At 64.9% G+C, this 44319-nt stretch carries 40 protein-coding genes (1 of these 40 running past the window's edge); 16 read left to right on the forward strand and 24 right to left on the reverse strand.

Annotated features, from left to right (window positions below):
• Nucleotides 1–49: the start of a 23S rRNA (uridine(2552)-2'-O)-methyltransferase RlmE gene (gene rlmE, locus XarjCFBP7645_RS13325; RefSeq protein WP_047128569.1), read on the reverse strand. Its footprint begins 584 nt before the window's first position; only the first 49 of its 633 coding nucleotides appear in the window; its start codon is at nt 47–49; its stop codon lies off the left edge, out of view.
• A gap of 65 nt (nt 50–114) precedes the next feature.
• Here rlmE and yhbY point away from each other — a divergent pair, with 65 nt between their 5' ends.
• Together yhbY and XarjCFBP7645_RS13335 are read left to right on the forward strand one after the other, a co-directional pair.
• A complete protein-coding gene (gene yhbY / locus XarjCFBP7645_RS13330; RefSeq protein WP_104537813.1) occupies nt 115–420 on the forward strand; it encodes a ribosome assembly RNA-binding protein YhbY in 306 nt (101 codons plus the stop codon).
• Nucleotides 421–435: 15 nt separating this feature from the next.
• The gene (locus XarjCFBP7645_RS13335; RefSeq protein ID WP_104537814.1) at nt 436–816 is read left to right on the forward strand and encodes an Mth938-like domain-containing protein; all 381 of its coding nucleotides are present in this window, start codon (nt 436–438) and stop codon (nt 814–816) included.
• 168 nt (nt 817–984) lie between these two features.
• Here XarjCFBP7645_RS13335 and XarjCFBP7645_RS13340 read toward each other — a convergent pair whose 3' ends face one another.
• From XarjCFBP7645_RS13340 to surE, 4 genes are read right to left on the reverse strand one after another with little or no spacing between them, the layout of a single operon-like run.
• Complete coding sequence (locus XarjCFBP7645_RS13340; protein WP_181126322.1) at nt 985–1761, reverse strand: peptidoglycan DD-metalloendopeptidase family protein; 777 nt, start codon at nt 1759–1761, stop codon at nt 985–987.
• Complete coding sequence (locus tag XarjCFBP7645_RS13345) at nt 1758–2372, reverse strand: YqaA family protein (protein WP_104537816.1); 615 nt, start codon at nt 2370–2372, stop codon at nt 1758–1760. The genes XarjCFBP7645_RS13340 and XarjCFBP7645_RS13345 overlap by 4 nt, the downstream gene beginning before the upstream one ends.
• Before the next feature lie 18 nt (nt 2373–2390).
• Nucleotides 2391–3068 carry a protein-L-isoaspartate(D-aspartate) O-methyltransferase gene (locus XarjCFBP7645_RS13350; RefSeq protein ID WP_104537817.1) on the reverse strand — a complete coding sequence of 226 codons (678 nt, stop codon included), beginning with the start codon at nt 3066–3068 and terminating at the stop codon, nt 2391–2393.
• On the reverse strand, nt 3065–3844 hold the full coding sequence (gene surE, locus XarjCFBP7645_RS13355) for a 5'/3'-nucleotidase SurE (protein ID WP_104537818.1): 780 nt from the start codon (nt 3842–3844) through the stop codon (nt 3065–3067). The genes XarjCFBP7645_RS13350 and surE overlap by 4 nt, the downstream gene beginning before the upstream one ends.
• A gap of 99 nt (nt 3845–3943) precedes the next feature.
• Between surE and XarjCFBP7645_RS13360 the strand changes: the two genes are divergently transcribed.
• A complete protein-coding gene (locus XarjCFBP7645_RS13360) occupies nt 3944–4483 on the forward strand; it encodes a Smr/MutS family protein (RefSeq protein WP_181126323.1) in 540 nt (179 codons plus the stop codon).
• A 135-nt stretch (nt 4484–4618) separates the two neighbouring features.
• Here the strand turns inward: XarjCFBP7645_RS13360 and truD are convergent, their stop codons facing one another.
• The 8 genes from truD to XarjCFBP7645_RS13400 all read right to left on the reverse strand — a co-directional run bounded on the left by truD (nt 4619) and on the right by XarjCFBP7645_RS13400 (nt 12332).
• Nucleotides 4619–5728: a tRNA pseudouridine(13) synthase TruD gene (gene truD, locus XarjCFBP7645_RS13365; protein WP_104537820.1), complete on the reverse strand. Its 1110-nt coding sequence runs from the start codon at nt 5726–5728 to the stop codon at nt 4619–4621.
• A 236-nt stretch (nt 5729–5964) separates the two neighbouring features.
• Entirely contained in the window at nt 5965–6456 is a 492-nt protein-coding gene (gene ispF / locus XarjCFBP7645_RS13370; RefSeq protein WP_104537821.1) for a 2-C-methyl-D-erythritol 2,4-cyclodiphosphate synthase, read from the reverse strand.
• Between the two features lie 16 nt (nt 6457–6472).
• Complete coding sequence (gene ispD, locus XarjCFBP7645_RS13375) at nt 6473–7273, reverse strand: 2-C-methyl-D-erythritol 4-phosphate cytidylyltransferase (RefSeq protein ID WP_104537822.1); 801 nt, start codon at nt 7271–7273, stop codon at nt 6473–6475.
• Complete coding sequence (gene ftsB / locus XarjCFBP7645_RS13380; RefSeq protein WP_016904016.1) at nt 7270–7626, reverse strand: cell division protein FtsB; 357 nt, start codon at nt 7624–7626, stop codon at nt 7270–7272. Before ftsB ends, ispD begins: the two co-directional genes overlap by 4 nt.
• 3 nt (nt 7627–7629) lie before the next feature.
• Nucleotides 7630–8922, reverse strand: a complete 1293-nt coding sequence (eno, locus tag XarjCFBP7645_RS13385) for a phosphopyruvate hydratase (protein WP_104537823.1) — start codon at nt 8920–8922, stop codon at nt 7630–7632.
• A gap of 282 nt (nt 8923–9204) precedes the next feature.
• On the reverse strand, nt 9205–10038 hold the full coding sequence (kdsA, locus tag XarjCFBP7645_RS13390) for a 3-deoxy-8-phosphooctulonate synthase (RefSeq protein ID WP_104537824.1): 834 nt from the start codon (nt 10036–10038) through the stop codon (nt 9205–9207).
• A 204-nt stretch (nt 10039–10242) separates the two neighbouring features.
• Nucleotides 10243–11907, reverse strand: a complete 1665-nt coding sequence (locus XarjCFBP7645_RS13395; RefSeq protein ID WP_104537825.1) for a CTP synthase — start codon at nt 11905–11907, stop codon at nt 10243–10245.
• Nucleotides 11908–12083: 176 nt separating this feature from the next.
• Entirely contained in the window at nt 12084–12332 is a 249-nt protein-coding gene (locus XarjCFBP7645_RS13400; protein WP_166775793.1) for a hypothetical protein, read from the reverse strand.
• A 162-nt stretch (nt 12333–12494) separates the two neighbouring features.
• Between XarjCFBP7645_RS13400 and parE the strand changes: the two genes are divergently transcribed.
• On the forward strand, nt 12495–14384 hold the full coding sequence (gene parE, locus XarjCFBP7645_RS13405; RefSeq protein WP_104537826.1) for a DNA topoisomerase IV subunit B: 1890 nt from the start codon (nt 12495–12497) through the stop codon (nt 14382–14384).
• 116 nt (nt 14385–14500) lie between these two features.
• Nucleotides 14501–15934, forward strand: a complete 1434-nt coding sequence (locus XarjCFBP7645_RS13410; protein WP_429001468.1) for a S10 family peptidase — start codon at nt 14501–14503, stop codon at nt 15932–15934.
• Between the two features lie 271 nt (nt 15935–16205).
• On the opposite strand, the gene XarjCFBP7645_RS13415 is transcribed toward XarjCFBP7645_RS13410, so the two are convergent.
• From XarjCFBP7645_RS13415 to XarjCFBP7645_RS13425, 3 genes are all read right to left on the reverse strand, one after another.
• Nucleotides 16206–16967 (reverse strand): YdcF family protein, encoded by a 762-nt coding sequence (locus tag XarjCFBP7645_RS13415; RefSeq protein ID WP_104537827.1) that lies wholly within the window; start codon nt 16965–16967, stop codon nt 16206–16208.
• A gap of 121 nt (nt 16968–17088) precedes the next feature.
• Nucleotides 17089–18216 (reverse strand): inorganic phosphate transporter, encoded by a 1128-nt coding sequence (locus XarjCFBP7645_RS13420; RefSeq protein ID WP_047128560.1) that lies wholly within the window; start codon nt 18214–18216, stop codon nt 17089–17091.
• A 9-nt stretch (nt 18217–18225) separates the two neighbouring features.
• A complete protein-coding gene (locus tag XarjCFBP7645_RS13425; protein WP_104537828.1) occupies nt 18226–18852 on the reverse strand; it encodes a DUF47 domain-containing protein in 627 nt (208 codons plus the stop codon).
• 274 nt (nt 18853–19126) lie between these two features.
• Between XarjCFBP7645_RS13425 and XarjCFBP7645_RS13435 the strand changes: the two genes are divergently transcribed.
• Nucleotides 19127–20467 carry a hemolysin family protein gene (locus tag XarjCFBP7645_RS13435; protein ID WP_104537829.1) on the forward strand — a complete coding sequence of 447 codons (1341 nt, stop codon included), beginning with the start codon at nt 19127–19129 and terminating at the stop codon, nt 20465–20467.
• Entirely contained in the window at nt 20451–21122 is a 672-nt protein-coding gene (locus XarjCFBP7645_RS13440) for an exopolysaccharide biosynthesis protein (protein WP_181126324.1), read from the forward strand. Before XarjCFBP7645_RS13435 ends, XarjCFBP7645_RS13440 begins: the two co-directional genes overlap by 17 nt.
• Nucleotides 21123–21153: 31 nt before the next feature.
• On the opposite strand, the gene XarjCFBP7645_RS13445 is transcribed toward XarjCFBP7645_RS13440, so the two are convergent.
• From XarjCFBP7645_RS13445 to XarjCFBP7645_RS13460, 4 genes are all read right to left on the reverse strand, one after another.
• On the reverse strand, nt 21154–21654 hold the full coding sequence (locus XarjCFBP7645_RS13445; protein ID WP_104537831.1) for a pyridoxamine 5'-phosphate oxidase family protein: 501 nt from the start codon (nt 21652–21654) through the stop codon (nt 21154–21156).
• Between the two features lie 60 nt (nt 21655–21714).
• A complete protein-coding gene (locus XarjCFBP7645_RS13450; protein ID WP_104537832.1) occupies nt 21715–22716 on the reverse strand; it encodes an LLM class flavin-dependent oxidoreductase in 1002 nt (333 codons plus the stop codon).
• 335 nt (nt 22717–23051) lie between these two features.
• Entirely contained in the window at nt 23052–25124 is a 2073-nt protein-coding gene (locus XarjCFBP7645_RS13455; RefSeq protein ID WP_104537833.1) for an ATP-binding protein, read from the reverse strand.
• Nucleotides 25111–26625, reverse strand: coding sequence for an ATPase domain-containing protein (locus XarjCFBP7645_RS13460; protein WP_104537834.1), 1515 nt, complete (start codon nt 26623–26625; stop codon nt 25111–25113). The genes XarjCFBP7645_RS13455 and XarjCFBP7645_RS13460 overlap by 14 nt, the downstream gene beginning before the upstream one ends.
• A 237-nt stretch (nt 26626–26862) precedes the next feature.
• Here XarjCFBP7645_RS13460 and XarjCFBP7645_RS13465 point away from each other — a divergent pair, with 237 nt between their 5' ends.
• Nucleotides 26863–27207: a response regulator gene (locus XarjCFBP7645_RS13465; protein ID WP_104537950.1), complete on the forward strand. Its 345-nt coding sequence runs from the start codon at nt 26863–26865 to the stop codon at nt 27205–27207.
• 39 nt (nt 27208–27246) lie between these two features.
• Here XarjCFBP7645_RS13465 and XarjCFBP7645_RS13470 read toward each other — a convergent pair whose 3' ends face one another.
• A complete protein-coding gene (locus tag XarjCFBP7645_RS13470; protein ID WP_104537835.1) occupies nt 27247–30105 on the reverse strand; it encodes a hybrid sensor histidine kinase/response regulator in 2859 nt (952 codons plus the stop codon).
• 416 nt (nt 30106–30521) lie between these two features.
• Between XarjCFBP7645_RS13470 and XarjCFBP7645_RS13475 the strand changes: the two genes are divergently transcribed.
• The 6 genes from XarjCFBP7645_RS13475 to XarjCFBP7645_RS13500 all read left to right on the forward strand — a co-directional run bounded on the left by XarjCFBP7645_RS13475 (nt 30522) and on the right by XarjCFBP7645_RS13500 (nt 37357).
• A complete protein-coding gene (locus XarjCFBP7645_RS13475; RefSeq protein WP_104537951.1) occupies nt 30522–30986 on the forward strand; it encodes a MarR family winged helix-turn-helix transcriptional regulator in 465 nt (154 codons plus the stop codon).
• 36 nt (nt 30987–31022) lie between these two features.
• Nucleotides 31023–32207 (forward strand): FAD-dependent monooxygenase, encoded by a 1185-nt coding sequence (locus tag XarjCFBP7645_RS13480; RefSeq protein WP_104537836.1) that lies wholly within the window; start codon nt 31023–31025, stop codon nt 32205–32207.
• Between the two features lie 417 nt (nt 32208–32624).
• Complete coding sequence (locus XarjCFBP7645_RS13485; RefSeq protein WP_104537837.1) at nt 32625–34736, forward strand: methyl-accepting chemotaxis protein; 2112 nt, start codon at nt 32625–32627, stop codon at nt 34734–34736.
• Between the two features lie 379 nt (nt 34737–35115).
• Nucleotides 35116–35532, forward strand: coding sequence for a hypothetical protein (locus tag XarjCFBP7645_RS13490; RefSeq protein WP_104537838.1), 417 nt, complete (start codon nt 35116–35118; stop codon nt 35530–35532).
• Between the two features lie 778 nt (nt 35533–36310).
• Nucleotides 36311–36862 (forward strand): CPBP family intramembrane glutamic endopeptidase, encoded by a 552-nt coding sequence (locus XarjCFBP7645_RS13495; protein WP_181126340.1) that lies wholly within the window; start codon nt 36311–36313, stop codon nt 36860–36862.
• A 120-nt stretch (nt 36863–36982) separates the two neighbouring features.
• Entirely contained in the window at nt 36983–37357 is a 375-nt protein-coding gene (locus tag XarjCFBP7645_RS13500; RefSeq protein ID WP_104537839.1) for a nuclear transport factor 2 family protein, read from the forward strand.
• Between the two features lie 136 nt (nt 37358–37493).
• Here the strand turns inward: XarjCFBP7645_RS13500 and XarjCFBP7645_RS13505 are convergent, their stop codons facing one another.
• Both XarjCFBP7645_RS13505 and XarjCFBP7645_RS13510 read right to left on the reverse strand, forming a co-directional pair.
• On the reverse strand, nt 37494–39287 hold the full coding sequence (locus XarjCFBP7645_RS13505) for a methyl-accepting chemotaxis protein (protein WP_104537840.1): 1794 nt from the start codon (nt 39285–39287) through the stop codon (nt 37494–37496).
• Nucleotides 39288–39596: 309 nt separating this feature from the next.
• Nucleotides 39597–40862, reverse strand: a complete 1266-nt coding sequence (locus XarjCFBP7645_RS13510; protein ID WP_258079557.1) for a catalase family protein — start codon at nt 40860–40862, stop codon at nt 39597–39599.
• A gap of 635 nt (nt 40863–41497) precedes the next feature.
• Between XarjCFBP7645_RS13510 and XarjCFBP7645_RS13520 the strand changes: the two genes are divergently transcribed.
• A complete protein-coding gene (locus XarjCFBP7645_RS13520; protein WP_055844487.1) occupies nt 41498–41866 on the forward strand; it encodes a hypothetical protein in 369 nt (122 codons plus the stop codon).
• Between the two features lie 45 nt (nt 41867–41911).
• Here the strand turns inward: XarjCFBP7645_RS13520 and mobQ are convergent, their stop codons facing one another.
• Nucleotides 41912–43510, reverse strand: a complete 1599-nt coding sequence (gene mobQ / locus XarjCFBP7645_RS13525; protein ID WP_104537842.1) for a MobQ family relaxase — start codon at nt 43508–43510, stop codon at nt 41912–41914.
• A 258-nt stretch (nt 43511–43768) separates the two neighbouring features.
• Between mobQ and XarjCFBP7645_RS13530 the strand changes: the two genes are divergently transcribed.
• Nucleotides 43769–44095, forward strand: coding sequence for a conjugal transfer protein TraD (locus XarjCFBP7645_RS13530; protein WP_104537843.1), 327 nt, complete (start codon nt 43769–43771; stop codon nt 44093–44095).
• Nucleotides 44096–44319: the final 224 nt, after the last annotated feature.

Genomic DNA, 44319 nt, shown 5'->3' on the forward strand with positions numbered 1-44319 from the left:
CGAAGTGTTCCTTGAGCCAGCGCTGGCTGCTTTTACTACGGGAAGGCATCGGCAAAGGGGTCTGTACGGGTCGCCATGATACCCTGAACACCCTTTGCTGCCCTTTGATCCTGCATGTCCATTGTTCTCACCTCCGCCCAGAACCGTTTCCTGCGCGGCCAGGCCCACGATCTCAAGGCACTGCTGCAGACCGGCGGAAAAGGGGTCACGCCGGCATTTCTGGCCGAACTCGAGGACGTGCTCGAGCGCCACGAACTGATCAAGGTGAAGGTGACATCGGAGGATCGCCAGGCCCGTGACGCCATGATCGCCCAACTGACCGAGCAGACCGGCAGCGCGCTGGTGCAGCGGATCGGCCACGTCGCCATCCTGTACCGCCCCAGCAAGGAAAAGCGCCAGATCGTGCTGCCGCGCGGCTGACCCGACAGGTTCGACATGCCTTTAAGCCAGGAACACCCCGACTACACCTATGCGCTGCGCGCGGCCGATGGCCGCCATGCCAAGGTGAACGACCAGATTCTGCAACGCAGTTTCATCCTGATGCCCGACGAGCTGGTGGAAGGCTGGCCGGTCTCCGCCCTGGAGCAACTCCAGGTCGCGCACATGGACGCGGTGCTGGCGCTTGCCCCGGCGGTGATTCTGCTCGGTACCGGCGAGCGGCAGCAGTTTCCGAAGACGGACGTACTGGCAGCCTGCCTGACCCGCGGCATCGGCCTGGAAGCGATGACCAACGCGGCCGCGGCGCGCACCTACAACGTGCTGGCCAGCGAAGGCCGCCGGGTGGCGTTGGCGATGATTCTGGAAGGCCGGGATTAGGGAGTCGGGATTGGGGATTCGCAACTGCGGGCTCGAGCAGATGCCGCTCTCATGCCAACAGCAGGAGCGACACCCCAAGCAATCTTCAGGCCGCTAGAACGCATCTTCCACGCGGCACCATCAGCCCAGCGCCGTTGCCGTTGCGAATCCCAAATCCCCAATCCCCAATCACTTCTTAGGCAGATACAACAGCGGATCCACCGGCTTGCCGTTGTAGCGAATCTCGAAGTGCAACATGTCGCGGGCAGCGCCGCTGCGCCCCATTTCGGCGATCTGCTGACCGGCCTTGACGCTCTGGCCTTCGTTGAGCAGACGCTTGCGATTGTGCCCGTAGGCGGACAGCCACTGGTCGTTGTGCTTGATGATGATCAGCTCGCCGTAGCCGACCAGGCCGGCGCCGGAGTACACCACCACGCCATCGGCCGCGGCACGCACCGCCTGCCCGCTGGCGCCGGCGATGTCCACGCCCTGTTTGGTGGTCTCGCCGGTGACGAAGGTGCCGACCACCACGCCATCGGCCGGCCAGCGCCACGGAAATCCGCTACTGACCGGTGCTGCGATCGGAGCGCTCGGGCGCGGCGGAACCACCGTACCGGCGGTAGAGGTGCTGCCGCCCGGTCTGCTGGCTCCGGGCGGGTAGAGCTTGAGGGTCTGGCCGGGGTAGATAGTGTTCGGTGAGGACAGGCCATTCCAGGCTGCCAGATCCGGCGCGGTGATGTTGGTGCGGCGCGAGATGGCGTACAGCGTGTCACCGCGTTGGACGGTGACGGTCGCACCCGGGCGCGGCACCGACGGACGCGGTGCTGCGGACGGACGCGCGGACGACGAACCGCCGCCGGCTCCAGGCGAACGCGTCACCGTGGCGCTGCTGCAGGCGCCCAGCCCGACGGCAAGTGCGAGCAGGACCGCTGTCTTACATACCGAATTCATCTGCAACTTGCTCATCCGTTGGTTGTCTTCCACACCAGCCACCCCGCTCCCACCGCCAAGACGGCCATGGCCACCCAGCCCAGCGGCTCGATCCAGCGATGCAACGCGGCCTCGGCACGCGCCCCACCCAACCGGATCGCGCCGGCCACCAGATACACGCGCTTGCCGCGCCCGACCAACATGCTGGCGATGAAAGGCAGGATCGGCACGCCGACCACGCCCGAGGCCCAGGTAAAGATCTTCAACGGGATTGGGGTAAAGCCCACCAGCACCAGCGCCCAGAAGGCCTTCCACGGCGAATCGGCGACCAGCGTGCGCAGCGTCTCGATCTGCGCCTGGATCTTCGCACTCCAGCCCAGCCATTCGATCAGCGGCTGTAGTGCGGCGAAGGCGAAATGGCCCAGCAGATAGCCGACCAGCGCGCCGCAGACCGAGCCGATCAGGCTCAGGGTGGCGAACCACAAGGCGCGCCTGGGTTCGGCCAGCGACATCGGCGCCAGCATCACCTCCGGCGGCACCGGAAAGATGAAACCCTCCACGAAACTGAGGCCGGTCAGTAGCGCCGGAGCGCGGCGATGACGCGACCAACGGATGGCCACGTCGTACAACGGCCCGAAGATCTTCATCGAGAAACTCTCATGGATTCAATCCAGCATGCCCGACAACAGCGGGACGAACGTGACCGGCGCCAGAACCTGCTGTTCGATCGCGCCGTCGGCACTGCGCGTAAGTTGCACCAGCGACTGCGACGAGGCACCACCGACCGGTGCGACCAGCCGCCCGCCGACCGCCAATTGGTCGACCAGCGCATCGACCAGCGCCGGCGCGGCGGCGGTGACCACAATGGCATCGTAGGGGCCGTGTTCGGGCCAGCCGATGCGGCCATCGTCGTGCTTGCTGCGCACGTTCATGCCCAGGTGCCGGAAGCGCTTGCGCGCCTGCCGCAGCAGATCGCCGATGCGCTCGACCGTGTACACCTCCAGCCCCAGCGCGGCCAGGATGGCCCCCTGGTAGCCGGAACCGGTGCCCACTTCGAGCACCTTGGTCGGGCCGACCTGCAGCACCGCCTCGGTCATGCGCGCGACCACCCAGGGCTGCGAAATGGTCTGGCCGTGGCCGATCGGCAAGGCCGTGTCTTCGTAAGCGCGCGAGGCCAGCGCTTCGTCGATGAACAGATGGCGCGGCACGGTACGCATCGCGTTGAGCGTGGCCTCGTCCTGGATGCCGGCCTCGCGCAGGCGCTCGACCAGCCGGTCGCGCACGCGCTGGGAGGTCATGCCGATCCCGACCGATTCCGGTTGCAGACGCAGCCTCGGCGTCATGCCGGTGTATCCAGCGCGGCGGTCAAGCCGCCCACCCAGCCGGCCACCGTTTCCAACGCCTGATAGCGGGTCAGATCGACATGGATGGGGGTGACCGAGATATGCCCGGTGCGCACGGCATGGAAGTCGGTGCCGGCGCCGGCGTCCTGCTCCGGCCCGGCCGGGCCGATCCAGTACACGGTGCGGCCGCGCGGGTCGCGCTGCGGCACGCAGGGCTCGGAACGGTGGCGGTTGCCCAGCCGGGTGACCTCGAAACCAAGCACATCCGACCAAGCCAGGTCCGGCACGTTGACGTTGAGGATGGTGTCGGCAGGCAGCGGATCGGCCTTCAGCCGCGCCACGATCTCCACCGCGGCGCGCGCGGCGGTCTCGTAGTGATGCGCCTGGTGATTGTGCGTCACCAGCGAGACCGCCACCGCCGGCAGGCCGAGGAAACGGCCTTCCATCGCGGCGGACACGGTGCCCGAATAGATCACGTCGTCGCCGAGATTGGCCGAGTTGTTGATGCCGGAGACCACGATATCCGGGTCGTAATCGAGCATGCCGGTCAGCGCCAGATGCACGCAGTCGGTCGGCGTGCCGGCCACTGCGCAGGTCTGCGCGTCGATGCGGCGGGTGCGGATCGGCACATCCAGCGTCAGCGAATTGCTGGCGCCGGAGCGGTCGCGGTCGGGCGCGACCACCATCACTTCATGACCGGCATGGCGCAGCGCCTCGGCCAAAATCTGGATGCCGGGGGCGTCGACACCGTCGTCGTTGCTAACCAGTACGCGCATGGGACTCCTCGGAAAACCGGGCCATGATACCGGATGCGTCCGCGCCCTTCGCGCTTGATCTTCGCTTGCACCTGAGGTTGGGCACGTTACGCTGTGAGCATGTCCCATCCCGAAGACGAAGACGACGGCGCGCTGTTCCGCGCAGCGATCGGCGCGGTCAAGCCGATTCGTGAAGTCGCCCCACCGGCCAATGCCAAGCCGCGCCCCAAGCCGCGCGCACGCATGGCCGAGCGCGACGATGCGGAAGCGCACACCGAATTCGCGCGTCTGCTGCGCGACAGTGCGCCGCTGGAGGCCGGCGATACCGCCAGCTATCGGCGCGAGAATCTTCCCACCCGATTGTTTCAGCGACTCAAGCGTGGTCAGTTTTCGATCCAGGACGAACTGGATCTGCATGGCGCCACCGCCGCGCAGGCCGAATCCCTGCTGCGGCAGTTTCTGATCGAAGCACATGCACACGAACATGGCTGCGTGCGCATCATCCACGGCAAGGGGCTGCAGTCGGACACTGGCGCGCCGGTGTTGAAAAACCTGATGGATCGTCTGCTGCGTCAGCGCAACGACGTGCTGGCGTTCCATTCGGCGCCGGCCACGCAAGGTGGCACCGGGGCGTTGCTGGTGTTGCTGGCGCGGCGTTAGGGCCGATTGGGTAATGGGTCGCCGATGTAGGCATGCGCTTGCGCAAAGGATGCGTCAATGGGCAGGCCTGTCGCGGCCAGGTCCGCTCCTACGGCGGTGACGTGTGTGCCGGGTGGCCAACGACAGCCGAACAGGCTAGGCGTCGGGACGCGTGTTGGCGTTGAGACGGCCGGCGTCGCTGACCTCGCCGAGTTCCCACAGCACCGCGGTGGCGTAGCAGCCCGGCGGCAGTGCGAATTCGATCTGCAGGCTTTCGGCATCCCGCCAGCGATACTCCAGCTGCTGCGGACGCAAGCGCAGTGCACGGCGCTCCTGCTTCAAGCCCGCAGCTTCCAGCCCTTGACGCAGCGCTTCCGATTGCGGATCGGACAACGCGCCCTGCTCCACCGCCGCAGCTTGGTCGGTCGAACGCAGCTCGCCTGCGCCCCACAACGGCCCGCTGGGATGGATATCGAAGCGCGCCAGGCGCTCCGCCAGTACATCGTTGAACGGCTCCGGGCCGAACACGCTGCGTGAGCCATCCAGCATCCACGCCTCGCCATCCAGCGCGGTATCCCAGCTGCCCTGCTCCACGCGTGCGGTGAGCACGCGATTGAACAATGCCGAGCGCGCCGCCGACAGCAGCATCGAGCGTTGATCGTTGCGCAGCCGCCGCCTGGATGCCGGCGCCGCTGACAAGGTGCCGTCGGCATTGGACACATAACCGAACATCGCCAGCGCGGACGCTACGTTGCCGCCATCGCGGCCGAAACGCTGTTCGCCAAACCAGTTGGGGATACCGCGCGCGGCGATCGCCTGCAGACGCTGTTCGATCGCCGCGCGCTCGCCCTGCACCTGGCGCAACGTCAACCCGAAACGATTGCCCAGCAGTGCGCCGCGTTGCAGCTTGCGGTTGTGCCAGGTGCTGGCGATGACCTGCATCTCATCGTCGTCGAGCGTGGCAAGCTGCGGCGCGATGCGCTTGGGCAGATGCACGCTGAAGCGCTGCGTGGTCACCGCATGGCGGTCCTTCAGCCCGGCGTAGCTGACGCCCATCTCGGCGATTCCGGCCCACTGCGCGAGTTTCTTCGCGATATAGGCGGTGTTCTGCCCGCGCTTGCGGATGGTGAGCAACAGGTGCTCGCCCTCGCCGGTGGGCTCGAAAGCCGGCAGCTCATCGACCTGAAAATCTTCGGGCGTGCTGCGCATCGCCGCGCCGAGGACCGCAGCGCCATGCGCGCGCGGCAGAACAAAGGTGTCGCTCATGCTGTGGTTTACCTTCGCGCCGACAGGTCGTGCGCTGTGTGCCGAATGCTTCGGCGCGGTGGTGTCGCGGTGCAACGCCAAGACGAGCTCGGCGCAGGTAACCGCGATCTGGAGCGGCTGCAACACCTGGCCGGCAGTGTAGACGGCATGCTCGGCACTGCAGGGTATGCGTGACAATCGCCGTGCCCGGCAACGTCGCACCACCGACGGTAAGCGCAGGCGTTTGTCAGCCGCAGTCAGCCAGCGATCTTGCCGAGCAAGACCGCCGCTTGCGCGGCGATGCCCTCGCTGCGGCCGGTGAAGCCGAGTTTTTCGCTGGTGGTGGCCTTGACGCTGACTGCATCGAGTTCGATCGCCAGCAGGCCTGCGATACGTTCGCGCATCGCCAGCGCGTGCGGGCCGATCTTGGGACGCTCGCAGATCACGGTGACGTCGGCATTGCCGACGCGCCAGCCGCGCTCGCGCAGCAAGTGATCGCAATGCTGCAGGAACTGCGCGCTGTCGGCATCCTTCCAGCGCGCATCGGACGGCGGAAAGTGCTGGCCGATATCGCCCAGCGCCAGGGCGCCCAGCATCGCATCGCACAGCGCATGCAACACCACGTCGCCATCGCTGTGCGCAAGCACGCCATGGCTATGCACGACGCGCACGCCGCCCAGCATCACGTGATCGCCCGCACCGAACGCGTGCACGTCGTAGCCCTGACCGATTCGAAAATTGAAAGACATGGAGAATCCGTGGTGATTAGGGAGCGTCGGCGTCGTGGTGCGCGCCAGCGGACACCGCATCGTTGCGGCCAACGACCGCCCCGGCGCGCAGAGCGGTTGCAGGCGACAAGGCATCCACTGCCACGCCGCGGCGCGCCAGTTCGAATTCGAAGCGCGCCAGATCCGTTGGCGTGGTCACCTTGAAGTTGTCTTCGGCACCTTCCACCAGCAACGGGCGCAATCCCAGCCGCTCCATCGCCATCGCCTCGTCGGTCACGTCCACCCCGGCCGCCGACGCCTCGGTGAGGCCGCGGATCAGTTGATGGCGACGGAACAGCTGCGGAGTCAGCGCACGCCACAGCCGCTCGCGCGGTTCGGTGGCATCGATGCCGCCATCGTCGCCGGCACGCTTGAGCGTGTCGCGCACCGGCGCAGCCAGGATCGCGCCGACCGGATCGCCGCGGCCGATTTCCAGCAGGCGCTCCAGATCGGCCAAGGCGAGATTGGGCCGCGCGGCATCGTGCACCAGCACGAAGTCATCGGCACGCACGCTCTCGGGCAAGGCCAGCAATCCGGCCAGCACCGATGCCGCACGTGTCCCGCCGCCGACGCAGGTCAGCACCGGCTTGCCCTGCACCGAGGTCCAGCCTGGCCAATCCGCATCGTCGGGGACGATGGCCACCACGATGCCGGCCACCACCGGATGCGCGGCAAGCGCCGCCAGCGTGTAGGCCATCAGCGGTTGCCCGGCGGCGGCCAGATATTGCTTGGGGGTCTGCCCACCAAAGCGCGTACCGCGCCCGGCGGCCGGCACGATCGCCCAGATCGAACCGGTCATGGCTGTTCCGCCGGAGCGTCAGGCTCGACGGGGGCAGCGGACGGCGCGGCCACTGCGGGCGGTAGCGGCGGTGCATCCTCGACCACGCGATAGAACGTCTCGCCCGGTTTGATCATGCCCAGCTCGCTGCGCGCGCGCTCTTCGATTGCCGCCTCGCCGTCCTTCAAATCCTTCACCTCTGCTGCCAACGCCTGGTTGCGTTGGCGCAGACCTTCGTTGTCCTGTGTCTGATGCGCGACCTGGGCTTCCAGCATCATGACTTCGCCGGAGTTCCCAGGCCCGAACCAGAAGCGGTACTGCAGCCAAGCCAGCAGCACCGCCAGCACCAGCAGTAGCCAGCGCCAGTTGCGCACGGCTTATCGCTTGATCGAAACGAACGCGTCGCGGCCGGCGTAACGCGCGCCGGAGCCCAGCGCCTGCTCGATGCGCAGCAACTGGTTGTACTTGGCGACGCGATCGCTGCGGCACAGCGAGCCGGTCTTGATCTGCGTGGCGGTGGTGGCCACGGCGATGTCGGCGATGGTGGTGTCTTCGGTTTCGCCCGAGCGGTGCGAGACGATCGAGGCATAGTTGGCCGCATGCGCCATCGCGATGGCTTCCAGCGTCTCGGTCAGCGTGCCGATCTGGTTGACCTTGATCAGGATCGCGTTGGCGGTGCCCGAGTCGATGCCCTGCTTGAAGATCTTCGGGTTGGTGACGAACAGATCGTCGCCGACCAGCTGCACCTTCTTGCCGACGCGGTCGGTGAGCAGCTTCCAGCCGGCCCAGTCGTCCTCGGCCAGGCCGTCTTCGATGCTGATGATCGGGTACTGCGCGACCCAGTCGGCCAGGAAATCGACGAACTGTTCGCTGGTCAGGCGCTTGTTCTCGCCGACCAGGTTGTACTTGCCGTTGTCGTAGAACTCGCTGGAGGCCACGTCCAGGCCCAGCAGCACGTCTTCGCCCGCGGTGTAGCCCGCCTTGCCGATCGCTTCGAGGATGGTGTCCAGCGCTTCGACATTGCTGCGGAAGTCCGGCGCAAAGCCGCCTTCGTCGCCCACTGCCGTGCTCAGGCCATGGCTCTTGAGCACCGACTTGAGCGCGTGGAAGATTTCGGTACCGGCACGCAGCGCTTCGGAGAACGAGCTGCAGCCGACCGGCAACACCATGAACTCCTGGAAGTCGACATTGTTGTCGGCATGCGCGCCGCCGTTGATGATGTTCATCATCGGCACCGGCAGTGCCACATCCGATTCGGTGATGGTGGACAGGTACTGCCACAGCGGCTGCTTGCGCGAGGCGGCCACGGCATGCGCGGCGGCCAGCGACACACCCAGCAGCGCGTTCGCGCCCAGGCGGCCCTTGTTCTCGGTGCCGTCCAGGTCGATCAGGCGGCGGTCCAGACCCTGCTGGTCGGCTGCGTCGAGGCCCTTGAGCGTCTCGGCGATGGTGCCGTTGACGTTCTGCACCGCGTGCAGCACGCCCTTGCCCAGGTAGCGGGTCTTGTCGCCATCGCGCAGTTCCACCGCTTCCTTGGTGCCGGTCGAGGCGCCCGAGGGCACGGCAGCGCGGCCGAACGAGCCGTTGTCCAGCGTGACTTCGGCCTCCAGCGTGGGATTGCCGCGGGAGTCGAGGATTTCGCGGGCGAGGATCTTGGCGATAGTGGTCATAGGTCGATCGGTTACCAGTAAGGGGGAAGTACACCGGAAACAAGCTGCCGGATTATCGCCGCAGGACTGCGGCTTGCCAAATGGCGTGATCGCGCGGCCTGGCGATGACGATACGTCAGAACGCCGCTGCGGCGCGTGGCCGGTGGTACGGAGTCCGCTGCTGCCGTGTCAGCTTCCGCTGTCGCAGGCGACATCGCTGTGGGAGCCGGCACACCGCGCATCCGCACCTGCAGCGGCAACGGACCACGCAGCACGGACCGCGCGCTCCACTGCCTTGCCTGATCAGACGCCTTGCTCGAGAAAGCCGTGACGCTTGGTGATGGAGTCCAGCGCCAGCAGCGTCTCCAGCAGGGCCTCCATCTTGTCCAGCGGCCAGGCGTTGGGGCCGTCCGACAAGGCCTTGGACGGGTCCGGATGGGTTTCGGCAAACAGGCCGGAAATACCCACCGCTACCGCCGCGCGCGCCAGCACCGGCACGAATTCGCGCTGACCGCCGGAACTGCTGCCCTGCCCGCCCGGCAACTGCACCGAATGGGTGGCATCGAACACCACCGGGCAACCGGTGTCGCGCATGACGCTCAGCGAGCGCATGTCGCTGACCAGATTGTTGTACCCGAACGAGGCGCCACGTTCGCAGACCATGATCTGCGCGTTGCCGGTCGACTTGGCCTTGTCCACCACCGGCTTCATGTCCCACGGCGACAGGAACTGGCCCTTCTTGATGTTGACCGGCTTGCCGGCGGCGCAGACGTTCTTGATGAAGTCGGTCTGGCGCACCAGGAAGGCCGGGGTCTGCAGCACGTCGACGACGGCGGCGACCTCGTTCATCGGGGTGTACTCGTGCACATCGGTCAGTACCGGCACGCCGATCTGCTGTTTCACCGCCTCCAGCACCTTCAGGCCTTCTTCCAGGCCCGGGCCGCGGAAGCTGGTGCCGGAGGTGCGGTTGGCCTTGTCGAAGCTGGACTTGAAGATGAAGTTGATCCCCAGCTTGCCGGTGATCTCCTTCAGCTTGCCGGCCACGTCGAGCTGCAACTGCATCGACTCGATCACGCAGGGGCCGGCGATCAGGAACAACGGCTGATCCAGGCCAACGTCAAAGTCACAGAGTTTCATCAGGTCACCTATTGATTAAAGCCCCTCTCCCGCCGGGAGAGGGGTTGGGGTGAGGGTACGGTTGCGAAGCACTGCTGAAGTGCGATGGTTTTGCCCTGGCTGACGCGTGGCGACGCGTTCATCATGGCTGCCACCTCTCATTGTGTTGCGGCGCCCCTCATCCGGCGCTACGCGCCACCTTCTCCCGGGGGGAGAAGGAAACCCTCACGCACGCGCTTCCTTCAGCAGTTTTCCGCCCGCCTTCTTCTCGCGCGCAGCGCGCACGAAGCCGATGAACAGTGGATGCCCATCGCGCGGGGTGGACAGGAACTCCGGATGCGCCTGGCAGGCCAGAAACCACGGGTGCGCATCGCGCGACAGCTCGACCATCTCCACCAGCGTGTCGTCCATCGACTTGCCGGAGATCACCAGGCCGGCGTCCTCCAGCTGGGTGCGGTAGCGGTTGTTGAACTCGTAGCGGTGACGGTGACGCTCGGCGACCACGTCCTTGCCGTACACCTCGCGCACCAGCGTGCCCGGCTTGAGCCGCTGCTCCTGCAGGCCCAGCCGCATGGTGCCGCCCAGGTCGGACTTCTCGTCGCGCTTTTCGACTTCGCCGCTGGCGGTGCGCCATTCGGTGATCAGGCCGATTACCGGGTGCGGCGACTGGCGATCGTTCTCGGTGCTGTTGGCTGCGTCCAGATCGGCCACGTGGCGGGCATAGTCCACCACCGCCGCCTGCATGCCGTAGCAGATGCCGAAGTACGGCACCTTGTGCTCACGGGCGTACTTGGAGGTGAGCACCTTGCCTTCGAAGCCACGATCGCCGAAGCCGCCCGGCACCAGAATGCCGTCGATATCCTGCAGCGCCGCCATGTCGCTCCCTTCCAGATCCTGCGCCTCCAGCCACTTCAGGTTGACCTTGGTGCGCTGGCGCAGGCCGCCGTGCCGCAGCGCTTCGGCCACCGACTTGTAGGCATCCTGGTGATCGACGTACTTGCCGACCACCGCAATGGTGACCTCGTCCAGCGGATGCTTGACCGCATCCACCACCGCAGCCCATTCGGACAGGTCGGGCGCAGCCACCTTGTCGCGCAGCTTGAACTGATCGATGACCAGTTCGTCCAGGCCCTGGCGACGCAGCTCCAGCGGCATGCCGTACAGCACATCGATGTCGGGGCAGCTGATCACCGCGCGCTCGGAAACGTTGGTGAACAACGCGATCTTGCGGCGCTCCGAATCCGGCACCGCCTGCTCGGAACGGCACAGCAGCACGTCCGGCTGGATACCGATCGAGCGCAGCTCCTTGACCGAGTGCTGGGTCGGCTTGGTCTTCAACTCACCGGCGGCGGCGATGTACGGCACCAGGGTAAGGTGCATGAACATGGCCTTCTCGGCACCACGCTCGGTGCGTACCTGGCGGATCGCTTCCAGGAACGGCAGCGACTCGATGTCGCCGACAGTGCCGCCGATCTCGATCAGCGCCACGTCGAACCCGGCGGTAGCCTCGTCGATGCAACGGCGAATCTCGTCGGTGATGTGCGGGATCACCTGCACGGTGGCGCCCAGATAATCGCCGCGACGCTCCTTGCGGATCACGTTCTCGTAGATCCGGCCGGTGGTGACCGAGTTCTTGCGCGACAACCGCGTGCGCACGTAACGCTCGTAGTGACCCAGATCCAGGTCGGTCTCGGCGCCGTCGTCGGTGACGTAGACCTCGCCATGCTGGAACGGGCTCATCGTGCCCGGATCCACATTGATGTAGGGATCCAGCTTCATCATCGTGACCTTCAGGCCACGCGCTTCCAGAATGGAGGCAAGCGAAGCGGCGGCAATGCCCTTGCCTAGCGAGGACACCACGCCGCCGGTAACAAAAATCAGGGGGGTCATGGGGCTTGAAGCCTCCCGGAAAGCCATAGTTTAGCGGGTGACGGGCGAATGCCCAAGGGTTGCGTGACGATCATGTCGCCACAGCGGCAAAGAACGCGCCGTGCATGGCGCACAAATGCAGACGCCCCGGCCGAAGCCGGGGCGTCCGTGTGGCGTATTGCCGACCCGAGATGGAATCAGCGCGCCGGCTTTTCTTCTTCCTCTTCCTCGCGCGGAGCAGTGTCGGCCTTGGGCTTGTGCGCCGCTGCGGCAGCACGGCGCTCGGCCTTGCGCTCGGCTTCGGTCTTGGCCTTGGCGTCGTCGGCCTTCTGCGCACTGGCGCCGGCGTCCTGCCCGCTCTGCTGAGGAGCCGCCTGGGCCAGGGCAGGAAGCGCGGCCACTGCGGCAGCACCGAGGGTGAGCATCAGGATGTGCTTGAACTTCATGGTGTCCTCCGGGTTCGGTGACATCCTCAGGTGGGGACGTTTGATTCCGAATCCAATGCCAGGGTATCCATCCGCACCCCGCCCTGCACTGAACGCCGGGCGCGTGCAAAAAATCGCCTCAGCCCCCACACTTGCGCGTCGTTTCACGTGCCAACGAGATGCATGAACACCCGTTATAACGCCGCCGATATTGAAGTGCTGTCGGGCCTGGACCCGGTCAAACGCCGCCCTGGCATGTATACCGACACTGCGCGCCCGAACCATCTGGCGCAGGAAGTGATCGACAACTCGGTCGACGAGGCGCTGGCCGGTCACGCCAGGCAGGTCGAAGTGACCCTGTATAAGGACGGCAGCTGCGAGGTGTCCGACGACGGTCGCGGCATGCCGGTGGACATGCACCCGGAAGAGAAGATTCCCGGTGTCGAGCTGATCCTGACCCGGCTGCATGCCGGCGGCAAGTTCAACAACCGCAACTACACCTTCTCCGGCGGCCTGCATGGCGTGGGCGTGAGCGTGGTCAATGCGCTGTCGACCAAGGTCGAGCTGTTCATCAAACGCGAAGGCAGCGAGCACCGCATGGAGTTCCGCGATGGCCACGCCGCCTCCAAGCTGGAAGTGGTCGGCACCGTCGGCAAGAAGAACACGGGCACGCGGCTGCGCTTCTGGGCCGATCCAACGTATTTCGACACGCCCAAGTTCAACGTGCGCGCGCTGCGCCATCTGCTGCGCGCCAAGGCGGTGCTGTGTCCCGGCCTGACCGTCAAGCTGCACGACGAGGCCACCGGCGAGCAGGACAGCTGGTACTTCGAGAACGGCCTGCGCGATTACCTCAAGGGCGAGATGGCCGAGCACGAGATGCTGCCGGCCGACCTGTTTGCAGGCAGCCTGAAGAAAGATACCGAAATCGTCGACTGGGCCGCGGCCTGGGTGCCGGAAGGCGAGCTGGTGCAGGAAAGCTACGTCAACCTGATCCCGACCGCGCAGCACGGCACCCACGTCAACGGCCTGCGATCGGGGCTGACCGATGCGCTGCGCGAGTTCTGCGACTTCCGCAACCTGCTGCCGCGCGGGGTCAAGCTGGCACCGGAAGACGTGTGGGACCGGGTCACCTTCGTGCTGAGCCTGAAGATGACCGACCCGCAGTTCTCCGGGCAGACCAAGGAACGCCTGTCCTCGCGCCAGGCCGCCGGCTTCATCGAAGGCGCCGCGCACGATGCCTTCAGCCTGTATCTGAATCAGAACGTTGAGATCGGCGAGAAGATCGCGCAGATCGCCATCGACCGCGCCAGTGCGCGCCTGAAGACCGAAAAGCAGATCGTCCGCAAGAAGGTCACCCAGGGCCCGGCCCTGCCCGGCAAGCTGGCCGACTGCATCAGCCAGGATCTGTCGCGTACCGAATTGTTCCTGGTCGAGGGCGACTCGGCCGGCGGCTCGGCCAAGCAGGCGCGCGACAAGGACTTCCAGGCGATCCTGCCGCTGCGCGGCAAGATCCTCAATACCTGGGAAGTGGCATCGGGCAGCGTACTGGCCTCCGAGGAAGTGCATAACCTGGCGATCGCGATCGGCTGCGACCCGGGCAAGGACGACATCACCGGGCTGCGCTACGGCAAGGTGGTGATCCTGGCCGACGCCGATTCCGACGGCCTGCATATCGCGACCCTGCTGACCGCGCTGTTCCTGCAGCATTTCCCGGCGCTGGTCGCGGCCGGCCATGTGTTCGTGGCGATGCCGCCGTTATTCCGCGTGGACGTAGGCAAGCAGGTGTTCTATGCGCTAGACGAGGAGGAAAAGACCACGCTGCTGGACAAGATCGCGCGCGAGAAGCTCAAGGGCCAGGTCAGCGTCACCCGCTTCAAGGGCCTGGGCGAGATGAATCCGCAGCAGCTGCGCGAATCGACCATCCATCCGGACACGCGTCGCCTGGTGCAGCTGACCATCGACGATGGCGAACAGACCCGCTCGCTGATGGACATGTTGCTGGCGAAAAAGCGCGCCGGCGACCGCAAGCAGTGGTTGGAGACCAAGGGCGACCTGGCGTCGCTGGAGGTTTAAGAACCTCTGGAAGCTTTAAGCCCCTCTCCTGTCGGGAGAGGGGTTGGGGTGAGGGTACGGGCGAAGCCATTGGGCAAGTAATCGCACGAGGCTTCGCCCCGTCCCCTGATCCGCCCCTGCGGGGCACCTTCTCCCGAGGGCAGAAGAAGGCGTCTGCGGCGGCCGCCAAGCCCGTGCCACTGCCGGCCGATGCCAGCGTGCGGCAAAGCACCCGCGTGGGCGCACGCACGCTGAGTTACACCGCAACCGTCGGTACGCTGCCGGTGCGCGATGCGCAGGGCAGGACCACCGGCGAGGTGGTGTTCACCGCCTACACCGTCGATGGCAAGGACCGCCCGGTGACCTTCGCGCTGAATGGCGGGCCCGGTGCGTCGTCGGTGTATCTGAACATGGGCGCGATCGGACCCAAGGTGGTCGGTTTCGGCGCCGAAGGCGACAGCGCCTCCGCGCCGGCGGCATTGCGCGATAACCCCGGCACCTGGCTGGACTTCACCGACCTGGTGTTCATCGACCCGGTCGGCACCGGCTTCAGCCGCGCCCTGATCGGCGACGACGAGGCCAAGAAGCAGTTCTACAACCCGCAGGCCGACGTGGAATATCTCTCGCGCGTGGTCTACGACTGGTTGCTCAAGAACCGCCGCCTGCAGGCGCGCAAGTACCTGGTCGGCGAAAGTTACGGCGGCTTCCGCGGTCCGCGCATCACCCAGTACCTGCAGACCCGGCTGGGCGTGGCGATGAACGGCGTGGTGCTGGTGTCGCCGTATCTCAATCCCACCCTGGACGACAACAGCGATGTGTCGCCGCTGGCCTGGATGATGACGCTGCCCTCGATCGCCGCCGCGCATCTGGAACGCCAGGGCCAGCTCAGCGACACGGCGATGCGCCAGGTGATCGCTTACACCTGCGGCGACTACGCGGTGGCGCTGATGAAGGGCCGCACCGACCCGCAGGCGACCGAAGCGATGCTGCAGCAGGTCGCCCGCATGACCGGACTGGACGCGACCTATGTGCGCCGCTCCGGCGGACGACTGGACACCCAGGCGTACCTGCGCGAGGTGTTCCGCGACAAGGGCGAGCTGGGCAGCCGCTACGATTCCAACGTGACCGCGTTCGACCCTTTCCCCAACGATCCGGAGCAGCGCGCCAACGACCCGCTGCTGGACAGCATCATCGCGCCGACCACCACCGCGATGGTGGACTTCGTCACCCGTGTGGTCGGCTGGAAGGTCGATGCGCGTTATCAGGCGCTCAATTACGACGTCAACAAGCTATGGGACTGGAACGACGAACTGCGCAAGGGTGCGGTCACCCAGCTGCGCCAGTCGGTGGCGATCGACCCCAAGCTGCGCGTGTTGATCGCGCATGGCTGGAACGACCTCTCCTGCCCGTTCATGGGCTCGGTGCTGACGGTGGACCAGATGCCGACGATGGGCAGCGACCCCAAGCGCGTGCAGGTCCGCGAATATCCCGGCGGCCACATGTTCTACAACCGTACCGACAGCCAGGCCGCGTTCCGCAACGACGTCAGGACGATGTACGAAACACGCTGAGCACCGCCATCGCCGGCCGAACACGCGGCCGGCGATGCATCAAGGCAGCGGCGAGCAGACACGCAGCTGGCCGCGACGCCACCCAGCAGCGCAATGAGCTTCCCCACCGCCGCGCACCCGGCTTGCTCCCGTCAATCCGAAGGGGCAACAGGCGCCGCTGAATCAATCAGCCGCGCGCGTCAGAACGCGCCGCACCAGCTGCTACGAATCCCGAATCCCGAATCACCATTCCCGATTCCCGATTCCCGATTCCCGATTCCCGATTCCCCATTCACAACGCGCCAGCCCGAACAGCCTCCACATTCCACCCCAGCCACCCGTAAACCCGATAGCGCGCAATGCCCAGGTACTCGTGCAAGGCGACATCGGCCACGGTGAAGTTGTAGCTCTGCGGCAACCACGCCCAGGACGCGGTCAACCAGTCCGACCGCACCGGCGTGGCGTCGATGCCGAAATGGCGGAAGTACAGCTCGGCACGCCGCAGATGCGTGGCCGAGGACACCAGCACGACCCGCTCGGGGCGGTACTGGCGCAGCAATGGCTGGCTGAACTGCGCGTTCTGCCAGGTGTTCATGCTGGACGGCTCCATGATCAGGTCGGCCTGCGCGATGCCCAGCCCGATCAGCACCTTTCGATACACCACCGCCTCGGACAGACCCAGCCCGCGCGCGTCGCCGCCGCTGATCTCGATCTTGCAGTCGCCGCCATGCGCACGGCATTGCCGGTACAGCCGCGCCGACTCGACGATGCGGCCGTAGGCGAACATGTTGGCCTCGGCGGTGGCATCGGGGCCATCCGGCCGCACCGTGCCGGCGCCCAGCAGCACGATCATGTTACGCGCGCGCCAGTCGTTGAAATCGTTGACGCCGGTCTGCTGCAGCCCGTGCAGCATCCAGCCCGCCAACGGGCCGCAGCCCACCAGCAGCAACAACGCCAGCGTGGCTGCCGCCAGCGCGCGCGCACTGCGCAGCCAGCGCCGGCGGCCGAGCAGCCAGGACAGCAGGAACAGCACGCACACCAGCGCAAGCATCATCGGCGCGTTTCCTCAGGCAGGACGCGTTGGCACATCAGGGTCGAACGGGACAGCCTGCGACCGGGCACTCCGTCGTTGGCACGCATGCTCGCCGACCGAGGTGACCGCAGCGCGACATCGCTCAGGTCCAGCCGAACCATTCGAAGCAGCGCAGGATCAGATACGCCACCCCGCCCGCGGCCGGGATGGTCAGGATCCAGGCCCAGACGATGCGCTCGATCACGCCCAGCCGCAGCGAGCGGGGGTTCTTGGCGAAGCCCACACCCATGATCGCGGTGGAGATGCTGTGCGTGGTCGACACCGGCATGCCGAAGTGCGCGGCCACGGTCAGCACGGTTGCCGAGCTGGTTTCTGCGGCGAAGCCGTGGATGGGATGCAGCTTGACCATCTTGTGGCCGAGCGTCTTGATGATCTTCCAGCCGCCCGAGGCGGTGCCGGCGGCCATCACCACCGCACAGGTCAGCACGATCCACATTGGAATGCCGGCGCCGGCGGCCAGGCCGGTGCCCGGATGCAGGAACGACAGCCAGCTTGGCAGATCGTCCAATGCGCCGGCCGACTGCGCGCCGATCAGGGTCATGGCGATGATGCCCATGGTCTTCTGCGCGTCGTTGTGGCCGTGGGCATAGCCCATGTAGGCGGCCGAGGCGATCTGCGCCTTGCCGAAGAACGCATTGACCCAGCGCGGCCGCGCCAGCCGCCCGATCGGCCCGCCCAGTCGGGCCATGCCGGCGATGATAGCCCACAGCAGCAGCATCACCACGATACCGAGCAGGAAGCCGGCGATCGGCGAGGTGATCATCGGCACGAACACCTTCCACAACAGGCCCTTGTTCTTGGCCCAGTTGCCGATGTTTTCCGACCAGATCAACGCATTCCAGTTGTTGTGCGCGGCCGCCAGCCCGGCGCCGCACAGCCCGCCGATCAAGGCGTGCGAGGACGACGAGGGCAGGCCCTTCCACCAGGTGATCAGGTTCCAAATGATGCCCCCCAGCAGCGCGCACAGGATCACCTGCGGGGTGACCTCCACCACGTCGGTGTTGAGCAGGCCGGAGGCGATCGTCAACGCCACCGCGGTGCCGGTGAGCGCGCCGATCAGGTTCATGCCGGCCGCCAGCATCACCGCCCAGCCCGGCGACAGTACCTTGGTGGCGACCACGGTGGCGATGGAGTTGGCGGTGTCGTGGAAGCCGTTGATGAACTCGAACACCAACGCCGCCAGGATCACCACCAGAACTAGGGTAAGCACGCGGCGACCTCAGCTGTTCTTCAATACGATCTGGTACACCACCACCCCTGCCTCGCGGCAACGGTCGATGGCCTTTTCCAGAATCTCGAAGAATTCCTTGAGCAGGAACATCTGCAGCGTGTCCAGGCGGCCGGAGTAGATGTCGCGATACAGCTCGAGCATCAGCCGGTCGGCTTCGTTTTCCAGCATGCGCAGCTTGTCGTTGAGCGCGGTCATGCGATCGATGTTCATCTGCGGCAGGTCGGTCACCATCTCCACCACCACGACGGCAGCCTGTTCCAGCATCGCCGCGCGCGGGGCGAAGTCGATGTGCTCCAGATGCTTGGTGGCCAGCGAGTACCGGTCGGCAAACTTCTCGACCTGCTTGGGAATCTTGTACAGCGCCGAGCCCAGCGCTTCGATGTCCTCGCGCTCGATCGGGGTCATGAAGCTGTCCACCAGCGCCTGGCCGATCTTGTCCGAGGCGGCGCGCTCGCGCAGGCGGGCCAGCTTGAAGGCGTCCAGCGCGGGTTGGCGGTCGGACGTGCGCATCATGGCGTGCAAGGCCTTGGTGCTGTCGTAGGCGGCCTGCGCCGCTTCGTTCAGAAGCGCATAGAACTGCTTGCCGGAACCGAAGATGGTCTGCAACGAGAACATGGGTGGAGAACTTCCTGCCGTCGAGGGAGAGACGGACGCCGAGCGCGAATTATGACCGTTCCATGACCTGTCTGGGTATCTCGGTCGCGCAAGCGGCCTTCACATGGGCATTTCCCGGTTCGAACCACCCTGTGGTTTGCTAACATGCTCCCGCGCCTTCGGGTGCACCCTATGGAAGACGACCCTATATTCCCCCGTTGCCGCCCCGCCGTTGCGCGCGCCGGCCAACCCAGTGCTCGCCCGCCCTCCCCTTCACTGACCGGGGAAGACGCCCGTGGTTGAGTTTCTGATCGTCATTGCGCTGATCTTGTTGAACGGCTTCTTCGCGATGTCGGAAATGTCCCTGATGACCTCGCGCAAGAGCCGCCTGAAGCAGATGGCCGGCTCCAGCAAGCGTGCCGCGCGCGCACTTGCGCTGGCCGAAAGCCCGGAAAACTTCCTGTCCACGGTGCAGATCGGCATCACCCTGATCGGCATCCTGACCGGCGTGTTCGGTGGCGAGGCGATCGGCGAGGCCATCAGCAGCTGGCTGCAGGGGCTGTTCCCGGCACTGTCGGCCTCGTTCGAACTGGTCGGCAAGCCGCGCCCGTATTCGGTGGTGATCGGCAGCACGCTGGCGGTGGCCCTGATCACCTTCCTGACGCTGATCTTCGGCGAGCTGGTGCCCAAGCGGCTGGCGTTGCGCAACTCCGAGGACATCGCCGGGGTGGTCGCAGTGCCGATGGCCTGGCTGGCCAAGATCGCCGCGCCCGGCGTGTGGGTGCTGGCGCGCTCGACCCGGCTGGTGCTGCGCATGCTCGGCATGGGCAAGGACGAATCGGCATCGGTGACCGAAGAGGAGATCCGCATGCTGGTGGCCGAAAGCCACGAGGCCGGCGTGATCGATGCGCACGAGCGCGACATGATGAATCGCGTGATGCGGCTGGGCGACCGCACCGCCGACAGCCTGATGACGCCGCGCAACCGCATCGCCTGGCTGGATGCCAATGCCGAGCCCGAACGCAATCTGCTGGTGATGCGCGAACACGAATTCTCGCGCTACCCGGTCTACCGCGGCAGCGACCAGGACATCGCCGGCGTGCTGGAGGTCAAGTCGCTGGTCACGCGCATGGACGGACACGGCGCGCATCTGTTCCAGGCCCTGCGCGACACCTTGTTCGTGTCCGAATCCACGCATGCGATGAAGCTGCTGGAGATCTTCCGCGAAGAACAGCAGTCGATGGCGCTGGTAGTGGACGAATACGGCGAAATCCGTGGGCTGGTGACCATCAGCGACCTGATGGGCGCGGTGGTCGGCCGCTTGCAGGCGGTGGAAAACACCGACGAGGATGCGCTGGTGGTCACGCGCGGCGACGGCTCGCTGTTGATCGACGGCTCGCTGCCGGTGGAAGAACTGCGCGAGGTGCTGGGCGCCGAACTGCCGGAAGCCGACGAAGGCGACTACCACACCCTCGCCGGCCTGTGCATCTACTACTTCGGCCGCATCCCGCAGGCCGGCGAATTCTTCGATTGGGCTGGCTGGCGCATCGAGATCGTCGATCTGGATGGCGCGCGCGTGGACAAGCTGCTGCTGAGCCGCGTCGGCGACGAGGGCAGCGATGACATCGTCGGATAACGGCGTACCGCCATCGGATGGAGCGGACGGCGCGCAGATGCGCTATCGCAACGAAGGCATCCGCAGCCTGCTGGCGGCCTTCAGCGAGGGCGATCGGGAGCATGTGCTGCGGGTGCGCGAGATTCTGGCCGATCTGCAGCAGAGCGCGTTCGGGGTGTTTCTGTTCCTGGCGATCCTGCCGTCGTTCATTCCCATCCCTGGCGTGGCTGGCGGTATCAGCGGCCCGCTGACGGTGCTGATCGGATTGCAGATGGTGTGCTGCCTGCGCAAGCCGTGGGTGCCGCGTTTCATCGGTGAGCGCGGGCCGCGCCGCAGCACCGGCCAGCGTTTCGTCGCGCGACTTGCGCCGACGCTGCAACGCCTGGACCGGCTGCTCAAGCCACGCCTGCACGGCATGCTGGACCGGATTCCGGCGCAGATGTTCACCGGCGTGCTGCTGGTGCTGGTCGGCATCTTGCTGACGCTGCCGATTCCGTTCACCAATTACATCTTCGGGCTGATCCTGCTGCTGTTTGCGCTGGCCCTGCTCGAGCGCGACGGCGCATTGCTGCTGGTGGGCTGGGCCGCTGCGCTGATCTCGGTGGCGGTGTTCGGCGTCACCTCGGACCAGTTGCTGGAGCTGATCCGCGGTTGGTGGCCGGCCGCCTGGCGCTGAGCGCGCGACGACCGGCGCACCTGGAGCGCGCTTACTTCAGATCGACCACGCGGTTGTCCGACAGGCTGCCGGTATCGTCGGTCACGGCCGCCATCACGAAATACAGCGCCTTGCCCAGCAGCCCGCTCGGGCCATCCCAGTACTCGGCCGATTCGGCGCGCACATGGATCAGACGCAGGTTCGGGTCGTCCTTGCCACCCGGGAAAAACACCTTCATCGCCGGCGACCACAGCTGCTCGATCTTGGCGCGGTCATCGACCAGGCGTGCGGTACCGGCAACCGACACGTAGCTGTTCTTCGAGGCCGAGGCATAGGCCACGTTGACGCGCGGGTCGGCGGCGATTTCGGCCACCTTCGGGCTGTCGGCGGCGGTGGCGAACCACAGGTCGCCATCGAATTCGACTTCCTGCGTGCCCAACGGCCGGCTCACCAACTTGCCGTCGGCCGACACGGTCGTGAACATCGCGATGTCCACGCCGCGGATCAATTCCGCCAACTGCTTGATGCTCTCGCTGCGTTCCTGAAATTGCATGCTGGTGTTCCCAATGGAGGTGCACGCATCTGAGCCGATCGCCGCGCAAAGCGACGTGAATCACGCAGGGCTCACGTCCAGCTCGCGGCAAGCCAGTGCGGCGATTTCGAACGAACGCAAACGCGCAGCATGGTCGTAGATATTGGCGGTGAACAGCAGCTCGTCCGGCGTGTGGCGCTCGATGAACTTGGCCACGCCCTGCGCGATCTGCCCGGCATCGCCCAGTACCGTGCACGCCAACGCACGCTCGACACCGTCACGCTCGTGCGGCTGCCAGAAGCTGTCGATGTCGTCGACCGGCGCGGGAATCTTGCCGGGCTTGCCGCGACGCAGGTTGACGAAGCTCTGCTGCTGGGTGGTGAACAGGCGGCGTGCCTGCGCTTCGGTCTCCGCGGCCACCACATTCAGGGCCAGCATCACATGCGGCCTGGCCAACTGCGCGGACGGGCGGAATTCGCGGCGGTAGATCGCCACCGCCTCGTCCATCGCATCGGGCGCGAAATGCGAGGCGAACGCGAACGACAAGCCCATCGCCGCGGCCAGCCGCGCACTGAACAGGCTGGAACCCAGCAGCCACACCGGCACGTCGAGGCCGCCCCCCGGCACCGCCTGCACCAGTTGCCCCGGCACCACCGGCGCGAAGTAGCGCAACAGCTCGGCCACGTCCTGCGGGAAATGGTCGGCGCTGTCGAAATAGCGGCGCAGGGCGCGCGCGGTCGGCTGGTCGGTGCCGGGCGCGCGGCCCAGGCCCAGGTCGATGCGCTGCGGATACAACGAGGCCAACGTGCCGAACTGTTCGGCCACCTGCAGCGGCGCATGGTTGGGCAGCATGATGCCGCCGGCGCCGACGCGGATGGTCTTCGTGCCGCCGGCGACATGGCCGATCAACACTGCGGTGGCGGCGCTGGCGATGCCCGGCATGTTGTGGTGCTCGGCCAGCCAGTAACGCTGGTAGCCCCAGCGCTCGGCGTGCTGGGCCAGATCGAGCATGTTGGCGAAGGCGTGGGTGGTGTCGCTGCCTTCGCAGACCGGCGCCAGGTCGAGCACGGAAATGGGCGTCATCGGATGACTCCGGGGAATGAGTGATGTGCAACAGATGGGGCTGGCCAGGCGGCTTTGCCACCTGCCGAGGTGGCGCTGGGGGGGATTACAGCATTTCAGTGGCCGAACAGCGCGCGGCGTCGCTTGACTCCGTTTCCGGCCCACCGCACGGTGCTGCGCGGATCGAGCGACTTCCGGCCGGTGCCGCAGTGACGGCAGATCCGCCTGCCTGCGCAGGACGGATGCCTGTGGGTTGTTCGACCTGTCCCGGCCCCCTGCACCGGCTCCGGGCCGATCGGTGACGGTATCGCGGCCGCGCCATGATGGTGACCGGCGCCATCGATCGCGCAATCCGATCAGGCCGACGGTCCCAGCACCTCGTGCAGCTTTCCGCTGAACTCGCCCAGCGTAAACGGCTTGGCGATCATGCTCATGCCTTCGGCAAGAAACTCGCCGCGATCGCGCGCGGTTTCCGCATAGCCGGTCATGAAGATCACCGGCAGATCGCGCCGCGACTGCCGCGCGATCTCTGCCAACTGGCGCCCGTTGAGTCCGGGCAGGCCGACATCGGTCACCAGCAGATCGATCCGCCGTTGCGAGGCCAGGATCGGCAGCGCCGCATCGGCGTCGGCCACCACATCGGCTTCATAACCCAACTCGTTGAGCAGTTCGGTCACCAGCAGCCGCACCTGCTCGTCGTCTTCCACCACCAGCACCTGCTGGCCGCGCCCGGCGACCACCGCGCCGGCTTGCGGTTGCGGCGCCAGCGCTTGCGGATGGAGACCGGCAGGCAGGTACAGGCTCACCGTGGTGCCCTTCCCCAACTCGGACTCCACCCACACCTGCCCGTTGGACTGTTGCATGAAGCCGTAGATCATCGACATGCCCAGGCCGGTGCCCTGCCCGATCGGCTTGGTGGTGTAGAACGGTTCGAACACACGCTCCAGCACATCGGCCGGCATGCCGACGCCGCTGTCTGTCACCGACACCACCGCGTAACTGCCCGGTGCCAGCGTCACCCCGCGCCCGAGCTCCAGCGGCTGCCCTTCGACCTGCAACTGCCGGGTGGCGATGCGCAACTGCCCGCCAGCGGGCATCGCATCGCGGGCATTGATCGCCAGATTGAGCAGCGCGCTTTCCAGCTGGTTTTCGTCGACATACGCCTGCGGCAGGTCGGCCTGCAGGTCGGTTTCCAGATGCACCGATTCGCCCAGCGTGCGCGCCAGCAGTTCCTGCAGCGATACCACCAGATCGTTCAGATGCAGATGCCGCGCTTCCAGCGACTGCCGGCGCGAGAACGCCAGCAGCCGCTGCGTCAGTGCGGCCGCGCGCAAGGCCGATGCCGACGCCACATCCAGAAAGCGGCCCAGCCCCTCGGTGCGGCCTTGATCGATGCGCAGGCGCGCCAGGTCCAGCGCCGACAGGATCCCGGTCAGCATGTTGTTGAAGTCGTGTGCGATGCCGCCGGTCAGCTGGCCCACCGCTTCCATTTTCTGCGCCTGGCGCAACGCCGCTTCGCTGGACTCGCGTGCCAGCATCTGCTGCTGCAGCTCGGCGGTGCGCTCGGCCACCTTGACCTCGAGCAGGCTGGCTTGCTGCTGGATCGACTCCAGCGCAAGCGCACGCGCGGTGATGTCGGTGGCAAACACATGAAAGCCGTCCACCTTGCCGTCCGCAGCCAGGCGCGGCATATAGCGGATCTCCGCATCGCGCCGACGCCCGTCGGCGTGCGGCCAGCTGGCCTCCACCGTCAATGCCTGCCCGGCCAGTGCGGCTTCGATCCAGGCGCGACGCTCCTGCACCACCGCAGGTCCGACCACGTCCACCAACGGACGCCCTATCACATCGGCAGGCGGGATGCCGATCCAGTCTTCATACGACCGGTTGGCAAACCGGTACACCAGGTTCTTGTCGATGAAGGCAATCAGCACCGGCAGTGCGTCGGTGACGCGGCGCAGCTCGGCCTCGCTCGACATCAACGCCGCCTTGTTTTCGGCCAACTGCGCCATCTGGTCGCGGATCACGAACTGCTTCTGTCGCGATCGCAATGCGGTGGAAATCGCGCTCAGCAATGAAGACGAACTCAGCGGCCGTTCCAGCTCGATGACGTTGGTGACTTCCGGCGGCAGCGTGGCCTGACGCCCACGATGAGTGCCGCGCGGCGCACGCAGCAGCACGAACGGAATATCCGACCATGCGGCCTGACTCTGCAGGACGTGCGAGAGCTGCTGCAGATCGCCGCCGACCGCCTCTTCGGTCAACACCACCACGCCAGAGGCATCGAGCAGGTCGTCCGCCAGCGCAACCAGCGAGCCGTACACCCGGCGCGTCAGCCCGCGCTGACCGACGATCCCGGCAATGCTCTCCGCATCGCGGCCGAATGGCGCGATGATGTGGACGATGGATCCATCCGGATCACAGGTAGTCAAGTGGACGATCCAGCAACGGCGTATCGTCCCCAACGAAATGCGGAGTACCGGTCAGCACGCCGTGGAATTTCTCCAGCGGCTCGCTCAGGTGGATACCGCTCGTCCCGATGCGCAACTCGCGGATCGAATCCTCATGCGCGCCACTGCGGTTCTTGATCACCGACAAGGCCTTGCGGATGCGCCCTTGCGCTTCGAAGAAGCGGAACAGGATGACGGTATCGGCCATGTAGGAGATGTTGAGGTTGCCGGTGGACATCGTGCCGACCAGGCCGTGCTGCGGATTGACCAGGAATGTGGTTACACCGCTCTGGTTGAGGTACGACAACAACTCGTGCATCTGCAGCATCAGCTGTTTTTCCTGCGGCATCGAGGTGAGATAGCCGTTGAGGCTATCGATCACCAGCACGCGGCAGTCGCGCTGTTCCACACTGGCGCGCACCGCCCAGGCAAATTCGCCCGGGGTCAGCTCGGCCGGATCCATCTGATGCAATTCCAGCAGACCCGCGTCCAGATACTTGCGCAGGTCCATGCCCAGGCTCTCGGCTCGCGTCAGCAAGGTACCGGTGCGCTCGTCGAACTCCAGGATGCAGCAATGCTCGCCGCGCTCGCAGGCGGCGGCCACGTACTGCAGCGCGATGTTGGTCTTGCCGGAACCGGCAGGCCCGGTCAGCAGCGTGCTGGTACCGCGCAGCGGCCCGCCGTGCAACAGCGCATCGACACGCTCCACGCCACTGGACACCAGATCGCCAACGAACGGCACATGGTGATCGGAGGCGATCAGGCGCGGAAAGATCCGCATGCCGCCGGTGGTGATGGTGATGTCGTGGTAGCCAGCGATGAAATCCACGCCGCGCAGTTTCTGCACCTGCATGCGCCGACGCGCCGCACCGAAATCCAACGTCATGCGTTCCAGCGAAATCACCCCATGGCACAGACTGTGCAGATGCGCATCGCGTTGGCCGTTCTCGCCGGTGAGGTCGTCTACCAGAAACAAGGTGATGTTGCGCGGCGCAAAGAACTGCTTGAGCGCCAGCACCTGGCGCCGATAGCGCAGCGAGTCCTGTGCCAGCAGGCGCAACTCGGACAACGAGTCGAATACCACCCGTGTCGGCTTGACCCGATCGACCTCTGCCTGGATCAGCTTGATGGTGCCATCCAGCTCCGTTTCCCACGGATGCAGAATGGACTGCTGGCGTCCATCGCCCAGGAACGCTTCGGCCGATGCCAGCTCGAAGATATGCAGCGCATCCAACGACCAGTCATGCGACGCAGCCACTTCGGTGAGCTCGTCGATGGTCTCCGACAAGGTCACGTACAGACAACTCTCGTCCTTGGCAGCGCCATCGAGCAGGAACTGCAGTGCCATGGTGGTCTTGCCCGAGCCGGGCTGGCCCTCCAGCAAGTACAGGCGGTTGGCCGGCAGGCCGCCGCGCAGAATGGTGTCAAGCCCTGTCGTACCAGTCGTAATGCGGTTTGCGATCATCGGCTTCAGATTTCCCATAGGCTTAAATTTATCACGGGCGCGTGATCGACCGCTGCGCGCCACTGAATGGATCAGATTGCTTGGCGCGGCTTGAGCGCTGGCGATACCGCCATGGTGCCGTGACCTGCGCCGCGCTTGATGCCGGTTGCGACACGTTCGTCACGCGCCCAGGCCTAGCGTTGCACCTGAAGTGCATCGCATGGTTGCGATCGCTCGAGGACAGCGGTGAATCACGCATCATGCAGCGCCCGTATCCTGTTGGTCGAAGACGACGATGCCATTCGTGCGCTGACCGCAGATATCCTGAGTGACGAGGGCTATCGGGTCACCGCTTCTTCCGACGCCGAGCAGGCACTGGAGCAGCTCAACCATGCGCGTCCGTTCGATCTGCTGCTCTCGGACATCTGCCTGCCTGGCATGAACGGGCGCGACCTGGCAGACAACGCGCGCCGCCTGTACCCCGCCTTGCCTGTCGTGTTCATGACCGGCTACGCCGGTTCCATCGCCAAGCGCGCGGATTTTCTGGATACCGGCATGCGGCTGCTGACCAAGCCGTTTTCATTGCGCGACCTGTTGGGCATCGTGCAAACCGCGCTGTAGGCAAGCCGTCCGGGTTGTCGCCACGCCTGCATGCACGCTTCAGGGCGATCCGCGCTCCAGCAATTGCGCCACGCGGCGTTCCAGGTCCACCGCCAGAAACGGCTTGGTCAGCACCTCCATGCCCTCCTCCAGCTGCCCCGCGCCCACTGCCGCCGTTGCCGCGTAGCCGGTGACGAACAGCACCGGCAGCGTCGGTCGGTGCTGTCGCCCCGCGTCGGCAACCTGACGCCCGTTCAATCCGCCGGTCAGCCCGACGTCGGTCACCAGCAGATCGATCGTCTCCTGCGAGCGCAGGCGCTCCACCGCCGCGCTACCTTCTGCCGTCTCGATGACGCGGTAACCCGCTTCGCTCAGCACCTCGGACATCAGCACGCGGATCGGGGTTTCATCTTCCACCAGCAGCACCGTGCAACGCTGCGCCACCGAGCGCAGCGGTTGCTCGGTCGCCGGCACCACCTCATCGTGCGCCAGCACGCCATTGAAGCGCGGCAGGTACAACGCCATCGTGGTGCCGACGCCCACCTCCGAATCGATCCGCACGTGGCCGCCGGACTGGCGGGTGAACCCGTAGATCATCGACAGCCCCAGACCGGTGCCCTGCCCGATCGGCTTGGTGGTGAAGAACGGCTCGAACACCTTGGACATCACGTCGGCGCTCATGCCGGTGCCGGTGTCCTGCACGCTCAGGCATACGTACTCGCCGATCGGCAGCTCCAGCTGCTGAGCGGCGCCGGCCTCCAGCAAACGGTTGGCGACAGCGATGGTGAGCTCGCCGCCATCGGGCATCGCATCGCGCGCGTTGATGCACAGGTTCAATAGCGCGTTTTCCAGCTGTGGCGCATCCACCAGCACTTTCCAGGCGTCGGTTGCAGGACGCAGCCGCAACGCAATCGAGGGGCCCAGCGTGCGCGCGATGATGTCATGCATGCCCTGCACCAGTGCCTGCACCTCCAGCGCGGTGGGCGCCAGGGTCTGCCGGCGCGAAAACGCCAGCAGTCGCTGGGTCAACGCGGTGGCGCGCGCGGCGCTGGATTGCGCCATCTCCACATAGCGCTCCAGACGATCGTACTTGCCCTGCTCGATTCGCGCCTGCAGCAGCTCCAGGCCGACGCTGATCGCCGTCAGCAGGTTGTTGAAGTCGTGCGCCAACCCGCCGGTCAGCTGACCGACCGCCTCCATCTTCTGACTCTGGCGCAGCTTTTCCTCGGCCAGCAGCAGCGCCGCGCTGCGTTCGCGCACGCGCTCTTCCAGCGTTTCGGTCAACTGACGCAGCTGCTGTTCGGCCAGCCGCTTGTCGGTGATGTCGGCAGCGGTGCCGAACCACTCCACGATCTGCTCGCGCTCGTCCAGCAAGGGGATCGCGCGCATCAGGGTCCACCCCACCTGCTGATTGGCATCCAGCACGCGATACTCCACATCCAGCCCGGTCTTGTTGATGATCGAATGCGCAATGGCTTCGGACAGCCGCGCACGATCGTCCGGGTGCACCATCTCCTGCTGCCAGTTCAAGCTTGCCGAGAGCGCATCGCTCAGCGCCCCCTCGCCAACCAGTTGGCGAAGCTCGCGCCAGTCGGCGGTGGCCGAAAAGATCGATTGCGAGGATGCACGCACCAGCGCATCCAGCCGGCGCTCGCTCGCGCGCAGGGCTTCGCTGGCCAGCCGCTCGGCGGTACGGTCGCGCAACACCTTGACAAAGCCGATAGCCGCGCCGGTTTCTTCACGTAGCACCATCAGCGAACCGTTCGCCCAGAACCGCTGGCCGGACTTGCGCACGTGCCAGCGCTCGTCCATGCCGCTACCGCTTTCCAGCGCCGCCGCTGCCTCGATCAGGATCTGCCGGCGCTCCACATCCTCTGGGGTAAAGGTGCGCTCCAGCGTCTGGCCCAGCATCTCAGTCTCGCTCCATCCCAGAATGCGCTGTGCACCCTCGTTCCAGGACGTCACCAAGCCGTGCAAATCGGTTGCGATGATCGCGTAGTCCATCACGCTGTCCAGGATCTGCCGGTTGCGCACTTCCGCCTCGCGCACCGCGCGTTCCAGGCCGATGCGGTCGGTTATGTCCAGGCCCTGCACGAAGATGCCGGAAACGGTGCCGTCGGCACCGGCAATCGGCTGATAGACCAGATCCAGCAGGCGCGGCTCCACCGCGCCGCCGGGCTCGGCCTGCACGTTGTAGGCGAGCGCATTGGCCGCATAGGCGCGTCCGGACTGATACACCTCGTCCAGGCGGTGCAGATGCCCCTGCTCGACCATATCCGGCAAGGCTTCGGCCAGCGGCTTGCCGATCACGTCGCGGTGCCCGATCAGGCGCGAATAGCACGGGTTGGCGAACTCCACCCGATGCTGCGGACCGCTGAGGAACGCCATGAACATCGGCGCCTGCTCGAACAACCGGATCAGCCGCTCGTGCTCATCGGCAAGACGGTTTTGCGCCACCTTGCGGTCGGTGACTTCGTTGGTGACGCAGAACGCGCCGCCCACACGCCCATCGTCCAGATAGATCGGCGAGAACGAGAACGTCCACCAGGTGTCTTCCGGCGTGCCATAGCGGTTCATGCCGATCGGCACCTCCTCGAAGCGCGAGGCGCGCCCCGCGAACGCGGCTTCGATCGGCGCACGCACCGCCCCCCATGCATCGGCCCACAACTCCCGCAGCGGCGCGCCCAGCGCATGCGGTTGCCGCGGCCCCAGGATCGGCGCATAGGCATCGTTGTAGAAAAAGGTCAGCGCATCGCCCCACACCACATACATGCTTTCCGGCGAGCTGAGCATCAGGCTGACAGCATTGCGCAGCGGCGACGGCCACTGCGCACTCGGCCCCAGCGGCGTTGCGGCCCAATCGTAGGCGCGCACGGCCTGCGCCATGGCGCTCTCGCCATAAGGAAACGACGCACTCATGCGGCGCCCAGGCGTGCTGCCGTCCAGCGGCAGTCGTCGTATGCGCGGTACGCAACGCGGTGCGCAGCCAGCTTACCAATCACACAAACAAGCATTTTTTCCGAACCATTGAACAAGACTCAAAGGGCCAACGCCGCGCATCGCCGACTGGCAGGACCGGATAGGCCGACATGCCGGCCTGACCTGCAACCAACGCCATCCGGCGTCGCCGTTGGCGCCCTGCACGGCATGCAGCGCCCGCCTAAGTTACAACACTCACGTGACGATGCGTCCCGATTGCGTGCAGGCCCCACCACGGCGCGCGTTGCTGCGCGGCACCCGTCAGATCCCTCGCCGTGGCGCGCAGGCGATGTTCCGTGGTGCGCGTGCCCGGATAAAATCGCAAGATGGCCGAAAGGCGTGGCACGGTGACGCAGATGCAGGATCGCGACGTACTCATTCATCCTCTGGCTGCGGTGGCACCGGGGTATTTGGCCAACCATGCTGCACGGGTCTTCAATCGTCTGGTAGATGCGCAACTGCGACCGCACGGCATGTCGCTGGCCCTGATCGGGCCGGTCATGCTGTTGTCCTGGAAAGGGCCGATGCTGCAACGCGACCTGGTGATCGACTCGGCAGTCAAGCAGCCGGCAATGGTGGCCCTGCTGGACAAGCTGGAGGGCCTGGAGCTGGTCAAGCGCTCGCCGACGCCGCAGGACCGCCGCGCTGCGGTGGTCTCGCTCACACCCCGCGGACGCAAGATCGCCGCCATCGGCGGCCAGATACTGATCGATCTGAATGCCGATGCGCTGAAGGACTTCGCACCCGAGGAAGCACAGCAGACTGTCGCGTTCATGCAGCGCCTGATCGTCAATCTGGAGCAGCGCGACCAGGACATGTAATATCACGCCTGATATTTATTCCTCGGGTGATCCGTCATGTCGCGTCGCATCCTCATCACCGGCGCAAGCGTCGCCGGCAACACCGTGGCTTGGGCGCTCGCCCAGCGGGGATTTGACGTCAGCGTCGTCGAGCAGGCCGCGCAGTTTCGCGATGGCGGGCAGAACATCGACGTGCGCGGCGTCGGCCGCGAGGTCCTGCAGCGAATGGACCTGGAGCAGGCCGCACTCGAGCACGGCACCGGCGAGGAAGGCACCGCCTGGGTCGACGAACACGGCCATGCGGTGGCGACCTTCAAGACCGACGACATCGACGGCGATGGCCCGACCGCAGAACTGGAAATCCTGCGCGGCGACCTCGCCCGCCTGATCTACGATGCCGCCCGCCAGAAAGCCGAGTATCGGTTCGGCGACCGCATCGCCGGCATCGACGACGACGGCGATGCGGCCACCGTCCGCTTCCGCAGCGGACGCCGCGACCGCTTCGATGCCGTCATCGTCGCCGAAGGCGTCGGCTCGGCCACACGCGAGATGCTGTTCCCCGACGAGAACGACCCGCGCTGGATGGATCTGACCATTGCCTACTTCACCATCGCACGCACCGCCGACGATGACCGCCTATGGCGCTGGTATCACACCACCGGCGGGCGCAGCATCTCGCTGCGCCCGGACCAGCACGGCACCACGCGCGCCATGCTGTCGCTGCAGAAGGTTTCCGAGGGCGAGCAGGACTGGGACATGGCAACCCAAAAGGCCTATCTGCGCGAACGCTTCACCGACGCCGGTTGGCAGGCTGCGCGGGTTTTGGACGGCATGGACACCACCGACGATTTCTACTTCGATGCCTTGCGGCAGGTGCGCATGCCGCGCTGGCACGCTGACCGCGTCGTGCTGACCGGCGACGCTGCCTGGTGCGCAACCCCGCTGGCCGGCATCGGCGCCACCCTGGCGGTCACCGGCGGCTACGTGCTGGCCAACGAGATCGCACGCGCGGCGACGCTGGAACAGGCCTTTGCCGCCTACGCCGACGCCATGCGGCCGATGGTGGAACAAGGCCAGGGCGTGCCGAAGATCGGCCCGCGCCTGATGAATCCGCATAGCCGCCTCGGCATCCAGCTGCTGCACGGCGCACTGAAATTCGCCAGCCAACCCAGCATCCAGAACATTGCCGCCAAGCTGATGACGCCGTCGATGAAGGCGCCGGATCTGTCGCGCTATGACTGAAGCGGTCTAGATCGGTGGCGCTGCTGACGTAGCGGCACTCTGTGTCTGTACTACATCGACACCCGCAAGTGGCCGCAGCCCCTCGCAGCGGCCGTCGCAACGACTCGGCGACCCGCCAAGACCGATCCGCCTGTTGCCGACGCCGACCGGCGCTGCAGCACTGCCAGGCGGCCGGGCTTGGCGGCTTGCGACTTCGATCGCCCTGGCCTGGCGGCAGTGCGAAGCCAACCGTAGATGAATCCCACCGTGGCGAGCGGTTTCATTTCTGATGGCGCAGGCCGCTAACGAACACGTCGAGACATCCTTCGTGCAGCGGTCACGCTGCCGACCCCATCGGTGTCCCGGGCGCATCGCCTCCCAGCTGTTGCTGGGACTCTTCCTGCTTTTCCGCTAGCCGGATCACCGATCAAACTCCCTATGCCACTGCTTTCGAATCTGCGCATCGGTCAGCGCCTGGCCCTCGGCTTCCTCGCGATCATTGTCCTGATGGTGATCCTCACCGTCGTCGGCATCCAGCGCGTGCGCAGCATCCACCAGCAGCTCACCGCCATCAACGAAGTCAACAGCGTCAAGCAACGCTACGCGATCAATTTCCGCGGCAGCGTGCACGACCGTGCGATCGCCCTGCGCGATGTCGTGCTGCTGGACGACCCGGCAGAGCGGCACACGGCAGAGCAATCGATCGACAAGCTCGCCGCGGACTACACCCGCTCGGCGCAGCCGCTGGACGACATGATCGCGGCCTCCAAGGACGCCGAAGAAAAGGCCATCCTCCAACGCATCAAGGCCGTCGAACAGCGCACCATGCCGCTGATCGCGCAGGTGCGTGCATTCCGCGATGGCGCCGACAAGCCGCATGCCGAACAACGCCTGCTGCAGCAAGCGCGCCCCGCCTTCGTCGCCTGGCTGGCCAGCATCAACGCGTTCATCGACCTGCAGGAAGCCAAGAACCGCGCGGCCGCCAAAGACGCGGTGACCACCGCGCGTGGCTTTGCCATGCTGATGGTGGTTTCCACCATCATCGCCTTGCTGCTGGGCGCAACCATTGCGTTGTTGCTGACGCGCAGCGTGGTGCTGCCCTTGCGCCAGTCGCTGCGGCTGGCAGAGCGCATCAACGATGGCGATCTGCGCAGCCAGGACCTGCCCACCAGCAAGGACGAATCCGGCCAGCTGCTGCGCGCCATGCAACAGATGCAGCGCCGCCTGCAGGATGTGATCTCCGCCCAGCGCAACATGGCGGCCCGCCACGATGCCGGCGAGATCAGCTATCGCACCGACGCCCGGCAGTTCCCCGGCGAGTACGGGCACATGGTGCAGGACACCAACACACTGGTGCATGCGCATGTGCAGACCCAACTGCGCATCACCGAGGTCATGGGCAGCTATGCGATCGGCGACCTGGCTCCCGAAATCGAACAATATCCCGGCGAAAAAGCCGCCATCACCGCCACCATGCAGCAGGTGAAGCAGAACCTGCAGGCCATCAACGCGCAGATCCAGCAGCTCACCCAGGCTGCGTGCGCCGGCAACTTCGCGCTGCGCGGCCAGCCGGAAAAATTCGAGCACGACTTCCGCCTGATGGTGGAAAACCTCAACACCATGATGGCCACCTCCGACACCAACCTGGCCAGGTTCTCCGACCTGCTGCGCTGCATTGCCGATGGCGACCTGACCGTGCGCATGAGCGGCAACTTCCACGGCGTGTTCGCCTCCATGCGCGACGATGCCAACAGCACCGTGCATCTCCTGACCGACATCGTCACGCATATCCAGACCACCTCCAACAGCATCGGTTTTGCCGCCGAAGACATCGCCAGTGGCAACCAGGAACTGTCCCGCCGCAGCGAACAGCAGGCCGCCAGCCTGGAAGAAACTGCCGCCTCGATGGAAGAGCTGACCTCCACCGTCAAGCAGAATGCCGAGCATGCCGGCCGCGCCAATCAGCTTGCGCTGGGCGCCGCCGCCATCGCCTCGGAAGGACGCGACGTGGTTGGCCAGGTCATCGAACAGATGTCCGGCATCGAGGCCTCGTCCAGGCGTATCGCCGACATCATCTCGGTCATCGACGGCATCGCCTTCCAGACCAACATCCTGGCCCTCAATGCCGCCGTCGAGGCCGCACGCGCCGGCGAACAGGGCCGCGGATTCGCCGTGGTCGCCTCGGAAGTGCGCACCCTTTCGCACCGCTCATCGGACGCCGCCAAGGAGATCAAACGCCTGATCGACGACTCCGTGCAGCGCGTCGCCGACGGTGCAACGCTGGTGCACAAGGCCGGCACCACCATGGGCGAAGTCGTCACCAGCGTCCAGCATGTCACCGACATCATGGGCCACATCTCCGCCGCCTCACAGGAACAGGCCGGCGGCATCGAGCAGGTCAACCTGACCATCGCCCAGATGGACGAAACCACCCAGCAGAACGTCAGCCTGGTCGAAGCCGCGAGCACGGCGGCACGTTCGCTGGAAGCGCATTCGACCCAGCTGACGCGGGCGGTTGAGGTGTTCAAGGTCAATGCGTCGGTGATCTGACTGGCCGGTAGCGCGATCTGCTCGCGGCGAGACGGACCAGGGCTGACTTCGGGCGATCGGTGATGCCAACCTGCGCTGCCCGCCTCCGGATTCCTGCGCGGTTGGTGTGGAAGCCGATGGCGGCAGCGCATCGGCAGTCAGGGCCGAGGTGGATCGGCCACTGATGCGCTCGGTCACGAAAAAATCCCGGTTCCATGGTCATGCATTGTCGTTCCCGGGCGCATTGATCAATTGACGCGCCTGTCGCTGCCAGCTCTCGCGCATGGCTGACACCTGTGCGAACGCATCTTGGCAACGTGACGCTGCATCATACTGATGTGATCGCTACATCCGCGCAGCGCGCTGAGGACATCAGCGACCATCTCCACTACACACGAGCATGACCACCGCCATGGAACGTATCCGCTTCCTCCGCATGCCAGTGCTTGCAACGCTTTTTGTCATCTCGCTTGCCGCGTGTGCGGCGTCTGGCCCCGTCACCAGCCAGCCCATCGAAGGCCCGGTGCGGCTGGGAGAAATCGCAGCGGTCGATGGCCCCAGGGTACGCCCCGACCACGTCATCGAAGACAGCCGTTGCCCATCCGATGTGCAATGTGTGGTGGCCGGCCGATTGATCCTCAGGGCGACCGTGCTCGGCGGCGGCTGGTCCAAACAGGTCGATCTCACCCTTGGCGTTCCGATACCTGTTGCCGATGGCCAATTGACGTTGCTTGCTGCCACGCCCGCACCAGCAAACTCAGCAGCGGCCTATGTAGCCGACATGCGCTTCACCTTCAGTTTTCAGGGTGGCCGCTGATCAAATAATTGCTTCCACTTCAGATCCGAGGCGATGTAGCGCGAGCGCGAGGCCAGCAGCAGAGCATTCTAGGATTGCCCTCTCGCCGGGGCAAAGCAGTGCTCCATTCGATCTGTCCATGCTGCCAGCTGCTCAAACGTGTCAGCCTCGATGGGGCTTGGTCATTGTCGACGACGCTTGCTGCCTGCAGGTCGCTCAACGCATCCACCACCGTTGTCATCCATTGCTCGTTCAACTCTCCCAAATTTTCCAAAACGCCGTGGGAAGCGCCTAGCGCATCCGGATCCACATGCCGTTGGTGGTGCTATGTGCCAGTCGTCGCAAACGCAGCCGAGCTACCAAGTGATGCCGGCTTCAAGCACAGCGTTTGCCTGACAGACGTCAGCAGGCACCGGTAGCCAATGCAGCTTCTGCAACATGGCACCATCGCCTGAAAACATACCTGCACGCTAGACCGCACGCGTCGCCTTTGGCTGGGCCCGATACGACGTCCGGATCATGCTCCAGAGCCTGAAGGAGCTCCTGCCTCCATTCCTCTTCGTACGCGCAGCCTTCGTGCGCGCAGCAATCCATGCCCTCTGGCACAGGACGCTTGTCGCTCCTGTTGCTACCGTTCGAGAACTTACTCAATCCTTCTTCCAGCATGTTTCAACAAGGCTCCCCAAGCGCACATCCCCGCCCGGTCTTTTCTGCAATGGGACATCCTTTGGCACGAATCGCAGCGATCGCGGCCATCCTCGCGCTGGCGCATTACCGCTGGATGCAGTTTCCCTGGCGTATGCCGCTTGTTGGCATTGTAGGTATCGCATTGGTTTGGCTCGAAACGCGCTCGTTGAGCGCCTGCGGGCTCCAACACCGGCCATTGCGCGCCTGGTTCGGCTGGACGCTGCTGCTGCTCGCGCTCGTCGTCGGCTTCGTCAACCCGGTCATGCAGCCGTTGATCGACGCGCTAACCGGGACCAAGGCCGACTACAGCGGCTACGGCGCTCTGCTTGGCAACTTCAACGCTGCCGCCCACCTGGCAGGCGGCGCCTGGCTCAGCGCCGCGCTTGGTGAAGAGCTGGTCTTCCGCGCATTCTTGATGCACCACCTCGATCACCTGCTGGGCCGCCATCGTGGGGGACAGGTGATGGCGGCAGTGGCAGGGGGAGCACTCTTTGGCGTGATGCACCTTACCCAAGGCATCTCGGGGGTGCTGCTGACCGGACTCGTCGGCGCGTTGTTTGGCTACGTCTACCTGCGATCAGGACGCAACCTCCGGGCGATGATCCTGGCGCATGGGTTGATCGATACGTGGGGCATTGCGACGCTATATCTGGGTTGGTACTAGCGGGCACCCACCACGATCCACTTGCTTGGGCACCTAACTGCCAGGAAATCCTTCGCCCGCCATCCGCAGATGCTGTGCGATGGCGACTTGCCCTCCCCTGCATGAGCAGACTGCCCAGACATGACCACCGTTAACGTGCTCTCGATCGTTCAAGCGCAGCTGGACGCCTACAACGTCAAGGATATCGACGCGTTGCTGGCGACCTATGCTGACGATGCCGAGCATTACGCCTTGCACGGACCACAGCTGGCCAAGGGGCATGCCATGCTTCGCGAGCGGTTTCTCACCCGCTTTCAAGAGCCGGACCTGCATGCGCGGCTGTTGTCGCGGACCGTCGTCGGCAACATCGTCGTCGATTCGGAACTCATCACCCGCAGCTTTCCTGACGGGATCAGTCGTCTTGAGATGCTGTGCATCTACGAGGTGGTCGATGGGAAAATCCAGAGAGCCTCATTCGCTACCGGCGCACGCATTGGCGCCACACCGGCTCCATGAAACGTTCCAGCTGATCGGCTCGTGCCGTGCGCCTTTTTCAGCCTGGCCGCGGAAAATGCGATTGAAGGCATTCTGGTTTCCAGTGCACCGCCCCTTGGCATTAGCAAATAACAGGCCAGCGCAGTGGTTGCATGCGTCAAGCAGCCAATGCGAGCTTTGCCTTGCCACCGACGCTGCGTGAACTGTTCGCAACACTCTCCACCAGAGCGCTCGCCTGATCTTCAAGTGCGCGGGCGGACGACGCCATGGTGTCAACGAGAGCGGAATTCTGCTGCGTCGCTGCATCCATCTGCGAGATGGTTTGATTGATCTGCTCGATGCCAGCGCTCTGCTCGTGACTGGCCGCGGCGATGCCACTCATGATGTCGTTGACCTGCTTCACCGAGGAAAGCAACTCTTCCATGGCCTTGCCCGCCACGTTGACCTGCTCCGCCCCCTGACCCACCTTGGCACCCGAATCGGCGATCAGGTCGCGAATCTCCTTGGCGGCCATGGTGCAGCGCTGGGCGAGGCTGCGCACCTCGGAAGCGACGACCGCAAAGCCACGCCCCTGCTCGCCTGCCCGTGCCGCTTCCACGGCCGCATTCAGCGCAAGGATATTGGTTTGAAACGCGATGCCGTCGATGACGGTAATGATTTCGCCGATCTTCCGCGACGACGCCTGGATCGCCGCCATGGTGCTGACGACACCATTGACCAACTCACCGCCGTGCAAGGCGGTCTCTGCGGCCTTGCTCGCCAGGGAATTGGCCTGACGCGCACCCTCAGCGTTCTTGCGAACGATGCTGGTCATCTCCTCCATGGAACTTGCAGTCTCTTCGAGGGCGGCCGCCTGCTGTTCCGTGCGCCGCGACAGGTCGTCGTTGCTGCGCACGATATCGCCTGCCGCAGTGCTGAGCGTGTTCGCCACCTCGCCCAGCTGACGTCCGGCTTCCACGTCCATCAATGCTCCAACTGCGCGCAAAGGCGTGCCATCTGCCGCGCGCTTGGTCAGACCGCGCGCGCGGAACCATCGGTACTGGCCGTTCTTGAGCTGCAGGCGATACTCGATATCGAAGTTGGTGCGGCCGCTGCGATCGTTCAAATGCGCCGCGAATGCGTTGAGAGAACGCTCCTTGTCTTCCGGGTGAAGCCGTGACGCCCAGCTATCGAGCACATTGGGGAACTCCTGCTCGGACTCGAAGCCAAGGAGGTGGCGGAACTGCTGCGACCACCAGAACTCGTTGTTCGGATTGATCGGGTCACCCGCGATCACGCTCATGTCCCACAAGCCATCGCTGAGCATCTGTGAGCCGAGCTCGAAGCGCGTCAGGGTGATGTCGAGGAACTGCTCCCGCTCACGGCGCTCGGTGATGTCGGTGAGCGAACCGGCCACACGCAGCGGCACGCCCTGCGCATCGCGCTCGGTGGTGCCGAAAGCCCGGAACCAGCGGTACTCGCCGGACTTCAGACGCAAGCGGTTTTCGACGTCATAGGGTGTTCGACCACTGCGATCGGCAAGGTGCGCCGCGAAGGCATCTAGCGTCGGCTGCTTGTCATCCGGGTGCAGACACGCGACCCAACTGTCCAGGACATTGGGAAAATCCTGTTCTGAAGCAAAGCCCAGCAGCCGACGCATCTGAGGCGACCACCACACAGGGCTGTCGGGATGACTGGGATCTCCGGCAATCACACCAATATCCCAAAGTCCGTCGGTCGTACCGCTGGCGACCAGCTCGAAGCGGCCCTCCAGATGGCGCAACGCGATCGTCGCGTCTTCCACCTGGGCCCTGGCCAGATCACGCTCCTGCTGAGCCGCACACAAGCGCTCGGCCATCTTCTTGAGAAGCACAGCCGACCCGTTGTTGGGCCATTGCGCACTGCCACCTTTCAACGTGGCATCAACCGCTTTGGTCAGTGCTTCCACCTTGTGGCTGTCGGAGAAAAACATAGCGACCTCTGCTGCTTGCGTTGGGTATGCGTCCCTAGCGGCAACGATCGGCGTTTCTTGATGGCCCTGTCTCTATCTAGCAACCTGCACGCGTCGAGCATTCAGCTGGACACGATCAGCAACACGGGTGCATGGGGATGCCGTCTGTCGCTCCTTTCCAAACGGGGCGGTGTGGCCCTGGCATGCCACACTGGTCGCCACAGTTGCTCGATGATTCATCAGAACCTTCGTCTGGCATCTGCGATCCGGGGGCGCTCCAGCCCCACGGATGCATATGCACTGCATTACACGCTCACGCAGCGAGAACTGCTAGAGGCCGGCTGGCTCGTGGATCGGGCAGCGATTGAACTCGGAGCGGAATCGGCGCGATGCTGCCATCACGATACGGCGCGCCCGGTTGATCGCGCCCAGCGGCCGGTGAGCGGCTAGAGCATGCCACGGCGAGAAGGCGATACGGTCTTCCAACTGCAGCGATTTCTCCCCGTCCCAGCCGGCCTGACGTTCGACGACTACGCGCGCTACCGCCACAAAGGGGCTGATGGATTCGGACCACTCTACCGACGCATCCTCAAGCGGCATCTTTTCCACATCTCGACACAGCTGCACGCGCAGCTCCCACTCGGCCGGGCTGGCCAGGGTGCTGATGGAGTGATGAACGGCCTCACGCTGCGCATCCTGAGAGTCGCCCACTGCCTGACCGTCGAGTTCAATGAGGTTTCTGGACACCGGCGCAAGCGAGAACTTGGCGATGTAGCGCCCGTAGAGGAACGGCACCTGCGAAAAAAACGTCTCGCCCAGCGGATGAATTTGCGGCTGTCCGCCCATCTGCTTGATGCTGCCACTTCCCCCGCCGATCTTTTCAAGGGTGTTCTCGACCCCCCGGAGCACTTTCGAAAGAGCTGCCTTGGCGCGTGGCGCTTTTTCCGTGGTCGTTGCGAGGACGCGGAAATTACGCAGAAACCCATCGGGACCCGGGGTAGTGAACGAAGGGCCATTGACCATCAAGAAATCCTGACTGTGCTTCTCGTCCCCACCCTCGACGCGCTCACCGCTCACACCCAACACCTTCAGCGCCAAGGCACGCGGGGTCGAGACAGCATCGCTCAGTTGCTCTGCAGGTGGCGATGACAGGCGGATGTAGGCAGCGTATTGCCCGGGCTCTGCGAACAGGCCTTGTCGTAGCTCTTCGGGGAGATCGTTGAAGACGGTGAGTCTGGCGGTGAACAGGCCCTGCCCTTTCGCATGGACCGCGCGGTGCGCATGCCCTTCCTTTTCGGCCACGGTCATTGCCATGTCGACGAACAGCGATTCCAGGGAACGAATGGTTTCCTGCTCACTGACGCTGGGCGTTTCCAGATCGGGGCGGTATTCGACGGGCGCGTTCATGAAGTTCCTGGCTTTATGGCTGGTGAAGCCAATGTGCTCCACCTGCTGTTTACGCTCCGTCGAAGCCAAAAAACGGCAACGCTCGATGATGCACAGGCCTGTTCCGCCTGGCCCTTGCAAAGCGCAGTCACCAGTGGGCAGGCGATCCAGCCCACGCCCGGCATTCCGCTCGCCGCCTGAAGAGCACATTTGATAAGCCGGCAATCAAGCACTGCCTGGAGATCGACGGGAACACGATGGCCAAACGACCAACAGCCGGTCTTGGTGCGGCTCGATGATGCGGGATGCGCATGCGCGCGGTTCCTCTGCATGCCTCCTGCTATCCACTCGGCCAGAATCGCCTATCTCAATTTGAATCAACGATTTATGAGCAAGTGGCGGAGAGAGTGGGATCGGATCACCTCCGAATTAACCCATTCAATCCGTTGCAGAAAGCGTGCTCGGCAGGTTTCCTGTCAATGTTTCCTCGATCATAACGCCGGGCCTGACTCGATTGCTAGCGCCCGCTTGCCATCGGCAAGTTGCTGACGCCATTGTCTGTCTGCATAAACTCGGACCTCACAGGCATGAGCAACTCAAACAGCCCGCTTGAAGCACGTGTCGCCGTGTTGGTCGATTACTCCCGTTGCCTCAGCGGACCATGTGCTTCTACAAACGACAAATCGGCGACGCCGACCCAGTTGAAGTCTTTCCTATTCGTCAATTGGCATAACTGCCATCGAATTTCTTCGCGTATTCAAATTTGTGAAATGCAGCCACAAGCGAGCTCTTGCGTAAGCACCGTTTCTTGGTTGGATGAGGGCTTACCCAACACAGGAGCACCCATGCACCACCAAACGCAAATCCAAGTCGCCAGCCGCCTGCTCGGCCACCTCCTCCAGCAACACACCACACGCCTTCCCCCGAACCAAGTCGAGGACATCCAATACGCGCTCGATTTGGCGGCAGAGTTGCTACGGCTCGGCGCGCCAGGGCCGGCCAGTCAAACCCAGGCGTCAGCCATGGCACCTTCTCAACCCATCCTCGTCAAACGAGCGGCCGTGGATCGCAGCGTCGTGCCGACCATGCCTACCTCCATTGAGGAGTGGCGAGAGGCGCGCAAGAAGAAGGACAAGGACAATGTCCCCCGCCCCAAGGAGCCCATTGGGATTGAACGCGCAGACTTGCGCCCTCGCCCTCGCGCCTGCCGCTAGGGCCCAAGGAAGAAAGCCCCGCATCTGCGGGGCTTTCGATATCCATCAGGGCCGCGGCCGGCGGCGTGTTGGTTGCGGCGCTGGCACTGACACTGGCATCGGCGAAGGCTTGGGCATAGCTGGAGTAGCGTTAATCGGCGCAACAGAGCGAGAAACGGAATCGAACTCTGGACTGGCAAGCATCGCCTCGCTCCACTGCTCCACCTGAGCGGCGCGGATCTCAATCTCGTTCTCGTCGTCGTTCCACCGCTGCTCGGAGACCGCTGCCCGGGTTGTCGCCAGTTCGGCTGTGCGCTTTTCCAGGACGGCCAACCGCCGTCCTCGTCGCTTTTCCCATTCTTGAGAGGACCACTCGCCATCGGGGCGAGGATGGTCGCCGTTGAACTGCTCCCATGCTTGCTCAGCCAGGTGGAAGAGCTTCTCGGCACGCCCCAAGGCTCTGGTTCGTTGGGCGAACTTCACCGCGCTGCGCTTGAGGCGGCCCAGTCGTTCAACCAGCCCATCAAGCCCTCGGCGAAGGTCGGCGTTGTCGACAAACGTCGCCGTTTGCGCCGTCCAGTTCCGCAACAGTCGCTGGGTTGCCACCAACACCAGGTCGGACCGAGTCGAGAGGATCTCTGCAAGGTCACGAGCCGCTTCCATGACCAACTCACCGATGGAGCGCATTGGTCGAGGTTCCATCTCTTCTGCAGACCAACCAAGCGCTTCGGACAGGCGCATGCCTCGAAGCCCGTGGATTTCCAATCCAGGCAAAGAGGTCGGGAGATCGTTCCTGGAGCCAGTCCGGCGTCGACGGTCACGCTGCGCCTGGTTATGGCTATGACCATTGGAGCCCGGAACTGCCCTGCCCTCTTGCTCGGCTTGAGCGAGCAACTGTTCAAAGGCTTCCTCGTTCTCTCGAACGATGCGCTCGTTCTCAGCGGCACGGTCGGTCATCACCCCCCTACGAGCCAATGCCGTGGCGGTCTTGCCCATGTGTTTCGTGGGCTGCCGGGACAGCACCATGGCTTCGGCCCAGTCACCGCGAGCCAGAGCATCTTCGGCCTGCACTTCGAGGCGGCGGTGGTCGACCCGAGCATCGATGCCGGCAGCGGCCAAGTGCTCATTGATCGTGGAGGCGAATGTGTGGCGAACCCATTCGATCTCGATCTTCCCAGACGCGCCGCCATCCAACTCCCGCGTCTTCTCGGCAAAGCCGTCGCTGGTCAACCGCCGCGTGGTGGCGAGGAGGTGGACGTGATGGTTCAGGCCGTCACGGGAGCCCGGCGAGTGGATGCTGGCTTGCACAGCAAACCCGTAGCGGGCGACCAGCGCTTGGCCAATGGCCACAGCGAGATCGGACCGTTGTTCGTCATTGAGCTCGTGGGGCAAGGCGACCTCGAACTCGCGGGCCACCACCGAGTTCTTGCGGTTCTCCGCCGCCTCGGCTTTCGGCCAGAGCTCCCCAGGGATCAACGCCCAGTCGGGCGCGTCCTGGGGGACCAGGCAGATGGTCTCCACGACACCACCGCGGCGGCGGTAGTCGTGGCGCTGGCCGGTGAGGTGATCGATAAGAAGCAGGCCAGCCCGATAAGCGGCTGCGGCCACAGCAGAGTCGCCGCGGGAACGACTAAAAACTTTGACGCGAGAGTGGTAGATGGCCATGCAGAGCTCCGGATGAGGTTGCTCTCTTTATGCCGTGGCTTTTGATTTGCGCAAGCGCGGAGCGCTTGGGGGTCCGGGGGCGTAGCACCTGGCGCGCGCTATGTCGCAGACATTGCATCAGTGCGCTCTTGCTTGTTCTTAAAAGCTCTTGTTTTTAAGATCTTTTCAGTTTCGGCGACACGAAAAATTCGGAGCCGCTGGAAACTTGACGGGACGCTTTTGCCTGGTTCACTCAAAGCAGGACTACCGGAGCAACGCATGACCACCACCAATCACTATCACGATCAAATTCAACGCGCCACGGAACGACTGGCTCAACTTCAAGCGAAGGAGCTTTTAGCCAATCAGCGTCATGCAGTGAAAGCGAAGGAAATGAAGCGCCGCGAGGAGAGCAAACGACGCAAGCGGGTGGCAGAGATTGTTTTCCTTGCAGGGGCAGAAGCGCTAGAGGACAACGAGTTGTTAGGCGCATTGCTGGCCCACGTGGAAAATCGAAATGATCACCCAACTCGAGATCACGCTCGTTCGCTTGGGGCGTTGCGGATGACCATCACCAGTGCCGACGAAAGCGCAAGAACGCACTGAGCGTAGTCGCCAGCTCTTCCTATGCGCGCACGCCGCATAGTTGCGGCAGTCCAAAAGTTGAGCTACAACATGTCTGCCAGTGGGGCATCCCCCGGTGTTGTGCCCGCATAGCCTCTAGGCTCCGGGTGCCCGAGGTTCTCCTCTAGCAGGCTGCTGAAATACCGCCCACCTCGATAGACTATTCGGTACGACCCAACGGATGCCCCTTCATGCGCGGAACCGAC

The sequence above is a fragment of the Xanthomonas arboricola genome (assembly GCF_002940665.1).
GTDB lineage: Bacteria > Pseudomonadota > Gammaproteobacteria > Xanthomonadales > Xanthomonadaceae > Xanthomonas > Xanthomonas arboricola_B.

Excerpts from the sequence above, each read along its gene's own strand:
- yhbY (WP_104537813.1), top strand. The coding sequence starts at position 115 with ATGTCCATTGTTCTCACCTCCGCCCAGAACCGTTTCCTGCGCGGCCAG.
- XarjCFBP7645_RS13335 (WP_104537814.1), top strand. The coding sequence starts at position 436 with ATGCCTTTAAGCCAGGAACACCCCGACTACACCTATGCGCTGCGCGCG.
- XarjCFBP7645_RS13340 (WP_181126322.1), bottom strand. The coding sequence starts at position 1,761 with ATGAGCAAGTTGCAGATGAATTCGGTATGTAAGACAGCGGTCCTGCTC.
- XarjCFBP7645_RS13345 (WP_104537816.1), bottom strand. The coding sequence starts at position 2,372 with ATGAAGATCTTCGGGCCGTTGTACGACGTGGCCATCCGTTGGTCGCGT.
- XarjCFBP7645_RS13350 (WP_104537817.1), bottom strand. The coding sequence starts at position 3,068 with ATGACGCCGAGGCTGCGTCTGCAACCGGAATCGGTCGGGATCGGCATG.
- surE (WP_104537818.1), bottom strand. The coding sequence starts at position 3,844 with ATGCGCGTACTGGTTAGCAACGACGACGGTGTCGACGCCCCCGGCATC.
- XarjCFBP7645_RS13360 (WP_181126323.1), top strand. The coding sequence starts at position 3,944 with ATGTCCCATCCCGAAGACGAAGACGACGGCGCGCTGTTCCGCGCAGCG.
- truD (WP_104537820.1), bottom strand. The coding sequence starts at position 5,728 with ATGAGCGACACCTTTGTTCTGCCGCGCGCGCATGGCGCTGCGGTCCTC.
- ispF (WP_104537821.1), bottom strand. The coding sequence starts at position 6,456 with ATGTCTTTCAATTTTCGAATCGGTCAGGGCTACGACGTGCACGCGTTC.
- ispD (WP_104537822.1), bottom strand. The coding sequence starts at position 7,273 with ATGACCGGTTCGATCTGGGCGATCGTGCCGGCCGCCGGGCGCGGTACG.
- eno (WP_104537823.1), bottom strand. The coding sequence starts at position 8,922 with ATGACCACTATCGCCAAGATCCTCGCCCGCGAAATCCTCGACTCCCGC.
- kdsA (WP_104537824.1), bottom strand. The coding sequence starts at position 10,038 with ATGAAACTCTGTGACTTTGACGTTGGCCTGGATCAGCCGTTGTTCCTG.
- XarjCFBP7645_RS13395 (WP_104537825.1), bottom strand. The coding sequence starts at position 11,907 with ATGACCCCCCTGATTTTTGTTACCGGCGGCGTGGTGTCCTCGCTAGGC.
- XarjCFBP7645_RS13400 (WP_166775793.1), bottom strand. The coding sequence starts at position 12,332 with ATGAAGTTCAAGCACATCCTGATGCTCACCCTCGGTGCTGCCGCAGTG.
- parE (WP_104537826.1), top strand. The coding sequence starts at position 12,495 with ATGAACACCCGTTATAACGCCGCCGATATTGAAGTGCTGTCGGGCCTG.
- XarjCFBP7645_RS13415 (WP_104537827.1), bottom strand. The coding sequence starts at position 16,967 with ATGATGCTTGCGCTGGTGTGCGTGCTGTTCCTGCTGTCCTGGCTGCTC.
- XarjCFBP7645_RS13425 (WP_104537828.1), bottom strand. The coding sequence starts at position 18,852 with ATGTTCTCGTTGCAGACCATCTTCGGTTCCGGCAAGCAGTTCTATGCG.
- XarjCFBP7645_RS13440 (WP_181126324.1), top strand. The coding sequence starts at position 20,451 with ATGACATCGTCGGATAACGGCGTACCGCCATCGGATGGAGCGGACGGC.
- XarjCFBP7645_RS13445 (WP_104537831.1), bottom strand. The coding sequence starts at position 21,654 with ATGCAATTTCAGGAACGCAGCGAGAGCATCAAGCAGTTGGCGGAATTG.
- XarjCFBP7645_RS13450 (WP_104537832.1), bottom strand. The coding sequence starts at position 22,716 with ATGACGCCCATTTCCGTGCTCGACCTGGCGCCGGTCTGCGAAGGCAGC.
- XarjCFBP7645_RS13460 (WP_104537834.1), bottom strand. The coding sequence starts at position 26,625 with ATGGGAAATCTGAAGCCGATGATCGCAAACCGCATTACGACTGGTACG.
- XarjCFBP7645_RS13470 (WP_104537835.1), bottom strand. The coding sequence starts at position 30,105 with ATGAGTGCGTCGTTTCCTTATGGCGAGAGCGCCATGGCGCAGGCCGTG.
- XarjCFBP7645_RS13475 (WP_104537951.1), top strand. The coding sequence starts at position 30,522 with ATGCAGGATCGCGACGTACTCATTCATCCTCTGGCTGCGGTGGCACCG.
- XarjCFBP7645_RS13480 (WP_104537836.1), top strand. The coding sequence starts at position 31,023 with ATGTCGCGTCGCATCCTCATCACCGGCGCAAGCGTCGCCGGCAACACC.
- XarjCFBP7645_RS13485 (WP_104537837.1), top strand. The coding sequence starts at position 32,625 with ATGCCACTGCTTTCGAATCTGCGCATCGGTCAGCGCCTGGCCCTCGGC.
- XarjCFBP7645_RS13490 (WP_104537838.1), top strand. The coding sequence starts at position 35,116 with ATGACCACCGCCATGGAACGTATCCGCTTCCTCCGCATGCCAGTGCTT.
- XarjCFBP7645_RS13495 (WP_181126340.1), top strand. The coding sequence starts at position 36,311 with ATGCCGCTTGTTGGCATTGTAGGTATCGCATTGGTTTGGCTCGAAACG.
- XarjCFBP7645_RS13500 (WP_104537839.1), top strand. The coding sequence starts at position 36,983 with ATGACCACCGTTAACGTGCTCTCGATCGTTCAAGCGCAGCTGGACGCC.
- XarjCFBP7645_RS13505 (WP_104537840.1), bottom strand. The coding sequence starts at position 39,287 with ATGTTTTTCTCCGACAGCCACAAGGTGGAAGCACTGACCAAAGCGGTT.
- XarjCFBP7645_RS13510 (WP_258079557.1), bottom strand. The coding sequence starts at position 40,862 with ATGTGCTCTTCAGGCGGCGAGCGGAATGCCGGGCGTGGGCTGGATCGC.
- XarjCFBP7645_RS13520 (WP_055844487.1), top strand. The coding sequence starts at position 41,498 with ATGCACCACCAAACGCAAATCCAAGTCGCCAGCCGCCTGCTCGGCCAC.
- mobQ (WP_104537842.1), bottom strand. The coding sequence starts at position 43,510 with ATGGCCATCTACCACTCTCGCGTCAAAGTTTTTAGTCGTTCCCGCGGC.
- XarjCFBP7645_RS13530 (WP_104537843.1), top strand. The coding sequence starts at position 43,769 with ATGACCACCACCAATCACTATCACGATCAAATTCAACGCGCCACGGAA.